This is a genomic window from Acidisoma sp. S159, assembly GCF_009766125.1.
In the GTDB taxonomy this organism is placed as follows: Bacteria; Pseudomonadota; Alphaproteobacteria; order Acetobacterales; family Acetobacteraceae; genus Acidisoma.
In genome coordinates, this window is record NZ_LMUG01000067.1 from 470,201 (window position 1) to 522,844 (window position 52,644).

The following is a 52,644-nucleotide window of genomic DNA, read 5'->3' on the forward strand; positions in this document are numbered from 1 at the left end:
CGACCGCCGCCTCATCGAGCGGCGTCACGACCTCGCCTGCGGCATTCATGCGCTCGGGCACTTCAAGGCGCAGGTCCCGTGGCACCAGCGGCTCGAAGACGCCGAACAGGCCGTAGGGGCGGGGCCGCGTACGGCGCCCGATCTCCAGCGTGTCGCGGAACCCCGCCGTCGTGACCAACCCGACGCGGGCAAGCTTGCGCTCCAGCAGCGCATTCGTCGTGACGGTCGTGCCGTGGATCACGAGGTCGAGGCCGGCGGCCGTCACGCCGGCAGCGTGGATCGCCTGCAGGACGCCTTCGGCTTGATTTTCCGTGGTGGTCGGAACTTTGGCGAAACGCACACGGCTGCCCGACTCATCCTCCTCGAACAACAGGAGGTCCGTGAAGGTCCCGCCCACATCGATCCCGGCCACGCGTCGGCTCATGAGCGGAAGCTCCGATCGTTTGTACACCAATGACTAGGACGGCGACGGGGAGGGGTAAAGCGGCGGAGGGTGCCGATGCCGGATTGAGGTTGACAGCGCCGGTAAGCGGGCAACAAGATCGTTTGTGTACTAAGGAACGCTGTTGGGCATGACGGGTGGTGGCACCTTCAGCCGGAAGCGAATAGGACGCGTCGGGTGACGCGGCCGGTTTCGCTCCGCGTCAATGGTCGCTCCCACAGCGTCGAGATCGATCCGCAGACACCGCTGCTCTTCATTCTTCGGAACGATCTGGCCCTCAACGGGCCGAAATACGGCTGCGGCCTCGGGGAATGCGGTGCCTGCACGGTGCTGATCGATGGCCTGGTCGCGCGGTCATGCTGTCTGCCGGCGGCACTGGCCGAAAACCGCGAAATCACGACTTTGGAGGGCTTAGGTTCGCCTGCCGCGCCGAATCGGGTGCAGGCCGCCTTCGTCGCCGAGCAGGGTGCGCAATGCGGTTATTGCCTGAACGGCATGATCATGACGGTCGAAGCTTTGCTGCGGCATGATCCGCATCCCGCCGAGGCTACGATACGCGAGGCACTTCGCTACAACCTGTGCCGCTGTGGCGCCCATGTCGAAATCATGCGCGCCGCCTTGCGCGCGGCGTCTGGGGCGCCCGTGAGATGACGGCGCAGCCCGACCTTCCGCGTGATCGCCGCGACTATATGCGGTGGCATGACGTGTTGCTGGTGGTGCGCGATTTACCGGACGCCTCCTCTTCGCTGCCGGACGGTGAAGAGAATGTCGAAATCTTTGTCATGGTCGGGGCGGATGGCCACGTCACGGCATTCAACGGTCATGTCGATCTCGGCACGGGCATCGGCACGGCTTTGGGCCAGATCGTCGCGGAGGAGTTGGATGTCGCCTTCGACCGCGTGACGGTCGTGCTTGGTGATCCTTCCCGCACTCCTAACCAAGGGGCGACGATTGCCAGCGAGACCATCCAGATCACCGCCGTTCCCTTGCGCCAGGCCGCCGCCACTGCCCGGCAGACCTTGTTGGCGCTTGCCGCGGATCGGCTGGGTGTTTCGCTCTCCGAGTTGCGGGTGGAGGATGGAGTCGTCCTGACGCCGAAAGGCGGCAACCTGTCGATCTCCTACGGAGAGCTTATCACGGGCAAACGGCGAGTGGTGCGGATCGATCCCGAGGCGCCGCTGCGACCGGTCGCGGGCTACCGTGTGGTGGGCCAGCCTGTCTCGCGTGTTGATCTTCCGGCGAAGGCGACCGGCCAGCTCGTCTATGTGCATGACATGCGGGTGGCTGGCATGGCGCATGGCCGTGTCGTGCGGCCACCCTATACGGGGCTCGATAGCGGGATTTTCGTCGGCACCAGCCTGATCGCGGTGGATGAGTCTTCTTTGGCCGGCATCCCCGGCATCCTGGCGGTCGTCACCATCGGCGACTTCATCGGAATTGTTGCCGAGCGCGAGGAACACGCGGCCCTCGCGGCGCAGCGCCTGACGGTGTCGTGGAAGCCGACGCCATCCTTGCCCGATCTCAGCCAGATTCAGACGGCCTTGCGCGCCAACCCGAGCACGCCGCGGCTTCTCATGAACCGCGGTGACGTGGATGCGGCGATCGCCGGCGCCGCATTGCCCATGCCACGCACCTACGTCTGGCCCTATCAGATGCACGGCTCAATCGGTCCGTCCTGTTCATTGGCCGATTTCCGGCCGGACGGGCTGACAGTCTGGTCAGGTACTCAGAACCCGCACGTGTTGCGCGCCGACATCGCCAGTCTCTTACAGCTCCCAGAGGAGCGGGTCGAAATCATCCGCATGGAGGCCGCCGGTTGCTATGGCCGCAACTGCGCCGATGACGTCAGCGCCGATGCCGCTCTGTTGTCACGTGCGGTTGGCCGCCCGGTTCGCGTGCAGCTCACGCGCGAGCAGGAGCATGCCTGGGAGCCGAAGGGCGCCGCGCAGCTCATGGAAGTTGGCGGAGGCCTCGATGCCGCGGGCGGCGTCGTTGGGTACGATTTCTCGGTGCGGTATCCGTCCAACGGCGCGCCGATCCTGGCGGCCTTGCTCACCGGCGCCATTTCGCCTGTTCCTGTCATTTCCGAAATGGGCGACCGAACCGCGATTCCGCCCTATGGCTACGAGCATATGCGTGTCGTGGCGCATGACATGCCGCCGATCGTCCGCGCCTCGTGGCTGCGCGGCGTCTCATCCATGCCGAATAGTTTCGCGCACGAATCCTGGATTGACGAGGCGGCGGCGGCGGCGCGTGTCGATCCCATCGCCTTTCGCCTGCGCTACCTGAAGGATGAACGCGCCGTCGACCTGATCCACGCGGTCGCCGAACGCGCCAATTGGGTACCGCATACCGAGCCCGGCAGCGCGGGCGGGGATGGCGATGTCCTGCGAGGGCGCGGTTTCGCCTACGCGCTCTACGTCCATAGCAAATTCCCCGGTTATGGCGCCGCCTGGTCAGCCTGGGTCGCGGATGTCGAGGTTAACAAAGCGACTGGAGAGGTCGCGGTCACGCACGTCACCGTCGGCCAGGATTCCGGGCTGATGATCAATCCGGCCGGAGTGCGTCATCAGATCCACGGCAATGTCATTCAGTCGGTCAGCCGCGTGCTGAAGGAGGAGGTGGCGTTCACGGGCACCGCCGTCGCGACGCGTGACTGGGGCACCTATCCGATCATCACCTTCCCCGAGGTGCCGGTCATCAATGTCCTGATGGTGCCGCGCCCTGATCAGCCGCCGCTTGGCGTGGGCGAGTCCGCCTCCGTCCCCAGCGCGGCGGCGATCGCCAATGCGATCTACGACGCGACGGGTGTGCGCTTCCGGGAATTACCCTTCACGCCGGAGCGTGTGCGCGCTGGTCTTGAGGCGGCGGGAATCACGCCCGCGCAACCTCCCGGCAAGGTCAGGCGCGGTTTCTGGGCCGCGCTGGGCGCGGGTTTCGCAGGCCTGGTCGGTCTCGCGACGATGGCGCTTCCCTTGCGCGCGGCCATCGCACCCGTGGCCCCAGCGGATACCTCGCTCTATTCCGCCGCCGCTGTAGCCAGGGGCAGGGTCTTGGCGGGCCTGGGCGCCTGCGCGATCTGCCATACTGTGCCCGGCGGCGCTGCTTACGCTGGCGGCTTGGGCATTCAAACGCCGTTCGGTACGGTCTACACGCCGAACATCACGCCCGATATCGGTACTGGCATCGGCACGTGGTCCTATGCGGCCTTCGATCGCGCCATGCGCGACGGGGTCAGCCGCGATGGCCACCACCTCTACCCCGCCTTTCCCTATACCGATTTCACCCGCGCAACGGATGCGGACCTGCAAGCGATCTACGCCTATCTGATGGCGCAAGCGCCCGTCGGTTCGGTGGCGCCGCAAACGGCATTGGCCTTCCCTTTCAGTCTGCGCCCACTCATGGCCGCATGGAATCTCCTGTTCCATCGGCCTGGCGCCTACCAGCCGGATCTGATCCGCTCGGCGCAATGGAATCGCGGCGCCTATCTCGTGGAGGGTCTTGGCCATTGCGGGGCCTGCCACACGGGTCGCAACCTGCTTGGTGCCGAGCGGGCCTCTCGCCCCATGGGCGGCGCGGTCGCCGACGGCTGGGAGGCGCCACCGCTCATGGGCCTGTCCCATGCGCCGATCCCCTGGAGCGAGGGCGAACTCTTCGTCTACCTCCGAACCGGTTATTCCGCGTTGCATGGTCCTGCGGCCGGACCAATGGCGCCCGTCATTCAGGAACTTGCTGGTTTGCCGGAGGCCGATCTCCTCGCCATGGCTCACTACCTCGCCTCCAGCCAATCGGCGCCGGTGACGGCCGAGACGGAGGCGCGGATGGTGGCCGAGATCAAAGCCTCCACGACAGGTGCTATGCGAATTTCGGGCGGTCCAGGCGCGCGAATCTATCAAAACGCCTGCGCTGTCTGTCATGAGGCCGCCGTGATGCCGCAATTCGGCGTGCAGCCGAATCTTGCGCTCAACAGCAACCTGCACAGCGCGTCACCCAACAACCTCATTCGAGTGATCCTGAACGGCATCCAGACACCGGCGAACAAGAGCCTGGGCGCCATGCCCGGCTTCGCCGAAACGCTCAACGACGCCCAATTGACGGATCTTGTGGGCTTCCTGCGGCGCCAATTCGCACCGGGCAAGCCGGCATGGCCTGCTCTCCAATCCCGCATCGCGCGGCTACGCGCGGAGACCTCCGCATCATGAGCGAAGCATCCGCCCCGGGGATCGTGCGCTGCGATGCTTGCCCGGTCATGTGCAATATCCGGCCGGGTACCGCTGGCGCCTGCGACCGCTATGCCAATGACGGTGGCATGCTGGTCCGTGTCGATCCTCTGGTGCTGCTGGAACGCACGGTTGCCCAGGGCGGTACTGTCGTTCCCTTTGGCGATAGCGTGGAGTGGGACGGCCGGATGGTGTGCGGCGCCGAGACTTTCGTCACCGCGATCGGCGCTGGCACGACTTATCCGGACTACAAGCCGGCGCCCTTCATCGTCTCGACCATGGTCGAAGGCGTCGACATGGTGACCGTCGTTACAGAGGGCATCTTCAGCTATTGCGGCGTGAAGGTGAAGATCGACACCGACCGGCATCTCGGCCCCGAGCGCGCGCTGGTGCTCGCCCAGGGTGAGCCCGTGGGGCATGTGACTACCGCCGAATACGGCTCGCAGATGCTGTCTCTTGGTGGTGTCGGCCACTTGACTGGCGGCGGCAAGAAGGAAGGCCGCGTCACCTGTGAGACGCTCCTCGATCTTTCGAATGGCAAGGCGGTCGAGCTGACGATCGAGACGGGAGCAAGCGTAATCGTGCAAGCGGGGCGTGCGCCGGTCGTGAACGGCGTGGCCGAAGATCGCATGCGTGTCGGCTGTGGATCGGCGACGATCGGCATCTTCGCCCGCCAATGGGTTGGCAAGATCGACGAGGTGGTGGTGGTAGACGACCACATTACCGGCGTGCTGTCCGAGCATCAGGCGGGCAAGATGCTGGACATTCCACCGACCGGCATTCGCATGCGCGGACGGCGTTCCACGCCCGGCCGCTACTTTCAGGTGGCGCATCCCGGCACTGGCTGGGGCGGCACCGATATTTCGGATCCTCTGTCGATCCTTGAACCTTTTGACCCCAAGCATGCGCGGGCGGGCATGCGGATGCTGATGGTCAGCACCACCGGCGAACATTCCGCCTATTACGAGTTGGACGAGGCTTTGCGTCCGATCGCGCATCCGCTTCCCGAGGTTCTCGTGCAATCGGTCGAACGCATTGCCGAAAATTGCGAGCCTGCTTTGTGCAGCGTGGTCTTCGTCGGTGGCGCCGGAGGATCGCTGCGCGCCGGTGTCACCGACAATCCAGTGAGGCTGACGCGAGCTGTGTCGGAGGGTATCACTCGGCTGACCTGCGGCGGCGCGCCGGTCTATCTTTGGCCAGGCGGAGGTATCACATTCATGGTCGATGTGACGCGACTGCCCGAGAACGCTTTCGGCTACGTCCCGACGCCCGCCTTGGTCGCGCCGATCGAGTTCACCATGCCGTTGACGCAGTTTGCCGCCATGGGTGGGCACATGGACCATGTGCGGCCTGCGGCCTCGCTAGTGCTTGATGGCACACCGCGCCACGTCAAGGCGAATGCCGAGAATCCCTGGCCTTGGGCGCCGCTGGAACCACGGGCTCGGGAATGAGGGCCACCGCGCGACTGATGACCGGGTCTGGCACGCCGCGTCTGCATCTTCAGGATGGGCCGATCGACCTCATCCTGTTGGCCGAAGGTACGGCGCATGCCGTTGACACCGCCTATCACGCCGCGGTGCGGGCCTTCGCGACAGTGCTCGATCGGCTATGCGCGGAACTGCCGCTGGTGCGCGCGCCAGTCACTTCCAATGTGCCCTGGCCTGTCGATCCCATTGCCTGCCGCATGCGTGCCGCTGTCTCGCCTTTCACGCGGTTCGGCTTTATCACGCCGATGGCGGCGGTGGCAGGCGCCGTGGCGGAGACCATGCTCGCGATCATGACCGAGGCCGCGCCCCTGAGTCGTGCCTGTGTCAACAATGGCGGTGACATTGCTGTGCATCTTGGACCGCGGCAGAGCCTGACCGTCGGCATGGTCTCGCGCCCAAAATTGCCGGAGCGCAACGGCCCAGATTTTTTCGGGAACCTCACGATCGATCATGCGGACACGATACGCGGCATCGCCACCAGTGGCTGGCGGGGCCGGAGTTTCTCACGCGGCATCGCTGATGCGGTGACGGTCTTGGCGGTGACGGCGGCCGCGGCAGACGCGGCTGCTACCGTGATCGCCAATGCCGTCGATCTCCCTGCGCATCCGAACATTCTTCGCCGACCGGCGAGCACGATCCAACCCGATAGCGACCTCGGCGAAATTCTCGTCACTTGCGGTGTCGGCCGGCTGTCCAGTCGCGAAATTGACGAAGCACTGGCGTGTGGATTGTGCCTTGCAGAACGTCTGGCGGCGGAAGGCGAGATCGTGGCGGCCGCGCTTCATCTCAGCGGTCGCAGTGTTGCCACGTCGATGTTGCCGGCAGTTTCGATCCCGCGCCGCATTGCGCGATTGGTAGATGCCTAGGGCCGAGTTCCGATGAAGCAAGGTGACCAGGGAACCCACTTGGCCCAAATTTCATGAGGACGAACCAACGCCGGTCGCCGACCGCGATCTACCGATTGGATGCGCAGATCGGCTTTGTCCTGCGCCAGGTGAGTCAGCGCCACACGACGATATTCGGGCAGATGATTGGCGATGGGCTCAAACCTACACAATGGGCAGTGCTCGCCCGCCTCTACGAGATCGGCGTGACCCCCCAGACTGCCTTGGGCCGCGCGGTTTCGATGGATGGAGCCACGGTGAAGGGAACGGTCGATAGGCTGGTCAAGCGCGGGCTCGCGAAGCGTCTGCGTGATCCCGCGGATGGTCGAAAAATCCTGGTTGATCTGACCGAGGCCGGGCGACAAGTGACGACGCGGAACTTCGGCCGCGCAATCGCCATCAGCCGCGAAACCATCGCGCCGCTGACAGAGTCGGAATCGGTTCTTCTCACGCAACTCTTAGAGAAGCTGAGGTGAGTGCTCAGGCGTCGCCGAACTGTAGAGTTACGCTGATTGTAGGAACCGCAAAATCTCATCGCTGCGCGTTATCTGAACGAGAGGGGCGAATGTCGATAGGAGAGACAGAGCCTGGTCATGGAAAAGTGGGGATGACCCCGCGCAGGCGTCCGCAACTACCCGCACCGATCTGCCGTTGTCTATCGCGGCTAGCACTGTCGCAAGCACGCAACATTCTGTCGCAACGCCGCAAACGGCAATCGGCGCGTCTGAACCCAGCACGGCGGCCATGCCACTGTCCCATTTGCCAAATGTCGCGCGGGTCTCGGTTCTATACGACAGGTGTTCGGCCAGCATGAGATCCCAGGCCTTATCGTCGGACGGCAGCAACAGCGAGGCGAACTTCTCGAAATAGCCCTCCCAGGCACCGACAAGCGGTTGTGGGGAAATGTATCGTGTCGCAATCACGCGGCCCGCGTAGGCAGCGATGAGCGTCTCGATCGGGGCGAGAACCTCATCGAACTGGCCTACCGCCCATGGGCTCGCCGGATCGGCGAAGACACGCTGCATGTCAATGACGAGAAGCCATTCTCGACCAGATGGGTCACTTGGGTCTCGCAGAGGAGCAACCTCAATCATCAGCGTGATTCCCCGAAATTGGGTCTGCCTCCACGGAGCGTCCACCATGCCAGAGTTGTATGACGCTGTGCCGACGAGACGGAATCGTCAACGTGAAGCCATTTTCGGTGAAGGCGGGGGTCGCCGCTGCGCCGTCGATTTCACAAACGCGCAGCCCGGCCTCGGCAATTCCATAGAGCGACAGGATGACCTCGGTCGCCGCTGAGGCGGGAGTAGCCGCGATCCTGGTGGTGTTCTCGGTTGCAGTTGGCAAGGCTACATGACTTGCGTTCTCGGCTTTAAGAAACAGCCGGCCGTTCAGCGCGAGGTGGATACTCTCCCCCAGGCGCGTGGCGCGCCATTCCGCACCCGGCTCGACCAGCGTAGCGTCCTCTCCCGCCTTCGGCGCGAATGCCCGGCCTTCCCAAGGCGACAGATCAGCGGTGTCGAGCATGCGGATCGCCGGGATCAAGGCGCCCCAAGTATAGAACCGGTCCGCATCCCGACTGTCATCTCCGGACGGATCGATGCGGTGGAAGTTTTCCCGGCAGATCCGCGCTTCATTCCAGCCAGTTTCGAACATCCGCCATGCCCGTTCGGCCAGTTTGGTCGCGATGTCGCGGCGCCCATGGCGGCGCAGCCCCTCCCAGACGAGAAACAGATGAGGCGGCCAGATCCGGCCACGCCAATAAACGTCGTCAGCGCTTGCCGGGTCATCGTGACTGGATGACGGCAATACGCGCTCGCCCCAGAACTTCTCCGGATTCACGAGATAGCGATCGATGAGCGCCGACGCCTGCGCCTCCGTTGCGGCGCCGGCGATCAATGGGAAGAAGCAGGCCGCGGAGAGGGAGCCGACGAATGCGCCCGACCAGTGCCGACCGGCGAAGACTTGACGATTTGGGTCCCATAATCTCTCCGAGATACGGGCATTAAGCCGCTCCGCCGTCGCCCGCAATTCGATGGCCGTGGCGGTGTCGCCCAATTCCGTGGCGATCCGCGCCAGGAATTGCGCATCGAGCGAGACGAGACTGTTCAGCCCCGGCTCGGCCATGGTGAGGGTGTGCACGCCAGGATCGAAGCCGCTTTCGTCGAAGATCGGGGCGTTGTCCATGAAGGATTCGTCCATGGCCGCTTGTTTCGTATGGACGAAAGCACCAGTTCCGGTGGGTGAACTGCCATATTCGATGAGGCCGTCCGCATTGCCGTCCCGCTTCTCGATCCACCAGCGATGCGCCCGCAAAAGCGGTGCGAAATGCAGCGCAAGCAGGGAACGGTCTCCGATCAATTCAAAGATGCGCCAGAGAATATAGCCGCCGAGCGGAGATTGGGAGCGATCAATCCATTCCTGCGTCGCGGTCCGAAGACATGGCAAATTTCCCTCGGGAGATTGGTATTCCAAGGCAGCCGCAAGATTGGCTCGTGCGGTTTCCCAATTGCCCGCCAGCGCCGCTAGCAGCGCGTGGAACAGCATGTCGTTCAGCCACACGCCCCAGCCGGAGAATTTCGTCGTCAGCCAATTACGCGTGAGAACAGTCGTCGGCCGATGGTTCGCAGGGTCCCATAGGGTATTCCAAGCCACGACGTCCCGCACCGCTTGGCGAGGAGGCGTGTCCTTGGTTGCGGCGGCGGTGGCGGAGTCGAGGAGCCTAGACGCCCGCGAAAGAAGTGAATCCGTTGCCTCGACGGCCATTTCTCGATCCGTGCCGAAAGTGGCTGCGATGACGATCTCCGGATGCATTTGCGCATTGAACCGCAGGACGCCCCAGCGTCCGAGTTTTGCGGCGCGAGGTGGCGCGTAATAGCCTTGGCTTTGGATGTCGCCGCGAAATGTCTCGATCGTCTCGTAGGCGCCGCCGAAAACAGCCGGATCCCGCGACGCCACGGATATCCACAGCGACCGGTGGCGGCCGATCAGGCGCGGGTTCTCTCGCAGCGGGAGAGGCTCTGCATTTTCGACTTCGATCCAGGGCTCGTCGGGACGCCAGGGAAGGGGGCCTCCGCCATGCTCCAGGAAGCCAACTTCGAGCGCGAGCCAGAAGCGCAAACCCCATTCCCCAAGCCGAACCATCCGAAGGCGGGCGGAGAGCGCATGCGCGTGATCCTTGGCGAAGGTCAGCTCCATCTCGCTATCCGCATGAGCGATCCGGGCACGAATGAAGCCGCCATCCGAGGTATGTTCCAGCATCTTCACGCCGGAACCGACGCCGAGCAGCCGGTAGTTTCCCTCCGCGCTGCTGAAGGCCGAGAACCGCAGGCAAAACCCCGTCGGTAAATGAACCATGGAGAGCGGATCTTGCTGATCCCAGCTATTCCATTGGTGGGACAGGCTGACCGTCATCGACGCTCCGCGACTGGCAGCACGCGCGCCTGCCGAATGCGGACCCAGACGGGTGAACCAGGATCCCATGAGGCTATCGCGAGGATATCGGGAGAGAGGGCCAAAATCGCCATAGCGTTTCCCTCAACCTCGACGCGCACGGTGACAACCGCGCCGCCGAACTCGACGCCGGTGACTGTGCCCGCCAATGCGTCCGGTGGTTTAGCCGTGCCCTGAGCCGGTTGGACCGTGAGTTGTTCGGGACGGACCGCGAGGTGCATCGGGCCTGACAGCTTCGCGGCCACTACCGTCACCGCAAGCCCCGAGGCGGGAACGAAATCCTGCGCGCCAAGGCGCAGCACCATTCCCCCATCTCCAGGCCGGCTCTCGACATTCAGCAGGTTGATCGGTCCGAGGAAGCCAGCGACAAATTCATCGACCGGGTTGCGGTAGATGTCATGGGGCGAGCCCTCCTGCCGCAGCGCGCCGGATTCCAGGACCAGAACACGATCGGCCAGGAACAGAGCTTCCTCCTGATCATGCGTTACCATGACCGTTGTGACACCTGTCTCCGCCTGGATGCGTTTGAGTTCTTCGCGCACCTCCTGCCGCACTTTACGATCCAGCGCGGAAAGCGGTTCGTCGAGCAACAGCAGTTGCGGCTGGATCACCAAGGCACGTGCAAGCGCCACACGCTGTTGTTGGCCGCCGGAAAGTGCCGCTGGCCGACGATGCTCAAAGCCGGACATACGGACCAAAGCCAGGACATCCTGAACTCGACGCTGCCGCTCAAGCTTCGGGACGCGCCGCATACGAAGTCCGAAGGCGATATTTTGCGAAACGGTCATATGTGGAAACAAAGCGTAATTCTGAAAAACCACCCCGATGTTTCTGTGTTCGGGCAAGGTGTCGGTGATCACGGACCCGGACAGTGTGACGGTGCCCGCATCGGCCGGGGTGAATCCGGCGATGATCTTGAGCAGTGTTGTTTTGCCGGATCCAGACGGGCCCAGAAGGGTGTGGAACTCGCCGCCGGGAACGCTAAGACTCACGTCCTGCAATACGTGCGTAGCATTATAAGTCTTATGAACTTTACCGACAACGAGGCCAAGTGCGGGGTCGAGCTTGCTCATCTCTAGCCTCCGCCGGGAAGGCCGGAATTGCGCAAGCCCAGGCGGTGCAGAAGCAGGATGATGACGCAGGTCGCGGCGACGATAACAGTGGCGAGTGCGTTCAGGTCGGGCAAGTAGCCGACGCGGATGAGCGTGTAGATTTTTAGAGGCAGTGTCTGAACTCCAAACGGAGCCAAGAAATACTGGATCAGGAAATTATTGAACGAGACCATGAATGAGATCAGCGTGCCGCTAAGGATCGCGGGCAGGATGAGAGGCGCGCTCACGCGTATAAAGGTCACAAAGGCGCTCGCACCCAGGGATCGCGCCGCGTGATCGAGGTCAGGGTCAAGCGCTCGCAGCCGGGCCGCGACGATGAAGACGACGTAAGGCAAGGTCGTGGCGAGAAGGCCGAGATACATCGAGAACAAGCCTCGGCCGAGGCCGATCGCATTCATGACCAATAGCATCGCCAGGCCAAGGATCAGCCAGGGCACTGTGATTGCGCTGAGCAAGGCAACCTTGAGGATCGTGGCACCGAGGCGCGTCGCTCGCTTTTCGAGCCAGACCGCCGCTGTGGTGCCAAATACGCTAGCGCTGATTGCCACGACAAACGATAGCTGCAACGATAACCAGGTCGGCGCCAGCAGCCCGGAATTCCTGAAGAGCGCGCCATACCATTTCAGCGTTCCTTGAAAAGGCAGCGTTCCGTAGGGCGAGATGTTGAATGATAGCAGAATGATTATAAACAGAGGCACAAATAGGATCGCCAGGCTGACGGTCAGCACTGCGACCATGCCCGGTGAAATTGCCTCCGCGTCACGCAGGCGTGGCATGGCGCGCTTTCCTCTCCGCGGACAGCCATTCGAGAGCCGGTCTCAACCCGCCGACAACTCCAGTAATCGCGAGCATGCCGAGCAGGAGCAGGATCGACAAGGCGGAGCCGAAAGAAGGATCATCGGCGCGCGTCATCTGATCGGCGATGACGTTGCCGAGCAACAGCCCGTGGGGGCCGCCCAAAATCGCTGATTCGACGAAGGCACCTCCCATGGGCACGAAAACCATGATGAGGCCCGACACCAGGCTGGGCGAGGCCAGAGGGAAGACGACGTGGCGCAGACGGTGCCATCGACTTGCTCCCAGCGAAGCCGCGGCGGCGAGGAAGTTCGCGTCGACCCGCTGCATGCCGGAGAAAAGAACGAAAATCATCAGAGGCAGATTCTCATAGACTAGCATCACCAGCGTCGCCGGCTGCGAATAGAGGATCGACGCGCCGGGTTTCGCGAGACCGAGCAGGCGAAGGAATTCCATCACCGGGCTGCCTGGTCCGAGAACCACAAAGATGCTGTAGATCAGGAGCAAATAGGAGGTGAGATACGGAATGATGATCGCAAGCAAGATAGGATTGCGGGCTCTTCCCGGCAGTCGCGAGAGCACCCAGGCAGGCGACCAGGCCAGCGCTGCCGTCACGAGGGAAGCGGCGCCGGCGGTGATCAGCGTCTTCAGCGCGAGATGCAGATACAACCCCGTGCCGAAGAGTCGCGCGTAGCTGTCGAAAGACAAAGGTGCCGCCGGTCCATCTGGCGCGAAGCTGAACCAGACGAGCACGGCGAGCGGGATGATCACCATGAGCGCTAATACGCCCGCCGCCGGAAGTAGCAGAACGGGCGTGGTCATCGCGGAGATGAGGCGACGGCCCATCAGCTCATGATGCCTTCACCTCTTCCCACATTTGAGTCCATTTCTTGAGTTGTTTCGGTGGAATGCCGGTCTGCAGCGCGACCTTTCCTTTGTATTCGATCAAGGGGCCGGCCAGAAGCGAATCCGCCGCCGATTTGGGAAGCGCGTCGATCGCCGCAATGTTGACGGGAACCGCCAATTCCTGGTTGGGACCCGGTTTAGTGATCCACTCCACGAAATATTCTTTGCTCGTGAGATAGTTCACCCAAGCATAAGCGAGATCAAGATGGGGCGCGTTCTTCACGATTGCCCAGGTATCACCCCAGACAACGGTGCCATCGTCGGGCAGAATGAAATTGACTTGATGTCCATTGGCCCGAAGCGTGCCCGCAAGCCCCGACCATAGATTGCCCATCGTGATTTCGCCGGTCGTATAGGCTTTGTTCCAGTCGTCACCCGAGGACCAGAATAATTTGACGTTGGCCTTGAGAGCCAGCAATGCCGCGCGAACTTTTTCGAGATCCGGGTTCTGCGGGTCTTCTCCCAGGTATAAGGCGGCGGTCATGACAGCCGTGCTGGGATCGTCGAAGAACGCGACCTTTCCCTTGTTCGCCGGATCCCAAAGCACAGACCAACTCGTGGGTGTGGGATGCACATCCGGGTTCACCGCAAGGGACGTAGCGCCCTGTACCCAGGGCACGGCATAGACTTTGCCGTCCTGCCGGATCGAGGGGTCGTTGCGAAAACGCGGCTCCAGCGTATCCCAGGCTTTGATGCGCGACGTATCGATAGGCTGCAGCAGCGATTCAACCGCGGCGGGCTGGACATATTCCAGGTTGGGCAGCACGACGTCGATCTTGCCGATACCACCCTGGCGAAGCATCACCAGAAGGTCGTCTTCCGATGTGAAATAGACGTTTTTAACCGTGGCGCCGGTCAACTGCTCGAATTGCTTCAGTGTTCCCGCATCATCGGCCCCGTAGTTCTGCCACGAGGCAACCACCAGAGTCTGGCCTTTGAAGGACGGCGATGTTCCTTGGGATCGCGCGATCGTTGGCACGGCCAATAATCCTGCGCCGAGGATTTGCGCGAAACGCCGCCGGTTGATCTTGGATGCCATGTTGGGATTCCTTATTGCCGTGAATGGGGTCGGTTCGCGACTCAAGCCTCCGCTTCGTGTCTTCGCGCCTTTCGATCTAGTTCGGCGAGAAACCTGTCCAATTCCTCTCGATTTGGCGCCGTCGCAGAGCCGGGCCGTGTGACCGAAAGAGCCGCAGCGGCGTTTGCGCGAGGCACGGCCCAAAGCGGATCGATCTTATGCGCGAAAGCCGCAATCAGAACACCGGTATGCGCGTCCCCCGCGCCCGTGGAATCGACCATCGCGACCCGAGGGGCAGGGATCGTGTGAAACGTCGCGCAACCGTCGAAGCAGAAATGGACGCCGGCCGCGCCGTCTCGAATGATCAGCAGGGCATCCGGCGGCAGGCGCGGCCGGATGCGGCGTTGGAGTTCAGAGAGATCGGTGGTGCCCCCGAGAAGAGCGGCTTCTCGCCGGTTCATGGTCCAGATCGATGCACGTGACATCGCTGCATTTATAATGGCAGGCGGAATCTCAGCGGCAAGCGGCCCGGGATCGACGATCAGCCAAACAGCCAGTGGTAGCCTACCGATCCAGGCGCCGATCGCCGGCCCGAGCTGCGGATAGCAAAGATCGTAGCCGGACACGAAAACCGCATCGCTTTCCGTGAGCTGGATATCGGACAGTGCTCGCTCGCCAAGTGACGCCTCGATGCCCGGGCTGGTCACAAAGGTCCGCTCGCCATCTGGCTCGACAAGGACAATGCAAAAGCCGCTATCCGCCTCTGGGCTCGGCGGCAGAAGAGTGGCGATACCCTCGCGCGCCAACTCCTCGCGAATGCGCGTGCCATAGGGACCTGTACCGTGCAGACCGGCAAAGAGAGCGGGCAATCCTTGGCGGCTCGCGGCGGCAAGGATATTGAACCCGCCACCCGCCATCACGGTTGCGGAGGAGCCAAGAACATCGCCACCGCGCGGGGGAAGCGACGGCACCTCGATCCGGATATCGGCAAGGATGCTGCCGACAGAAAGAAGCCGCTGTATTGGCGCGCGGGGTGTCAAGGCCTGCCGTCCTGTCGCAGCGCGAGCAAGCGATTGGCCAGATCCTCCAATGCCAGTTCCGGATTGGCTTGGGCAAGACGTGCTACGGCATCCGCCGGGAAACGCTCGGCTCCATGACAGGCGCCCATGATGGCACCGGCGATCGCGGCGACCGTGTCGCAATCGCCGCCCAGGCTCGCGGCCAAGCGGCAGACCAGCCAAGGGTCCTCGGGCGCGACCGCGCAGATGGCGATCGCCGCTGGCACAGCCTCATTGGTGGCCACTCCGGTTCCGACCAGGCGATAGATCCGGTCGAGTGCCTCCCCCTGGTCGCTGCCACGCATCAGGTCGAGCGCCCATTCGATGCGAGACGCGACATCTCCACCTGCGAAATAGAAGCCGCGCAGAGCCCCGAGGCGCGCTGCCTCGATGGAGAATCGCAGCGCCTCCATCACGCTCGCGCCGTCGACCCCGGCACTCACTGCCGCCGCGACGGCGGAGGCTCCGGCAATCGCAATGGTCGTGTTGTGGGTGACATGCCCGGTCTGGAACACTGCCTCCACCAGCACGCCCAAAGGCTGCGAGGGAAAGGCGATGCCGACGGGCGCCACCCTCATCGCGGCGCCGTTCGTCGCGCCCGTTCTGCCGGCCAGCTCGGTCGATGTGCCAGCCGCGACGAGCGTCAGCGCATGGCGCGTCGAGGGCCCGAGAAGATCCGCCGACCCGGCGGCGATCATCCGCGCTTCCCAGGCGAGCAGGGCCTGGGCAAAGGCTCCCGGGTCGATCCGGCCACCGCCGGCAACCAGCATCTCGCCCAGGATGACAGCCTGATCGGTGTCGTCTGTCACACGGCCGGCGGCCATTCCGCGGCTGATGAAATTGTCCTTCGGGCCTGGATAAAACTTGTCCAAAATGCCGTAACGCTCAGCGATCAGCGCACGGGGTTGATATTGTGTCGGCATTCCCAGCGCGTCACCGATGGCGAGCCCGAGAAGAGCGCCATGCGCGCGGCTTCGCTGGGGCGAGAGGGCTGAGGGCTGTGTCGCGCTCGCGTCGCTCATTTCTGCGGCTCGCCGAAGCTGAGGTGCAGTGTGAAATGCGCCGGGTGCAACAAGCTGCGCACATGCTCGATTACGGCACCCGCTCCGTCCTGAACGATCCGCGTTGTTCCGAGAAATGGTTCGCCTTCCGGCTGCTGAAGCTCAGCCGCCTCATCGGGCGGCAGCCGAATAAGATCGACCGCCTCCGTCCCGCCGAGCGGCCGTATGTCCAGGCTCTCCAGGGTACGACGCAAGGAACCCTCCGCCAACCCGTCCTTGAGCACGGAGGCGAAGCTCGGTCGCCAGGGCAGGCGGCTGCGCTCTAAGGAAATCGGCTTTTCCTCCATCGTATACCTTACCCGGTCGAGGGCGAGGAAGGTGGAGGCCGGCAGTGCGAGCCTTTCGGCCAGGCAGACATCCTCGATCCGTTCGAAGCGGAGGGTTCTGGCTTGCATTTGTACGCCATGCCGCGCGAGCGCGCGCGACCAGCCGAGACCATCGTCCAGCCGCGCACCATTGTAGCAGACGAATGACCCGGCGCCGCTCCAGGTTTCGATGAGACCGGCATGCTGAAGGCTGGAGAGCGCCTGCCGGATGGTGCTGCGGCTGACATCGAAACTGCGGGAGAGGTCGTATTCGCCCGGAAGCCGGTCGCCAGGCTGGAAGCATCCAGCCTGGATTCCGCGCATAAGACTATCCGCGACCCGCTTATATTTCGTCGCCACCTGTACGGACCTGTTCGCCTTTGACTGATCCTATGGCGCAAGGAGTGTCAGATGCAAGCGGCTCGCGAAATCCCGCCTTTTGCCCTCGCCGTGGGCGATAGGCCGATTCAGACTCCATATCCGACGGTCTTACTCAGGTCCGATCCGCCGCAGCACGGAGAGGAAACTTATTCGGCGGGAAATGATACTCAGCCTTCTTCCGGGCCAGCAGCGCCGAACTGAGCGTTCGACCAGCGTTCGAAATGCTCGATGACGTGGGCATAGTCTCGCGGACCATCGCCCTGGCTGATCGCGAAAGCCAGGATCTGCTTGGCCGCCGGACTCAGCCAAAGAGGAGCGCCCATGCGCTCGGCTTCCTCAATGCATAGTTTGACGTCCTTGTGGATCAGATCCGTCGTAAAGCGCATCGGGAAGTTGCGATTCAGTACGCATTGCGGAATCTTCTCCTGCGTCGCGAAGGAACGACCGCTGGAGACATTGATTATTTCGAGCATCGTCTTTGCGTTAAGGCCCGCCTTCGTTCCGAACACCAGTAGTTCGAAGCTAGCCAGAGTCGAGATCGCACAGAGCGTGTTGTTGATGATCTTCATCGTCTGCCCGAGCGCGGGATCAATTCCCAGATAGAAGATACTCCGACCGATCGCGGCGAGCACGGGCTCGACCTCGTCGAATGCCGAACGCGGGCCGCCCGCCATCACGGTCAGCGTGCCATTTTCCGCGGCGACGGTGCCGCCGCTCACCGGCGCTCCAAGCAGGAGCTTGCCAACTGCGTCGAGGCGATCCGCGACCAGTCGTGTAATCGTGGGGCCGGTAGTCGACAGGTCGACGACGATGCGGGTATCGGTCTCCGTGATCACGCCGTCGGCACCGGTCGCCACCTTGGCCACGATCTCCGGCGTCGGCAGGCTGAGGAAGACGATCGGCACCTGTGCGGCCAGATCCCGCACGCTCTCGGCCACAATCGCCCCGTCGCGATGCAGCCGGTTCATCGCGTCCTGGTCAAGATCGAATACGACGACCTCGTGCCCCGCTCGCAGAAGCCTGGTGCCGAAGTGCAGACCCATATTGCCGAGCCCGATCAAGCCTAGCCTCATGCTCGTTCATCCTCTCGGAAAAAGATTTCCCAGGTATTCTGCCCCCGGCGCTGTAACCTGACCTTTGCCTGAAATCTCGTCACATTCTCAACTATGGATGGCGCCGACCGGAAGATCATTCGTTTGCTACTGGTCAAGAACTTTCTCCCAATGCGGAACGGCCACACACTGCGGCCGGAGCCTTTCGGTTGTGGACAAGCGTCTTGACAGGCTTCTCCGCGCGACCGTAGCATGACCTATACGCGAGTGTCATGACCGGATATCGGACATTATGGCCGTCGATACCCTCAAGACGACGGAGCGAACCTTGCGGGTGCTCCGCTCGTTCAGCCGCGCCAGGCCGGAACTAACGGTCGCGGAATTGACGAGCATTCTCGAGCTCCCGCGTAGCGTGGTAACGCGCATCGTAGCGACGCTTGAGCAAGCCCAGTTTCTCGAGCGTAGTATAGGAAGTTTCAAATACCGCATAGGTATTGCCGCTTGCGAACTGGGCGCGACCTATCTTGCTGGCAATAGGCTGACAAATTTCTCGCATGAGATTCTTCGCGATCTTGCGGAACGAACTGGCCATACCGTGTATATGGGTGTCCTTCAAGGTCAGGACGTCGTCATAGTAAGCACGTTCGAAGGGCGAGCGCCGGTCCGCTTTATTTGGGCGGTCGGCGATCGGCTTCCGATTTCCACAACAGCTTTTGGTAAAGCCATACTGCTGCAAACGCCGCCCGAACAGATCGATCTGCTTTTGGGGAATTCGACCCTCCCGGGTTTGGCGCCGAACTCGATCAATACCCGGTCGCTGTTGAACAAGCAGCTTGAGGAGTATCGCGTGAAAGGCTGGATACCGGCCCTTGAGGAGAGCTTACCTGGTGTTTATGCGGTGGGCGCAGCCCTTCTTGACGCTGCCGGTAAACCGCTAGCCGGCATCAGCGTCAGCTTCCTGCGCGATACCACAGATTCCAATCAAATCGAAAAACTTGGCAACGCCGTGCTCGATGCGGCCCAGGCCATAAACCGCCGCATTGCCCCGCACTATGCCTACCAAGTCCAGAGGAAAGTACAATCGCTCAGCCCATCCTATGCATTCGGGTAGAGCCAGCAAACCACGACAGTTTTCCTGCCAGCAAGACTGCAACATACGAGGGCGAGGACCAGTATGAATAAACACAATATTGCCGGGCCTACGAAGGTTCGTTGGGCGGAAGCCTGTACGATCGTGCTTTGGATGGCTTCGGTGACTCCCTCCTTTGCTGCCGCGGTATGCAATCCGGACGAGGCCGCGCCAGGTGTTAGCGCGACCGAAATCAAGCTCGGGGCAACAATGCCCCTGACAGGTTCAGCCGCGGCTACCGGGCTAGGCGCCGCCGCAGGCGCCAAAGCGTATTATACGATGATCAACAAGGCCGGAGGCGTCAAAGGCCGCCAGATCAACTTCAAAGTGCTCGATGACCAATATTCTCCAGCCGTCGCGCAGCAGCAGATGCGGACGCTTGTTCAACGCGATGAGATTTTTGCCGTCGCGGGCGGCGAAGGGACCCCGAACTTTCTTGCCGTCGTTCCCTTTCTGCAGCGGGAGAAAGTCCCTGCCATCGCTCCCTATTCGCCGGCGAGTCAGCTGGGAACGATGAAGACGCCTTACGTCTTCATGACGAGTGTTGATTACATCACCGAGTTTCAGATCATGGCGCGATACGTGATCGACACCTATAAGCCGAAGAAGATCAGTCTCGTCGGTGTCCAGGGCAATGTCGGCGATGATGCGAAGAAAGGCATAGAGCAGGCCATCGGTAGCGGCGGCACGACTCTGCAGTATATTCCAGAGGTCCCAGGAACACCTGACTTCACGCCAATCGCGACGCAGTTGCGCGAGAACAATGCGGACTGGACGTTCTTGATTCTGACCGACACAGATACAGGGCAGCTGCTGCAGGCGATGCATCGCATAGGCTACAGCCCGCGCACGGCCGCATGGGCCGGCATGGATGACAAGAACTACATCAAGCCCTTCGGGGATGTCTCTCAAGGAATGATCGTCGCTCAGGAGACCGCTGCCATCAACAGCCCGGATCCACTCGTCAAACAGTTTGTCGAGCAGTTCACGAAGGAAACTGGCCGTGCGCCGGGCACATTCGAAGAACTCGGATGGGCTCAAGCTGAGATCACTGTCAAGGCGTTACAAGAAGCCAAAGCTTTGACCCGTTCCTGCCTGATGGCGGCGCTTGAGAGCATGAGCGACTTCCAGACGGGCATCGTGCCACCAATTGCCTTCGGTCCGGACCGAAGGCAAGGAGTGAACGCCATTGGTCTGGTTGAGATCAAAGGCGAAGATACCCCTCAGGTGACGCCGTTCACGGAAGTCCAATCGCAGTGATCCAGCGCATTGCACCGCGCGATCACGGGTAGCGTCGCAGCGAGGATGTTTAGTTCCGCCAACGCGATTCAGGTGACGCTCGGTGGCTTGGCCACCGGGTCGCTCTACGCGGTCATTCTGTTCGGTATCATTCTGGTATTTCAGGTCAGCCGGAGCATCAATTTCGCTTACGGCCCGACCGGAATGCTGGGCACCTTCGCGAGCTACGCACTCTACAGCGAGTTTGGCTTGCCTGTCTGGTTTGCCGTCCTCATCGGGATCGGGGTGACGGTCTTGATTGCTGCCCTGACGGATCTGCTCATCATACGGCGTCTGCCACCTCAGCAGGGGTTCGACGTCGTGGTGACTCTCGGAGAACTCCTGTTCCTCACCGCGCTTGCGCAACTCGTCTTCGGGGCGAGCGCGCAAAGCTATCTCAAGCTCCTCACCGACGTGCCAGTCCTCTCACGAAACATCTTCGTCAACGGCAACGACGTGCTCGCCGTTGTTCTTGGCGTGGCGGTCGCTATCGGAGGCTATTTCGTTTTAAACAGCACCAGCCTCGGTGTTTCGCTGAGGGCCGCCGCTGCCGATCCCTCCGTGGCACAGAGCGTCGGCATCAATGTCCGCGGCCTACGCACGGCCGCCTGGGCAGTGTCCGGCGTGTTCGTTGCGGTCGGGGCGATGATGTTCGCCGCTCGCCTGTCAGTCAATGCCTTCTACATGACCCCGATTGTTATCAATGTGTTCATCGCAGGCATGATCGGCGGGCTCGACCGGTATTGGCCGCCGATGCTGAGCGCATTCGGTATCGCGCTGTATCAGTCCTGGGCTATGTATCTGTTCGGCGAGGCTGGCGGTGTTCCGGCCCTCTTCATCCTCGTTATCGTGATTCTCGCCGCTGTCCCGAAGCGGCTGCTCGATGAACGCCATGAAGCCCGTGCCTGAATTGGTATCCGATCATTCGGTCTCTTCACATCAAGACCGGAGTCAGTGGTTGGGCTTCGGTATCTTCATAGTCATCACGGCCCTGCTGCCTTTCGTTATCGGCCAGTACTACCTGTATGTCGTGACGCAGGTTATGATCTATGCGATCGCGACGCTCGGCCTGGATGTCCTCTATGGGCGCACCGGACAGCTCTCTCTCGCCCATGCGAGTTTCTTCGGAATCGGCGCATACGTTGCCGCATTGTCGAACACCTTCGGCGTCCCCGTTGTTTTGCAGCCCGTTCTCGTCCTGGGGCTTGCCGTCATAGTTGGTGCGCTTGTCGCAATTCCTACTCTGCGCTTGTCGGGGCTGCGGCTCGCTTTAGTCACGCTGCTTTTCGGCGAGCTTTTCGTCTGGCTCATTGACCATGCCAGCAATCTGACGGGTGGCTCGCAAGGCATGACGGTGCAACCGCTCACGCTCGGGCCCTTCGACTCGTCCGAGCCCCTTGATGGCTACGCACTGGCCGCCATTGCATCGCTGTTGGCAACGGTCATGTGTGTTCAGCTCGGGAAGACGCAGTATGGGCGAAGAATGCTGGCGGTCCGAGACTCGGAGCTCGCTTCAGCGTCGGTCGGCATCCCCATCGTACGCACGAAGATTGCGGCGTTCATTCTCTCGGCAATACTCGCCGGGGCTGCCGGGTGGATCTACGCCTATGTCGTGGGTTTCGTGTCGCCGACGACCTTCGACTTGTTCGGCTCAGTCAACTTTCTTGTGGCGGTTATCCTCGGCGGCAGCGGTCGGGTACTCGGTGCATGGTGCGGCGCGCTGTATATCGTCCTCGTCCCGGAAGTCTTCAGCTCGATCGGCTATCCCAACCTGTTCCCAATCGTCGGAGGGGCTGTGATGATCGTGGTCGCGATGACGATTCCCCGTGGCCTGGTCGGAAGCTTGGAGAAGCTGGGCGAGACCCTCTGGGCGGTCCGTGGGAGACGCGGTCGTGCCGGAGGTTGAGCCGTTGTCCAGCATGGGCGGCGAAGGCCGGCTTGAGCTTCGGCAGATTGGTGTGAGCTTCGGCGGTGTCGCTGCCGTGAGAGACGTCAGCCTTGTCTTCAGGCCGCATGTGATCACCGGCCTCGTCGGGCCAAATGGTGCTGGCAAGACGACTCTGCTGAACGCGATCTCGGGCTTCGCGTCGGTCGAGCGAGGCACAATCGAGCTTGACAGATCCGAGCTGACCAAACTCCCAGCGGCTCAACGGGCTCATTACGGTGTCGTGAGAGGCTTTCAGACCGTCCGCCTTCTGGAGGGGGAAACCGCATTCGACAATATCCTCGTGGGATGCGAACGGGCGAGCCAGCCAAACATCTTCGCGCAACTCTTCAATCTTCCAGCGCAGCGCCGTTCGTGGAGGCGTGATCGGGGAGCTGCAGCGGAAATCGCCGAGAGACTTGGAATCTCATCGGTTGCTCACCGGCCCGTAGCAGAACTTCCTTTCGCAACTCGACGTCTCGTCGAATTGGCGCGTATCCTAGTGGTGAGACCAAAGGTGCTCCTACTCGATGAGCCCGCCGCGGGACTGAACGCTCACGGACGGCGGCAGCTGACTGAGACTTTGCAAGCCTATCATGCGGTATCGCCCTTCACGATGATCGTGATCGAGCACGATGTCGATCTTGTCCGTCGCATGTGCTCGGAATGCGTGGCGCTGGCGCAGGGCAGCGTTATTGCGACGGGCGACCCGGGTCATGTGCTGGACGACCCTGAGGTCAGGCGCGCCTATTTTGGGGACCAAGTGCACCATGCTTGAGGTGAATAATCTCCAGGCCTGGTACGGGCGGACCCAAGCGCTGTTCGATGTCTCGTTTCAGCTTGAGGCCGGACGATGTCTCGCTTTGATCGGCACCAACGGCGCGGGTAAGACGACGACGATTCGCGCGATCCTGGGTCTTGTTCTGACGGCAGGCAAAATATCGATCGCCGGCAGGGATGTCTCCTCACTTCCGACTCATTCGCGAGTAAGAGAGACCGGCATCAGCGTCGTTCACGAGGGTCGCGGGATGTTCCAGCGCATGAGTGTTCGTGAAAACATCTTAGTGGGACTGGCATCCTCGCTGCATCGCCGCTTAGATGATGCTCTCGATCAATTTCCGGCGCTTAGCGGCCGTCTTACCGAGAAAGTGTCACAGCTCTCGGGTGGTCAACAGCAGATGGTGGCCTTGGCGCGCGCGGTCGCACAACGGCCACGCCTTCTTTTGCTGGACGAACCCTCGCTAGGCCTCGCTCCCGCGATCGTGGACGAGATCTACGCGCATCTGGCGAGATTGCGCGATACCGGATTGACAATCCTTTTGGTCGAGCAAAGTGTTCCACGGGCCAGTGCGTTCGCGGACGAACTCTGTCTCATCCGCACCGGCCATTCGGTCACGAGAATAGCCACCGAAAACAAAGTCGAGGTGGACCAGCTTGTCAGCCTTGCGTTCGGCAATTGACAAGGCAGGTCTGGGAACAAGCAGGACAAGACATGAACGAAACCACTCTGGCGGCCGCCAACATGAAGATCGTTCGCGATAAGCGGGAGAATCTGAGGCACATGGTTGAAATGGCCGACGAGGCCGCTACCAAAGGCGTCGATATCCTGGTTCTGCCGGAAGTGGGTTTGCAGGGCTACGCCGACTTCGCCTTTCCCGTCGGTAGCAGCGAATGTGCGGAGCAGAAGCAGTATTACTATCGCGAAGCGGAAACGATTCCGGGTCCTACAACGGACGCGATCGCCGAATTAGCCAAGCGGCTGACGATGACTATCCAAGTCGGCATGGCTGAGCGGATGGTACATGGGAATGTTATCTTCAACAGCACGGCTCTGATCGGGCCGGAAGGGCTGATCGGCGTGTATCGAAAGGTACATAACCAATTCGAGTTTCCGTATTTCGCGCCGGGTGAAGGCACCCCGGTCTTCGAAACGAGTCACGGCAAGGTCGGCAGCATCATCTGCTATGATCTCTGCTTCCCGGAATTGATACGCTCTTTTGCTCTTCGCGGTGCCCATCTGATTCTAATGTCGAATGCGTGGCCGATGAAGGGGCATGATCGCGAGACGGACTACCATGGCTATGCCATGGATCTTGCCGCCAAAGGGAACGCCTTCTTCAACCAGTCGTGGCTCGTTATTGCGAACCATTGCGAAACCGGCGCCTATTCACAAAAGCTCGATTATTACGGCGGTTCCCAAGTCGTCGATCCCTACGGCAAAGTGGTCGCTTACCTTGCCAACGAGGAAGGTCTCGTCATTCATAAGGCCGATCTCGAAGAGGTCGTATTGCAATCCAGAACTGCGGGCTTCTTCGGCTTGAACCTTCTGCAAGACCGCCGGCCCGAGCACTACGGCGCGCTCGTCGACCAAGAGTATCGTCGATGCGGTCCTCGTTCGGGTTTGGCGGCGGAGTAATGGCGACGGAAACGCACCCCTACCATTGGGCGGCACGCCTCAGCCGAGCCGCCGGCGGGACCGGGCAGCCGCATGCTGCGTTCCACGCTTTTGATGAACTCTGCGCCGAGATTTTCGGACATAGGCTGTTCACTATACTTGCCTGGGAAGCTGGCGCAGATGAGGTGGAGCGGGTTTATTCGAGCAGACCTCAGGAATACCCCATGTCCGCCCGCAAGCGCATGGGTCCGACGCCGTGGGGCGCCTTGGTTCTAGGAAGCGGCCGCTCGTGGCTGGGCGCGAGCGCGGAAGACATGCGCTGGGCTTTTCCCGACCATGAGTTGATAGCGGCGCTCGGATGCGCGGCTTGCATAAACTCGCCAGTGAGTTGGAACGGTGCGGTTTTGGGCGCGATCAATGTTTTGGATGCGGCTGACGCCTACCGGCCCTCGGACCTCGAGGCACTCGAAGCTATTTCGGGCTTTTTGGTGGGACCGCTACTCGCCACGAAGTCACAGCAACCCTAACCACGATCTGGCCCGCGCGGCTTCTCACTCATCATGGGAACAAGCATGACCGCCAACAACGCTCCACAATCCTTGCTATTTGAAAACGCCAGCATCGTCGATGGCATCGAGGACGAACCCCGAGAGTCGATGAGCGTAATCGTCGAAGGCGGCCGGATCGCCGAGGTATCGGACGTCAAAATTACGGCAAGCGCGGCACGCAAGATTGATCTAGCGGGCAAAACCCTCATGCCCGGCTTGATCGATTGTCATGTCCACGTCATTGCGACATCTGCCAATCTCGGGGCGAATGCGTTGCTGCCGGACTCTCTTATCGCTGCGAAGTCGGCGGGCATTATGCGCGGCATGCTCATGCGCGGGTTCACGACTGTCCGCGATATGGGTGGCGCTGATATCGGGCTGAGGATGGCGGTCGAGGAGGGTCATTTTGTAGGACCGAGGCTCGTCATCTGCGGCAAGGCATTATCGCAGACCGGCGGCCACACAGATTATCGCGGTCCGTTCGATGAACGAGACAGCCAATACTATACGCGCCGGCTGGGAGCCATGGGCCGACTCTGCGACGGTGTCGATGAGGTGAGGCGCGCCTGCCGTCAGGAAATCAAGGCGGGCGCTGAATTCATCAAGATCATGGCCAATGGTGGTGTTTCCTCTCCTAGCGACCCGATCGACTTTCTCAGTTTTTCACTGTCGGAAATGGAGGCAGCGGTCGAGGAGGCCCGCAATGCGCAAACTTATGTGTCTGCCCACCTGTATACCGACCCCGCGATCCGGCGCGCCGTGCAAGCCGGCGTCCGATCTCTTGAACATTGCAATCTGATTACGCCCGAGACGGCAGAATTGGCGGCCAGATCAAACGCCATCGCCTGCCCAACGCTGGTGACCTATGACATGCTTCAGAGGGAGGGCCGAGATTATGGCCTGCCGCCCGAATCCATTGCCAAGATCGACGATGTCAGGCTGGCGGGTTTGAAGAGCCTCGAAATCATGCGGGAGGCTGGGTTGATGATGGCCTATGGTACGGATCTTCTCGGACCGATGCACCGTCATCAGTCTGAGGAGTTCGTTATTCGCGCCAGTGTGCTCTCACCGCGCGAGGCCATCCGCAGCGCGACAGCAGATGCAGCGAAACTGTTGCGCATGGAAGGGCAGATCGGCTGCGTCTCCGTCGGCGCTCGGGGGGATTTCATCGTGGTCGAAGGAAATCCGCTCCAAGAGATCGAGCAATTGACGGGTCAGGGCCGCTTTATGCCGATGATTGTGCAAGCGGGTCGGATCGTAAAGGATCAGCTTAGCCATTAACATCAGGGTGGTCATATAGTCGGTGGGGCGTCGAGCCCCTGGCCCGCGCAGCCGCGAGAGGTTTCAACGTGCCGCCGGAGGCAGAGATAGTGATACGACGCAACAGCACTAGACAGAACGCTGGACGTCGAACGAAGCATTGGCACGTCGTGCCTACACAACGGATGTAACAACAGATATGGCTGAAGTGGTGGTCACTAAGATCGATTGGGTCGCTCGAGCTAAGTTACTTCAGCCAATGCTGAATGCTGCTGGGCCACGATGCGATGCGGAAAGCGAGCTTCCGACCAACGTGGTGGAGGCTTTGCACGATGCTGGCCTGTTTCGTCTGTTGATTCCGCTGGATCTAGAGGGGGCCGAAGTCGATCTGCGGACCTTTTCGGCCGTGATTGAGGCGGTCGCTGAAGGCGATGGCAGTGCCGCCTGGTGCTTGGGCCAGAACGCGGTCAGCAACATGACATCCGCTTACATGCCGCCGGATGAGGCACAGAGGATGTTTTCGGACCGGCGCATAGTCCTTGCCTGGGGAGCGGGGGTCAACGGGCAGGCTATCCCTGCCGAGGGCGGCTTCCGGGTTAGCGGCCGCTGGGGGTTCGCCTCAGGATCGCGCCATGCGACCTGGCTAGGCGGCCAGGCGCCGATCAAGACGCCCGACGGCAGCCAAAGCTTGGAGCCGGACGGAAGTCCTAGCTACCGCACTTTTGTATTTCCAAAGGCATCCTGTCAGGTCACCGTCGGCTGGGACGCAATTGGCCTGCGCGGCACTGGCAGCGACAGCTATGAAGTCAGCGACGTGTTCGTCCCGAACGCGTATCTATTCAAGCGCACCGTTCCTGCTCCTCACCCAGGAGCGCTCTATCGGATTCCGCTAGCGGCTGTCTATCCGATAGCATTCGCGTCAGTCGCGGTCGGCCTTGCCCGCGCGATCCTAGGCGCGTTTATCGACATGGCTCGGAACAAGGTGCCTCAGGGATTAATACCTATGCGTGATAGCGACGCGATACAGTCGCTGCTTGGCCATGCCGCTACGAGGCTCAACTCGGCACGCATCAACCTTCACCACACTCTCGGTGAGATTTACGGCATGCCCATGGACAACGAGCGGGAAATCGGTCTCCGCGGCAATACAACCTTCGCGATTCACGAAGCATTGGCCGTTGCGGACATCTTATTCCACGAAGCCGGTGCGACGGCGATCCTAGTAAACCAACCGTTTGCGCGGCGATTACGCGATATTCATGCGGTTGCCCAGCAGGTTCAGGCAAGGCGAGCCAACTTCGAATTGGTGGGCAAACGACTGCTGGGATTCGAAACTGGCCCGCTGTTTTTGTGACTTCCTGCACGCGACATATGGATTGAATCCGTCTGATATGCTCCAATCGCGAGACCTTCTTCATCGTGCGGTGCAACGCAAGACGCGGCACCTTCCACATTTTATCGTTTGAATGTCAACACGCGATAAACACCCTTCTCACGTATTCACTCTATAGTGCAGCGTCGGCAATCCCGATGCCTCAGTTCGCACGAGAAAGTCGTACGATCGCCAAGGGATTGGGTGGAGGAGCGCGTGATGTGGCGCGTGTCCTGTCACTTGGCCGCGCCAACGCGCCGGTCGCCGGGCAAGCGGCTCGATCCTGACTCATCCCGGAGCCCATGGCTGCCAGTCGGCTTGAGAAGAGAACGTGTGGCGCAATCGCAGGGCGTTTCAGAGTCCCTTCACCGATCTGTCGGGTGGAGGATTGTCCTCGCCAACCGTAAACGTGCTCTGGGGTTTTCCACATCGTCCCGACCCTGTGCGAGCGGCATTTGGTGATCGGTTTCTGGAGGGACGGGGCCGGTGTCCGAGCAAAGCAATCCCGAGGATGATGCAGATCGACTCTCTAAGGCACAGATCGTCCTGATTGGTGCCACTTACGTGTTGCCGCTGAAGCTCGAAAACGGGACCGAGAATGACCAGGCTCGCATTGCGCCGCTTGGCGCGCTCGAGCTTGCGCGAGCGCAACGCAATCGTTCCGGGCGTCGTGTCCGATACGCCATAGTGAGTACTCCCCCACAAAAAACTGCATCAAATCCTTGGCTGTCTTTTCCTTCAGTGTTACACTATGTTACGTCTCCAGACAGGCTATCGTGCCAACTGATTGGGACTCGGAGGAGGTTGAACGATGAGAAACTCCGACACATGGAAGCGTCGACGCCCCCGTGCGCTGATCTAGCGGAGAGGAATATTTATGGCCTTTCAGGCAATGAAAGACGCAGTCCTCAACCGAGGCGTTCCACCGGACAGCTTTCTCAACCAACTCGTTGCCTGGGGCAGAACGGCGCCAGACGAAATTTTTGCTGCCAACTCAAATACAGACATCTATTCAAACATAGTCGGCGTTCTTGGTCCTTGGCAGAATATTAGCCATCGTCGTGCCGCTATGTTGGAAGTCATGCGAGTCCTCGCCGGTTTCGAGTCCTCATGGGATTGGAATGCGGGTGTCGATACAACTAACCCAACGTCCGTCACACGTGACACCATCGAAGCGGGTGCGTGGCAAGTCAGCGCAAACTCAATGGCGTTTGGACAGGAGCTCAAGGAGCTTGTGCTCGGTAAAGTCGGTTCGGTGGATGGCAACGACTTTCAACAGGCTATGAAGCAGGATCACCAATTGGCGATGGAATATATTGCTCGCCTGCTGCGACGCACTGTCGATCACAACGGTCCAGCAAAAAGACACGAGATCGACCCCTGGCTTCGCAAAGAATCCGTCTCGGAGTTCCAGGTCCTATTGAGTCCACCCTAGATGTTTGGTGCTGGCATTTGCTGAAGCAGAGCAAGGACGAATGACCGCCGGCACGAGAGACGCCGCCCGGCCAGTTCCGCCAGGTCGGCTGACGCTCTATCGACAATCCAGCTCTACGGGGCTGCGGTCCACTGGAGCCTTCGCGGCCTAATCGACTGAGCTATCTAAAACGCTCAGGATCAGGTTCTACACACGATAGAACTCCTTCTCGCGTGCCGATCGTCTATCCCGTTCCGATCGCCGGGCGGATTCTGCAAGGGGTGGCTTCTAGGCTACCTTTCCTGGGCAACCAATTCAGTGACATTCTATGGTGCTTGCCTTCCGGCCTGCTGAAGAAACTGGTGGATGAAGGCAATGACCATGCTTCCTTCTCCCACCGCGGCCGCAACCCGCTTAACAGGACTCAATCGGACGTCGCCACTGGCGAAAACACCGGGCACACTTGTTTCGAGCAGGTAGGGATCACGTGGTTGCGACCATACCCCAGCTTTTACCACGTCGTCACCAGTCAACACGTAACCTCGCGCATCCCTCGAGATCGCGGCCGGCAGCCAATCTGTCTCCGCATCCGCACCGATAAAGACGAATAGGCCATTGCAGGCGACGCGGCGAACCGAACTTGTGGCGCCGTCGCGAACGTCGATCTCTGTCAAGTTCGCCTCACCATGTGCAGCCGTAACCTCCGACCTCAGGAGGACAGCAATATTAGATTTCGTACGCAGCTGATCGAGGAGGTATTGCGACATGCTTCTTTCAAGGGACTCGCCCCGCACAACGAGCGTCACGCGCCGCGCGTGGTTGGCAAAATATATCGCGGCCTGACCGGCCGAATTTCCCGCGCCGATAAGATAGAGATCCATGCCATTGGTCGCGCCAGCTTCACTGCGTGCGGCGCCATAATAGATCCCCTTACCGATCAGCCGTTCAAAACCCTCTATGGCAAGACGGCGCCAGGCGACTCCAGTAGCAAGGATCACTGTGCGGCCGCTGATGACCTCATCGCCATCGAGGAGGACTTCGCGCGTTACTGGATCGATATTGCGAACCGAACGCGTTACCAGTATCTCCGCGCCAAGCCGCCGCGCCTGCAGCAATGCGCGGCTTGCGAGTTCGTCGCCTGAAACACCGTTGGGGAACCCCAGATAGTTCTCGATCCGCGAGGAGGTCCCCGCTTGGCCGCCGGGGGCCTCACGCTCTACGACGATGGTTCGGAGCCCTTCGGACGCCCCATATACGGCTGCCGCAAGTCCGGCCGGCCCGGCGCCGATTACGACCGTGTCGTATTCAGCAGCGCGTGCGCTTGTCTGCAGGCCGAGCAAACGCGCGACTTCGCGTGTGTTCGGCCGGCTCACCACCGTTCCGTCCGCCAGTCGCAGTATCGGGCAGTCTTGGGCGATGGGCGGGGGGCCCGGCCATGCCGCCGGCAAATGCGGCGCATCGAGTGCCAGCCACTCGAAACTGACTTGGTTTCGGTCGAGGAAGCGTCGCAAGTCGCCGCAGACGGCGTCCCAACGGGGCCCGACGACGGTGACACGCGCTTTGGGCGGTTCAGCGGTAATGCTCCGCAATCCCCCCAACCGCTCGCGCGCGAGTGCCCCCATCTTCATCGAGAACTCGGGCGCCATGGCGGCAATGGTGTAGTATTGACGCATGTCCACACGCATAACGCGTGAGGGTTCTGAGGCGCGATAGCCGCCAGGAAATGGTGTGCCAAGGGCGAGCGGAACCTCGCCAAAAATGGTGCCCGGGACACGCCAGCCAAGCCTGCGTTCAATCCCGTCGATCGTCTTGACGACCTCCATCTTGCCCGCGAGTACTGCGAACAACGCACGCTCACCCCCTTCAGGGACGGCGAATTCTCCAGCGAGGAGATGAATGTCAGCGGAAGTCTGTGCGAGACGCCCAAGTTCCGCCGCCCCCCAATGATGAAAACAACGGCACGGTGAGAATATCATCGATTGTGAGCATGTTTTTTCCGCAATGTCGCAGGCGGTTTGTAGAATTGAACCTTGCTCTAGTTTCGTACGCTTGCGCAATGGCTCCTGGGGGTCGACGCAGAAATCATCGACCTCAAAGCAGCGATTTTGTCCGGGTGCAGTGCCGCGGCGTCAATCCGCAAGAGGGAATCTCATCGCGTGTCGACCCGGCCGCTTGGCCGGACGCGAGATGCGTTGGGGGGGCAGCTGGGCGAGCCTGTAGTGGGCGCGACACACTGGCCCCAGTATAGGTCCGTAGTGCGCCCTCACTCACTGCGACACGGCGGCCGTTGACGAGCGTTGGATATAGCCTATACGTATATGATGTTCTGCCGCATCGAACGGTAGGCTGAGGGATGGGATGTTAGGATGACGCAGGTAGCTCAGCACAAGATCGCCGTGATTTCAGGCGGGGGCACTGGGATCGGATTAGCAACTGCGCGGCTCCTGCTGGCTGAGGGCTATAAGGTTACCGCGATTGGAATTGAGGCTGAGACGGAGTTACCGGCTGGCCTAGAGTTCGTTAAGATCGACGTCACTGACGACGAAGCTATCGAAAACTTTGCCGGTCGCTTTCAACGTCTCGACGCTCTGATCAACGCTGCCGGCATGATCGCCCACAATAGGGGCGAATTTGACATGAAAGGGTTCCGCCGGGTCGTAGACGTGAACCTTAATGGCACGGCTGCTTGTTGCTTCGCCTTTAAGGACGCCCTCACGGCCGCGAGGGGCGCCATTGTCAACTTCGCCTCTATGTACGCGATCTTTGGTTCACCGTTCACACCGGCTTACGCTGCGAGCAAAGGGGCTGTCGTGCAGTTCACGAAATCGCTCGCTGTCGCCTGGGGTGAAAGCGTGCGAATCAACGCAATTGCGCCCGGTTGGATCGAAACGCGAATTTCATCCAACGCCATGAGTGATCCGGCGCGGGCCGAAGGAATAATGCGGCGGCTGCCAATCAAACGCTGGGGGGCGCCAGAAGAGGTCGCGCGCGTCATTCGCTTCCTAGTTTCCGAGGAGGCGTCCTACGTGAATGGCAGCCTCTACACGATCGACGGCGGCTATTCCGTTTCGTAGCGGTAGCAGGTCTGCCAATCGAGCGCCGCCTACCGATCATGAATAAACCATCCCTCACGGCCCGACGGCCGGAGCAAAACTAAGGAGGATCGTCTCGTGATAACGCGAAGAATGTTCAGCTCGGCTACCGCCGCGACCGCGGCCATCGCTGTTGCAGGCCGGTTTGCGCCTGCCCAGGCCAAAAAAGTGACAGTGGCCTTTTCGCAAGCTGATCTGATCAACGACTGGCGAGTTACCAATCAGAGCGATATGAAACAACACATCGAAGCGCAAGGATGGCGTTTCATCACGGCCTCGTCAGACGATGATCCCGCCAAGCAGCTCTCCGACATCGAAAGCATGCTTTCGCAATCTCCGGATGTGCTCGTCGTCGCTCCACTGGAGTCTGTAGCACTCGCGCCTGCCGTCGGTCTCGCCAACGACGCCGGCATTCCCATGATCGTCATCGACCGCACCTTGGCAGCAAAGCCTGGAGAGGGTGAGTTCAAAGCTGAGATTGTCCAGAGTCACTATGATTCCGGCAAGCTCTTGGCCGAGAAGGCGGTCGAGCTGCTCAAGGCCAAAAATGGCAGTCCAAAAGGCAGCGTAGTGCGGGTCGGCGGTATCCCGGGATCATCGCCGGTTATCGATGCCGGCAAAGGATGGGCTGACGTCATGCAGCCTTACCCGGACATCAAGGTTGTGGGAACCGCCAACGGCGGCTTTACCAAGGAAGGCGGCATTCGCGTCATGCAGGATTTTCTGCAGCGCTTCCCTAAAGGGAAGATCGATGTTGTGTGGACAGACTATAGCGACATGACGATGGGCGCGATCCAGGCCATCAAATCGGCCGGGCGGACTGAGATACTCGGCTACCTTGTTGGGGAGGGCGGCCAGATCCAAGCCATTGAGGCGGTTGTGGCAGGCGAAATCGCCCGAGAGACCCAGACGCCACCTTATTTCGGGGAAATCGTTGTTGCCAACGTCAAGAAGCTATTGGCAGGCCAGACGATCGCCGCACACCAGAATCTGCCCATCCTGGTCTTTGACGCGGACAAGAAGGACGCCGCTGAAGCCTATCTCAAATCCATAACCGCCAAGGGCCTGAAGTTTTAATGATCGCGTCTGAGGGAGAGCATCCCCTCTCGCTACAAGGCATTCACAAGGCTTTCGGCGCCATCCAAGTTCTGAGGGACGTTTCCTGCGACTTTCGCGCCGGAGAGGTCCATTGTTTGATGGGGGAAAATGGCGCGGGCAAGTCTACACTTATACGCATCGCTTCCGGCGCCTATTCACCCGATTCTGGCAACGTTATCTTGGCCGGCCGGCCGCTTGACTCCATGACTCCCCGTTGGGCGCGCGACAATGGCATTGCGACCATCTATCAGGAACTTGACCTCATCCCGAACCTCGATGGGGCTGAGAACATGTTACTCGGTCGCGAGCCTCGCGGGAGGCTAGGCCGCATCGACCGGGCGGAACGGCTGCGGCGCGCCCGAGCCGTTCTCAATTCCATGCATGTTTCGGTGGATCTGGACCGGCCCGTACAAGAACTCGGGATTGCCCAACAGCAGATGATCGCGATCGCAAAGTCTTTGACAGACGAATGTCGCGTCATGATCCTGGACGAGCCGACCGCCGTCTTCACCCGCACGGAGACGAGGGCCCTCTTCAATCTGGTCAAGAAGCTGCGTGAGCAGCGCATCGCGGTAGTGTTCATCTCTCACCACATGGAAGAGATCTTTGAGATCGGCGATCGCATCACCGTGCTCCGGGATGGCAGCGTGGCGAGCACCGGCACAATCGCGGAATACAACCACGATCGCTTGGTCCGTGATATGGTGGGGCGTGACGTTAAACGTCCGGTTCGTCGGTCGGCGCAAACTACAAACGCGCCTCTGCTCGAAGTCCGTGACCTCAGCGATGGCGAAACCGTCCAAGGCGTTTCCTTCTCTGTAGGCCGCGGAGAGATCGTCGGGATGGCTGGACTAATTGGCTCGGGGCGAACCGAGACCGCGCGGCTTATCTTCGGGGCAACACGGCCGCGGAGTGGTCAGATCGTGCTCGATGGCAAGACGGTTTCGCCCTCCGACCCCTTCCAGGCCGTAAAGCTCGGAATCGGCATGGTGCCGGAAGACCGGAAACGCGACGGACTGGTCTTAACCCGCAGCATTCTTGAGAACGGCGGATATACGCTCGTTCGGAAATTGAGCCACGCCGGTTGGGTTCCTTGGCGACGGGTACGACGGGAGGTGACGGACCGCACGCGAGGCCTTGCCGTGAGGCCCGCGACGCCCAAGACATTGGTGGCTCGTTTGAGTGGAGGCAATCAGCAGAAGGTGGTGCTGAGCCGCTGGCTGGCCGCCGGGGTCTCGCTCCTGATCCTGGACGAGCCCACCCGCGGCGTTGATATCGGCGCGCGCAGCGAGATTTACGCTGTCATCCGCACGCTCGCTGAGCGAGGTATCGGTATTCTTTTGATCTCTTCTGACTTACCCGAGATCCTCTCGCAATCGGACCGCATCGTGGTCATGGCAAAGGGGCGCATCGCCGGCGAACTGGCCGGTGAGGGCGCGACAGAAGAAGCCGTCATGGCTCTCGCTTTCCGAACCAGGCCGGAGTCGATTGCGTGAGGTCAGCGCGCTTCAGGCCCCAGTCGCTGGCCCGGCATGGGCAAGTCGTCGCAGTCGTCATCCTTTTCGGCCTGGCCGCCGTTCTGGAGCCCGACTTCCTCACGCGATTCAACCTTTCCTCGATCGCTTTTCAGTATTCGGTGATTGGCTTGATTGCGCTCGGGCAATTTCCGGTCATCCTAACGGCCGGCATCGATCTCTCGCAGGGTTCGGTAATTGGTATCACGGCCGTTGTCACTGCCATGGCCGCGCAGGTCATGGGCTACCAGCTCGGGATCGTTGCCGCCTTGCTCGCCGGCACGGCGTCGGGGGTCATCACCGGATTGCTCGTCGCCTATACCCGCATCCCCGCCTTCGTCGTGACCTTGGGCATGATGAGCATCGGGCGGGGCCTCGCGCTCACTATCAGTTCCGGCCGTCCGATCCCGCTGTTGAATCTTTCCTTTATGCATTTGGCACATCTCCGGCTCCTCGGCGTTCCCGCCAGCTTCGCCTTCTTTCTTTTGTGTGCCGCCCTGCTGGCCCTTTTTCTCACGCAATGGCCCCTAGGCCGGGCAATCTACGCGGTCGGCGGGCATGAAGAGAATGCCCGCCTCACCGGTCTGGATGTTCCTCGAATCAAAATCTGCGTCTACGGCTTTTCTGGTCTCATGGCGGGTTTTGCTGGCGTGCTCCTGACTGCGAAAATAGGTACAGGGCATCCCCTGAGCGGTACAGGCTACGAACTTGTCAGCATCTCCGCCGTCATAATTGGAGGTGCCAGTCTGTTCGGCGGCATTGGCCGTACTTCGGGCATCGTCGCCGGCGTATTGCTTCTTGGAATTCTCGATAGCGTGCTCAATCTATCCGGCGTTTCCCCGTACGTTCAGGGGACTGTCAAGGGCTCGATCGTTCTGATCGCTTTGGCCTTTAGCCAATACAGCGTCAGCCGGAGCGCGCGGAGATGACGCCGTCTTCCTCCCTCGCCGAACCGAGGCGTTTCTTCACCCAATTGATCGTCGGCTCCAGCTCGGAGCAGAAGAACCTCCTCCGCCTGCTGGCAATCCTCCTCGCAGTGGCGGTGATCGGCGCCGCGATATCGGGCGGCGTGTTACTGCGACCGCAAAATCTCTCAAACATCCTGCAGCAGAACGCCGTGCTGCTGGTCGTGGTAACGGCCCAATTTTTGGTGATCGTTACAGGAGGCTTCGATCTGAGCGTGGGCGCGGCGGTTGCGCTTGCCAGCGTGGTTTTCGTGAGCTCGCTCGATCATGGTGTCGGCCTTGCGATCCTGGCGGCGCTGGTCTCCGGCCTGCTCCTGGGGCTCGTCAACGGCGTGCTCGTAACCTTCGTGCGCCTTCCCTCCTTCGTCGTGACCCTCGGGACGATGCAGATCGGCTATTCGCTCGCGAAGGTCTGGACAGGCGGCGGCACGATCGACGCGGCGCCCGGTGGTGCAACGATTCCTCGCCAATTGAACTCCTTTTATTCAACGAACCTAATCGGCCTACCTCTTCCCGTCTGGGTCGCGCTGATGGTCCTCGTCCTCGTCGCAATTTATCTCAGAACCTCGACGGGCTGTTTCGTCTTTGCCGTCGGAGGTAATAGCCGCGCCGCACGCCTCGCCGGCATTTCCACCTCGCGTGTCCGTCTGGTTGCCTATGCCACCGCGTCCCTGGCAGCTTCCGTGGCCGGCCTGCTCTTCTCATTGCGGGTTGGCTATGGCGACCCTCAAGCTGGCGTCATGTTGCCGCTCGACTCCATAGCTGCGGTTTCGATCGGCGGCGTCAGCCTGACCGGTGGCCGAGGCAGCCTTATCGCCGGATTCATGGGCGTGCTCATCATCGCCATGCTCGATAACTTGATGAACCTTCTCGGAGTCAACGTGACGCTGCAGCCCGTGGTCAAGGGTGTCATCGTTATCTTGACGGTCTTCGCCTATGGTCTTCGAAGGGACTAGCGGGCGGCATCGCAAAATGCCGCCCCACCGAAGCTATGGCATGAGTTGGCCGCCGTTAACCTCGATCACTTGTCCGGTCACGTAACCGCTGAGCATGTCAGAGCATAGATACAGGTAAGTGCCAGCGCATTCTTCCGCCGTCCCCGCGCGACCCATCGGAATCGAAGCCACCATCGTCTTCATCTGTTCTTCGGAGCTGAAGCGCTCGTGGAACGGTGTCGCGATTACTCCTGGAGAGACGGCGTTGACCCGGATGCCGTCCTTTACAAGTTCCTTAGCCATGCCGCGTGTCAGTGTGCTGACATAGCCTTTGGAGGCGGCGTAAAGGAGCGACCCGCCTCCACCGCCGTGCCGCGCTGCTATCGAGGTCGTATTGACTATGACTCCACCCTGCTTTCTCAGCCATGGGATCGCCGCACGGGACGCCCAGAGAACGGAATGCGAATTTATATCTGTAACCAGACGATCAAAGGACTCATCCGATTCCACGATCGGCACGCGCTTGAGAAGGCTGCCGGCATTGTTGATAAGCCCGTCCAGACGGCCGAAGAACTCAGCTGCCTCCATGACAACGCGCGTGATTTCGTCATGCTTTCCTGCATCGCCTGCGACAAGGTGAACCTTTCCGCCGCCCTTGCTGATTTCTTCCGCCAGTGCGCGTGCGGGGCCCTCACTGCTGTTATAGTGAATCGCAACCTGAGCGCCCTGCAGCGCCAGGGCTCGTGCGACTGCTGCGCCTATGCCTGTCGAGGCGCCCGTCACCAAATACGTCTTCCCCCTTAGATCGGGAACAGTCAGCTGGCTCACTTTGCTATCCTCCAATGATGGATTCACGTATACGCTATATGATCCGGCTAGAGAAGATTGCCGGGTTCCTACTCCTGAGTGTAAGCTTGCATCTTCCACCGAGCTGAAGGACAGAGAACCGCTTTTCAGGGGTCGAATTCGAGGTGCACGCCACATGAAGGGACTGCAAAAGATTGGGCGGGGCAACCTCTCTGCTATGGTCTACGAGCAGCTCCGCTCAGCGCTGATGAGTGGATATTATGCGCCAGGCCAGCGCTTGACATTAGTCGAATTAGCGAACGAATTGGGAACGAGCGTCACACCTGTGCGCGAAGCCATTTTTCGCCTGGCGGCTGATGGCGCCCTGGAGATGCCGAAAGCCCAGACGATAGCCGTTCCCATCTTGTCAGAATCGAGTGTCGCCGAACTCAAGATGATCCGAATGCATCTCGAAGGGGAAGCCGCCGCTGCTGCTGCGCTCAAAGCAACACGCAAAGAGGTCGCAGCAGTTCGCAGGATAAACGAGGCCTTCTTCAAGGCGCTTGATCAGGGGGATCCGCATCAAGCGAGTGACTACAATCGAGAATTCCACCTCGCGGTGGTCGCCATCGCCGAGATGCCGATCGTGCTCACAACCGTCGAAATGATGTGGGCCCGAATGGGGGCACATATTCATCGAATAAACCTCGGCCGCCGACGTCTTAAGGATTACGGTCCCGATCACGAACACTACGGCGTCATCGCAGGATTGGAGACTCGAGATCCCGACTTGGCACGACGCTCAATTCAAAATGATATCAAATTTGGCCAGTTTACGTTCCTCGATGTAGACGGCGCTACGGCAATCAACCGCATCGAGCTTACTGTCTCGCAGAAGGTGAAAAGGGTCCGGACCTCTCGTTGAGCGGGAGACGGCGATCTCAGCGGCGAGGCCCCTCGTTGACCGCGCCGTTCCGCTGCGACTTGGCGGAGCCAAATGGTGCATTTGCAAAGCACCGCCTCCATCATCTCGCGGTCGCAACCGCCTGCGCCAATGCAGAAGCGTTTAAATTGCTGCAATCGTGGTCGTGCCACGTGCGGCTTTGATCTCACGCGTCAGCAAGCCCTTTGTTGGAATGCCGCGACACCTGAACGACGTGACGCCGCCCTGGCGGCGCGGCGGCGTTTCAAACAACCGCGAGCGGTTGCCCCTTTGGTGCCGATGGTCGCCACCCGAATATCGCCGCCTTTGATAGCAGCCAAGATAGAACTGTGCTCGCAAACTCGGCTTGAATTCGTCACTCCTCCGCGACCGTTGTGACCCGGTTGTTGATGGCAGAATGGCGAGCTCATCAACGCTTCCCTGTGCACGAATTCCTCGGTGGGTGAATTCACGCTTTCGTGTGTTCGACGGAAACGCGGCGCCGTTCTGTAACATTCATTCGTATAGAGCCACTCTCCGATCTCCGCGCAAGAAAGGGACACGTGGCGATTTACTCGAACCATGTAAGATTTTGTTTCAACGCGCCGCGCGCATTGACAATGGCTTCCGCAGGACGTGGCATGCACTGCTGATGGCTTGTGGTGATCTAGCCAAAAGGAACTGCGGTATGAGCGAGAAGACGCCGGGACCGAGCCGCAGAGGCCTTTTCCGTGGGGTAGTGGGACTTGCTACCGTTCCCGTCGTCGCCCGCGCTGCACCCGTAGCAGAGGCTCCGTCGCCGCCTGCAGCCGGACCGCCTTCAATTACGCTCGACGTGAACGGACGCGATTACAGGCTCGTGATCGACGCCCGAACATCGCTTCTCGATGCACTGCGCGAGCACATGGACCTAACGGGTGCCAAAAAGGGGTGCGACCATGGGCAGTGCGGTGCCTGCACCGTCCATGTCGATGGCGAGCGCGTGCTCTCCTGTCTGACGCTCGCTCTCGCCGCACAAGGTCACGCTGTCAGGACGATCGAGGGACTGGCGTCCGCCGGCGGCGAATTGCATCCCATGCAGCAGGCTTTCATTGACCACGATGGCTTCCAGTGCGGCTACTGCACGCCTGGCCAGATCATGTCCGCCGTGGCCTGCGTAAACGAGGGTCATGCCACGAATGACGCAGACATCCGTGAATACATGAGCGGCAACCTCTGCCGGTGCGCCGCCTATCCCAACATCGTCTCAGCCATCAAACAGGCGCGCACGCAGATGGAGCAGGCTTGATGCGTCCATTCTCCTACGCACGCGCCACGGATTTGGCGCAGGCCGTCCACCTGGGCCGACAGACCGGCCAGGGGCAAACCGATGCACCGGTGCAACTCCTCGCTGGCGGCACGACACTTTATGACCTGATGAAGCTCGACGTGATGGTGCCAGACCGATTGGTGGACCTCGGGCCACTGCGGCCGAAGCTGTCCTCGATCACGCCCTCTGCGGAAGGGTTGCACCTCGGCGCGCTTGCGAAGATGGCGCATGTCGCGGCGCACCCTGTGGTGCAGGCAGACTATCCCGCCTTGGCCCAGAGCCTGCAGCTCGCCGCAAGCGCTCAACTGCGCAACATGGCGACCCTCGGCGGCAACGTCTTGCAGCGTACCCGCTGTTCCTATTTCCGCGATCCGACATGGGCTGCCTGCAACAAGCGCAATCCCGGCTCTGGCTGCGCGGCGCTGACCGGGTTCAACCGCAATCATGCTGTTCTCGGCACCGACTCTAGCTGCATCGCGCAATATCCAGGCGACTGGGCAGTGGCGCTGATGGCGCTCGAGGCCGATGTCAGCCTCACCGGACCTCTGGGTTCGCGCCGTCTGCCGTTCGCTTCCCTGCACCGCTTGGCTGGGGGGCAGCCGCAGTTCGAAACCAATTTGCAGCCAGGTGAGGTTATCACCGCCTTCTTCATCCCGGCCAGCAAGCGGGCACAACGCTCAGTCTACGTGAAGGTGCGGGACCGGACTTCCTATGAGTTCGCCATCGCTTCCGCTGCCGTGGCGCTTGAGATGGATGGGGACCTGGTGCGTCAGATCCGCATCAGCCTTGGCGGCATGGCGTATCGGCCGTGGCGGGCTGAAGGCGCGGAGGCAGTGCTGACCGGCAAGCCGCTGACCGAAGCGAATGCCGAAGCGGCAGGCCGGGCGGCGTTGGCGGGTGCGGCCGGACATGGTCACAACGACTACAAACTAACGCTCGGGCCACAGACAGTCGTCCGCGCCTTGATGCAGGCTAAAGCCCTGCCGCCTGCGAGCAGGAAGGCGTGACATGACCTTCAATCCCAAAAGCCTGTTCGGCAGGCCCACACCCCGCATCGACGGCGTCGCAAAGGTAACGGGGGCAGCGCGCTATGCGTCAGATGAGCTCGTGGCCAATCCCGCTTTTGCCTCTCTCGTCACCAGTGAGATTGCGCGCGGCCATATCACCGGCTTCGATCTCAGCCGCGCAAAGGCCGTCCCGGGCGTTCTGGATATACTGACCTATGAGACAGTCGGCAATCAGATCAAGGCGCCGCTAGGCCCGGATGGTGGCCCAACCACCACCACGCTTGAAAGCAACCGGATCTGGCACGACGGGCAGATCATTGCCGTTGTGGTGGCCGATACGTTCGAGTCCGCGGCTGAGGCGGCAGGCAAGGTACATGTAAGCACCATGGCGGAAGCCGCGAGTGCGAGTTTCGGTGCGCCGGGCGTTGAGGTGCAAGCGATAACAGCGGGCAGGCCCGGCGAGAAGACCAAGGGCAACCAAACGGAAGAGAAAGCTGCCGCTGACGCCGCCTTCGCCGCGGCGCCTGTTAAGCTCGACGTCCGCTACGCCACGCCACCACAACACCACAACCCGATTGAACTCTTCACCACCACCTGCGTCTGGGACGGTCCGAACCTCACCGTCTACGAGCCATCCCAGTTCATGTGGGGCCTGAAGACGGCAACCGCCAAGCAGCTCGGCATCGACCCGGCGAATGTCCGCGCGGTCTCCCGGTATGTTGGAGGTGCGTTCGGTTCCAAAGGCAACCAAACTTCCCGCACTGCTTGGATCGCCCTGGCCGCCAAGCGTCTCGGTCGCCCCGTCAAGTTGGTGCCGACCCGCGCACAGGGCTTTACGATCGCCACCTACCGCGCCGAGACGCGCCAGCACGTTCGGCTCAGCGCTACAGCTGATGGTAAGCTGACCTCCATGTTTCATGAGGGCTGGGAGGTCAGCTCGAGGCCCTCCAGCTACAAGGTCGCCGGAGTGGAGGCTACTTCGCGGCTCTATGCCGCGCCGGTGATTGCTACAGCGGTCAACGTTGTTCACGCCGACCGTGCAACGCCGGGATTCATGCGGGCGCCCGCCGAGGTGCCTTACGTCTTCGCTCTGGAAAGCGCGATGGACGAGCTCTCCTATGCGTTGAACATGGATCCCATCGAGCTGCGGCGGGTCAACGACACGCAAAACGATCCGGTGTCGGGTCTGCCGTTTTCATCCCGCCTGCTGATGCCCTGTTTCGACCAGGCGGCCGAAAAATTCGGCTGGAGCAAGCGCAACCCGAAGCCTGCCTCGATGCGGAGGGGTGAGTGGCTGGTGGGCTATGGCTGCGCATCCAGTTTCTACCCCAACAACATCGGGCCGGCCGCCGTCCGCATTTCGCTCGCGCCATCGGGCAAGGCAAATGTGTCGATGGCCGCGCATGAGCTCGGAACTGGCGCCTACACGACCGTAGCTATCACCGCAGCCCATTCTCTCGGCCTTGCGGTGAAGGATGTCACGGTCCACCTGGGCGATAGCGACCTGCCGCCGGTCCCCGTCGCGGGCGGCTCAAACAATGCTGCGACGACCACCCACGTCGTCGTCAAGGCCTGCGCGGACATCAGGCAGCGCTTGGCCGAGGCAGCGGTGGCCGCTGAAGACAGCCCCTTCCACAGCGCCGACCCGGCAACGCTTATTTTGGCGGGCGGCGCGCTCCGCAACGCGGACGGGTTGAGCGAGCCCCTAAGCAAGGCTGTCCCGCGAACTGGGGGACGCCTCGAGGTTTACGCCGAGAACATTCCCGCGGGCCTGCCGGCCAGCGCGATGGCGCAACTCTACAACGGCCACCCCTTGATGAGCCGGGGCGGCAACCGCAAGGACGTCACGGCTTACGCATTCGGGGCCCACTGCGTCGAAGTGCGCGTGCATAGCCTAACCCGTGAAATACGCGTGCCGCGCGTGGTCTCGGCCTTTGCTGCGGGCAACGTCATCAATCCGACAACTGCGCACAGCCAATACATGGGCGGCGTGATCTGGGGGATATCCTCGGCTTTGCATGAAGCGACGGAGATTGATCCGGTCTCCGCCCGGGTGATCAACGCGAACCTCGCCGACTACATAGTCCCAGTGAACGCTGACGCGCCGTCGATCGATATCATCATGGTTCCGGAAAACGACGACCGGGTCAATCCGCTGGGCGTGAAGGGCATCGGCGAGATCGGCATTGTCGGCATGAACGCGGCGATCTCCAACGCGGTGTTTCACGCTACAGGCAAGCGGATACGGGAACTCCCCGTGCGAGCGGAAAAGCTTCTATAGCCCATTCTCCCCGCACCAGTTCTCTTCCATGCTGCCCACCGGAAGCCGCGCCCGCTTACGATCTGGGCATCGTCGTTAACGGATGGTAACCGCCGCACGAGTATCGGCGCCAGTTTAACGTGTTTCGGCTGAGGCGGACAGCCAAGCTCTGTCGTCGTCCTCTTACGTCAACATTAACGAAGCGCCATACGCGTTAATGTTGCAGGTGGTGCAACGCTCGAACCCAAAACGCATTCCGCTGTCGAAAGGACGACATGCGCATGCGGATACTCCACGCCTCATCGCGACCATGCGCACCCCGGACGCAAGCATCATTCCCACTGTCCCGAATCTGGAACTGCTGCAACTGGACGTAGCGGACCCCGCCAGCATCGCCCAGGCCGTCGCGGCCGCCGGTGAGATAGTCGTACTGGTCAACCATGCCGGCATTGGGTGGTTGAATGCCCTCGAAGGCACACCTATGGACGCCGCTTGCGGCGGGAGTGGCTGAAACGGGGATCTGGCCGGTAGCTGCCTGGCTGCTTCTCGGGTGTGTGCCGCGCAAAGCCGACGCAAAAGTCAAATAGGCGGAAAGTCCGCTCCCTAGACTTGGCAACGAAAGTGACCGAGTTTTAAATTGGCCTCGCGGCCGACCTCAACCGTTAAATCGAGAAGTGATCTACGGTCAACCGATCTACGCTTGCTTCCATTATCGCGCGGGAAACGGAACCATGCGGCGGCGATTCTCGTCCCAAAGCGCGAAGTTGGGCGCTTTCAGTGCTTCGGCGATCGTAAGAATGGTCACAGCAGCCATCGTCACCTGGCAGGCTTCATGGCAATCGTGCAATCGGTAATTTGGGATGGCTGGGCGCAGATGGTGGACATGATGCGTGCCGATATCGGCACTGAACCAACGCAGTAGCCGCGGCAATTTCAGATAGGAGGTGCCGTGCAAAGCAGCGTTGGCCTGCGTCCAATCCGCTTTGGAAAACCATTGCGATGCTTCGAATCTATGCTGCACCGAGAATAGCCAGATGCCGATGATTGAAGCGAGCAACAACGGCGGAAAATGCACCAGAAGCACCGTTGTTATACCGAAAAGATATACAAGGGTGCCAAATATGAGCAATAAGGCGAGGTTCAACGCATAGACACTGCGCCGCTCCGCCGGATGGGACGCTGGCGTATCGAAGGGTACTCGTTGTAGAAGTATAAAAACCAACGGTGGCTGCAGCAAATGGATCAGAGCTGGATGATGGCTAAACCGGTATAACCGACGCCTAAACCGGCTCAATCTCTCGTATTCGGCCAAGGTCAGACAGTCGGTATAGAAATCAGCCGGGCACCCACGGAGATCTAGGTTGTTGTAAGTGACATGATGTCGCGCGTGTACCCGGCGCCACCAGGCAAAAGGCGTTAGCGTGACCAAGCTGCACGCACGCCCGAGAATTCGGTTGGACAGGGAGGCGGCAAAAAAGGAGTTATGCCCACAGTCATGCTGAATAATAAAGATACGGACCATCAGTCCACCACATGGAATTGCTAGTAACAAAGTCAACCATAGCGAAAACTTCAGCAATGCGTACATTGCCCCAGTCAGCAACAAGTAAAGCCCAAAGGTGGAAATCACCTGCCACGCCGCGCGGGCCTGGAGCGACGACTGAAATGTGCGTAAGTGAGCTTGCTGAGCGGCATCCATGGGACTGGGCACTGTCGTTGAACTATGCGACACGAGGAAAATCCTTTTCATAGCCCCGGATCGGAGGATCCTGACATCAACATAGCCATAAACCAGCGAAAGTCGATTTTGCTCGCTCAGCATTGCTGCCGCAGCGATCCGCCCTTTTTAACCGGCGGATCTGCGTCCCAGGCGCTGATGGCGTGGGTATTCTCTGGTGACCGGGAAGGCACACATATGCCAGATCGTGCCGGCAAGCGCATTCATCAAATCCACAGCAAATGAGGGCAGCGTGATCCGCCATCGGGCTTCGCGGCGCAAGGCCGCTTTGGAATCGCGTAATCAGCCTTTGATCGGCGGCGTTGGGCGGAAGGCGGACGGCCAGGTCTCGGCCTAGAAATGCGAATGAAGGACGCAGGGACGGCCAAACGAATGCCGGTCACGGATCTGGCGTTCGACGCTGCTCGGCAGGTTGCGGCGCCCGCGTGGGAGGCCGCAAGCTCGGCCTTAAACACCCCGTCGAACAGATCGGATTTTTCAACGCTTGGAACACAGAGAACTACCCCGATAGTGGGCTCCGGGCCTTAAGATTTCTTCGTGTGAAACGATTCGTATCGGATCGCCAATATCGGATTCGGCGGTACAACACGCGAGACGCACCAATATCGCGTGTTGGTGAAATTGCGCACCTGTGACGTCCGAGGCTCGGAAGAGTCTCCTCTGGATTCCGCTGCGGTGACCAGGGCGGCCGTCTAGGACCGTGCAAGGTGGCTGGGATAAGTCCGCGGCCAAGCTCATACTTGTCGACTCAACAGAGTGAATTACGCAGGGAGCAGAGATGACAAAACGTGGTCGCGTCATTTTCGGTCGCATGGAGGAGGTGTCGTTCGGCACAGCCGCATCGGACACGATCGCCGAGCAAGTAGCGCAGGCCAACGCGACTCGGGTCTTCCTGATGGTAAGCGGCACGCTCAACCGCAAGACGGACGAGATCGAGCACGTTCGCAGTGCCCTCGGTGACCGCTGCGCCGGCATCTTCGATCGAATGCCAGCACATACCCCTCGTAGCGCGGTTGTCGAGGCATCTGAGGAGGCACGTACCGCGCAAGCTGACCTCATCGTGACGATCGGTGGCACCTCCATCACGGATGGCGCCAAGGCGGTGCAGTTGTGCCTCGCCAATGACATTCGCACGGTTGGGGGTATGGACGCGCTTCGTTCAGTTAAAAGCCTTGACAGACTGCTGGGACCACCCCGCTGCAAGCCGCCATCGGTACGTCAGATCAGCGTGCCGACAACGCTCTCCGCCGGAGAGTTCAGCGCCACAGCCGCGGTCACCGACGAGCGCCACCGAGTGAAGGAGCTAATTCGTCACCCCGATATCATTCCGCGCTCGGTCATCCTCGACCCCGCGATCACTATCCACACCCCGGAGTGGCTGTTTCTGTCGACCGGTATCCGCGCCGTCGATCATTGCGTGGAGGGGATATGCTCAAATGAGTCGAATCCCTTCGCTGATGCGGCGGCGCTGCGCGGGCTCACGTTGCTTGCGAACGCGCTGCCGCGGGTCAAGGCGAACCCGGCGGACCTCGATGCCCGGATGGATTGTCAGATCGGTGCGTGGCTCTCGATGGGGCCGCTCGCTGCCGAGGTTCCGATGGGCGCAAGTCACGGGATCGGATATGTCCTCGGTTCTGCCTTCAACATTCCACACGGACACACCTCGTGCATCCTGCTGCCCGCGGTCATGCGATGGAACAAGCCCGCGAATGCTGAACGTCAAGCGCTGGTTGCCACCGCGATGGGTCGTCCCGGCGGAGACGCGGCGGCTCTGCTGGATTCGCTCATAGCCGGCCTCGGCATGCCGCGCAGCCTGTCAGAGGTAGAGATCAAGCCAGAGCATTTTAAACAGATCGCGGAAAGTGCGATGCATACCCCTTGGGTTCCACGCAATCCACGGAAGATCGAAGGTCCCCGGCAGGTGCGCGAGATCCTTGACCTTGCGGCTTGAAACCCAGAATGCGAAATGGAGAACGGAGCCGGCGAAGTCGTAACCTATCTTCGCCGCGCACGCGACCAAACATCCAGCCCGACCGCGCCGATCACGATCGCGCCTTTAGCCACCAGCTGAATATTCGGATCGACGGCCAGCGAATAGAACAGATTGGTGATTGAACCCAGGATCAGCAGCCCGACCACGCTACGCCATACCGCACCTTCCCCGCCCAAAAGGGAGGTGCCGCCGATGATCACGACGGCGATGGCATCCAGCGGGATGGTGCCGCCAATATCCGCCTGTCCCACTGCCAGCCGGCTCGCCTCGATCATCCCAGCCAAGGCGGCCAGCATGCCGACAAGCGCAAAGGTCGATCCCCGGATCAGTCCGACACGTAGCCCGGAGAGCCGCGCCGCCGTCTCGTTGCCGCCGATGGCATAGAGCGACTGGCCATAAACGGTCTTCGCCAATACGAAACCGCCTATCAGCACCGTTACAATCAACAGCCAAACCGAGATGGGCAGCGGCCCCCAAACCCCCTGACCTAAAATCATAAAATTCGGATTGTCCGGCGTCTGCGGCGTCGAGTTCGAGTAGACGAAGGCAAAACCGCTGAAGATCGAAGCTGAGCCAAGCGTGGCGATGAAGGGGTTGATGCGCATATAGGCCACGACAGCCCCATTTATCACGCCACAGACAGTGCCCAGCACAAGCGCGCAGGCACCGGCCTCGACCAAGCCGTTCTGCATAGCGATCTTGGCGAACATCGTCGCGGCGAACGCGTAGATCGCGCCTACCGACAGATCAAAGCCGCCGCCGATCATGACGAAGGTCATGCCAACCGCCACGATCCCCAGCGGCGCGTTCTGACTTAGGATGATCCTGATATTGGTCCAGGTGAGAAATGCGGGGTAGATGATTTGCGCAACAATGACCACGCCGATCAGTGCAGCGATCATGCCGAGATCGCTCACATCGAAAGGCATGCGGCGCTTCGCCGCCGGGGCGCCTGCTATTGCCGACTGGAGTCCGTTGGCGCTTCCTGGGCTCTTCATCAGCTTTCCTTCTGCATCTGTTCCGCGCCGTGCTCGCCGGTCTGCACGGCGAAGGCGGAATGCAGCAGAGTCTTCACGTCTATCTGATCGTTGTGACAGTCGCGCTCATCGACCATATGGCCGTCGCGCATCACAATGATGCGGTCCGACACAACGAGCAATTCCTCAAGCTCCGACGAGACGATGACGACCGCCAGGCCATCCTCCAATGCGGATTTTCGCAATGCCGCGAGGATTTCGGTCTTCGCCCCGATGTCTATGCCGCGCGTCGGCTCGTCGGCCAGCAGCAGGCGGGGGCGGGCATGATGCCAGCGGCCGAGCATGAGCTTCTGCTGGTTTCCACCGGAGAGGTCTCGCGCAGGCGTTCTCAGGCGCGCCGGGTCGAAGCCGTATTCGGCGACGGCCGCCTTGGCCGCCGCCAGGATATTGCGATCCTGGAAGATACCGAGCCGGGCCACGGCCGGCATGTCGCCCAGTATCACATTCGATGCCGAGGGCCGGCCAAGCACCAGCCCCTGCCCTTTGCGATCTTCCGGAATGAGCGCAATACCCATTGCGCGCGACGCCCTTGGCGTGCGGGGCGCCCCCTGTTCGCGGCCATCGATCTCAACCCAGCCTGTCGCGGGTTCCAGGCCCGCCAGCGCCCGCATCAGTGAGGTACGGCCCGATCCCACCAGCCCCGCCACGCCCAGCACTTCACCGGCCCGCACCGTCAGGCTAACGGGATAGAGCAGCCCCGGCACGGCTAGGTCCCGCACCTTCAATAGCTCGCGCGGCGTGCGCGACGGCTTGGCGGGACGCTGTTGCAAGGTGCTGTCAAGCTCGTTGCCCAGCATTTCATGGACCAGCTGGCGCTTATTCCATTCACTCCGCGGCCGGCTCGCCACCACGGCCCCATCGCGGAATACCGTTATCCGCTCGCAGACCTCTAGCACCTCGTCGAGATGATGGCTGACGAAGGCCATCGTGGTGCCCTGCGCCTTCATTTGATTGATGAGTTCCAGGAGCTTCCGGCGTTCATTCTCCCCAAGAGAAGCGGTCGGCTCGTCGAACAGGACCGCCTTAGCCGAGGACTGATAGGCGCGCATGATTTCCAGCAGTTGCTGGTCGGCAATGGGCAAGCCGTCGGTCCGCGCGTCGGGGGCGATGCGCACGTCGAACTTTTCACACAACTCGAGGAAGCGCTTTCGCATGCCACGATAATCGACGAGGCCAAGCGACGATGGGCATTGACCGAGGAATACGTTCTCGCAGGCCGTTCGGGCCGGGATCATCGTGAGTTCCTGATAGATCGCGACAATACCGACGGCTCGGGACTCTCTCGGACTTCCGCCCAGAATCGTCTTTCCAAAGGCGGTCACGCTACCCGAAGTCGGCGCCACACGCCCGGCCAGAATGCCCAGGAAGGTGGACTTCCCGGCGCCGTTTTCGCCTACCAGCCCATGCACTTCGCCGGCGTGGAAGTCGACGCTGACGCCCTTAAGCGCCTGCACCGCGCCGTATTGCTTGGTGATGTCAGTGGCCATGATCGTAATACCCTGCGGCCGCGTCTCGGCCACAGGTTTGGATTTGTCGAAGTCCCGATGGGCGTCAGTCAGTGACATGCTTCGCCCTTCGAGATGCCGACCACCGCGGCCGGGGTACCTCAATCGTTCTCGGGCTTGTAGTTAGCGGCATTCTCTTTCGTAACCAAGAACGAGGCGGAGTTCGGGTCACGCCCCGGCTCAAGAGCATGACCATCGTCGCCCGTGTAATGCGGAACCTTCTTGCCAGCCCAGGCATCGACAACGGCGCGGATCGCATAATCGATCGGTGTCTGCGAGTAGCGCGCAAGCATGGCTTCGGTAACGCCGTTGTTGACGTAAGCGAGTCCGGTCACGGTACCGCCGCCTTCGTAGATCTTCACCTTACCCAGCCGGTTGGTTCCACGCAGGGCGGCCACCGCGCCCTTGGTGATATTCGTATAGGCCGACATCAGGATCGTCATATCCGGATGTGCCTGCACCAGCGGCTGGGCCTTCTCCTCCGCATCCGGAACCGAGTAATTAGTATAGACCGGCGCGATGATCTTCCAATTCTTTGGAGCCGTATCCGTCATTGCCTTGAAGAAGGCCTTGGTAATGCTGTTTAGAGCTGGCCCAACCATGATCCCAACGGTTTGCGGTCCGGGATTGTCCTTCACGGCCTTCGCCCACAGGATCGACCAAGCCTTCACCGATTCGTTGCCGCCGACATAGTTCAGCGTCCCCGGGCTCCATAGCTCGTCGCCTTCACCCAGGATGCGGCCGCACAGGGTACCGTCAATGTCCTCGACCAAAATATTGGCGTCGGGCGCCTGGACGGTCGCGATATGGCAGGCCACGTTGCCGGCTACCGGCTCGACGATCCACGCATTGTACTTCTTGCTCGCCAAGGCAATCTGCATCTGGTCCATCTGCTTCGACGCGTCGAATTCGCTTTGGAAAATGTCGAGCGAAACGCCGAGTTCCTTGGCTGTGGCGAAGGCTTTCTCGTTCTGAGCCTTGAGGAAGCTGTTGCTTGACCCTAGGGAGAAGAAGGCGATCTTAAGCGCCTTGCCGTCAGTGCGGATCACATGACCGCCGCCGACATCGATTGATACATTGTCCGCCGCTTGCGCGGAACCGACAATGGGCTGAGCCAAGGTCATGGCGGCGATAGCAGCCACGGATACAAAGCCGAGACGTAGACGCATATTATCCTCCCCGAAGTCGATTTGCGCTTTGGTTTCTCGGTGTCGAGGGGCCCTGGCTTCATCGACAAAAGCGTCGCGACTTTGAGCGCACAAGCCCGTTCTACGGCTGGAGTGTCAATATTCAAGTCTGCTATAGCTGCTATTACGCTTAGTGAAGCCGAGCGAGACTGGTCAAAGAGCGGACGCAAGCGGATAGTCCTTGCGCAGGAAGTGTCGGAAGGCCTTGTGGCTTCGGTTTATGCTGCACTGCATTATTCATGGATGCCGCCGGGATGGCGCCGCCGAAATGCAGCAAGCCATCGCATGTTAATTAGAAGACGACAGGAAAGGGAGAATACACCATGCGCGGAACGATCGCCGTTATGACCAGCCCGGGCGAGCTCGAATATCAGCAATATGATGTGCCCAGACCGGGCCCTGGCTCGCTCGTCCTGGAAGTGGTCCGTGCCAATGTCTGCGGTTCCGAACTGCATGTCTGGCGCGGCCATCATCCGGTAAAGAAGCGCGGCGGAATCGGCCACGAAATGGTCGGCCGCATCATGGCGCTGGGCGACGGGGTGACGACCGACTTCAACAGCCAGCCCGTGAAGGTCGGGGATCGCGTCGTCGCGACCTATTTCCAGACCTGCCTGCGTTGCCCGCCCTGCGTCGATGGCCAGTACAACCTTTGCGACAATGCCTATGAGTTCTTTGCCATGCAGCCGGAGCAGGCGCCACATTTCCACGGAGCCTTTGCGACGCACATCTACATCCATCCACGCCAGAACTTCTACAAGGTCGCCGACAACATTCCCGACAGCGTCGCGGCCAGCGCCAATTGCGCACTCTCGCAGGTTTACTACGGGCTCGATCGCATCGGCGTCACTTATGGCGAGACCCTCGTGATTCAGGGCGCCGGCGGCCTCGGCCTGATGGGCGCGGCCATCGCGAAGACCCGCGGCATTCGCGTGATCGTCATCGATGGCGTCGAGCTGCGGCTGAACCAGGCGCGTGCCTTCGGCGCTGATCACGTGATCAGCATGAAGGATTGCCCCACCGAGGCCGATCGGATCAAGGCGGTTCAGGACCTGACCAGGGGCCGAGGAGCCGATGTGGGCATGGAAGTCACTGGCGTGCCTGCCGCGTTCAACGAAGGTGTACGGGGCCTGGTGCGGCGCGGCGGGCGTTACCTGGCGATGGGCAATCTTTCGCCTGGCTTCACCATCGAGATGGACCCAGGTCTTCTTACGCGGCGGGCGGTGCAGGTCATGGCGGTAGATCGCTATGACGCTCGCTATCTGCTCAAGGCTCTGCGTTTCCTAGAGGAAAATATGGAACGCTTTCCCTTCGCTGATTTGCTGGATGCGAGTTTCGCGCTCAGCGACGTCAAACTGGCCCTCGATAAATCCGCCAAGCGCGAGGTGACGCGAGCGTCGATCATCTGCGAAGCCGCCTGATCGCCGCATCGAGCCGGAGTGTCGCCCCAAGGGTGCGAGGGCGACACAGCCGAATACGGAGCGATCAACCTCCGAGAGGAAAGATTATGAGCGCCATTCGGCTCTTTCACATCGTGCTGCGACCCGTTACGCTGAATGGAAGCATTATCGCGATTCGCGGTGCATCAACCAAGCGGATGCAGATCGCCGAGGGAAACAAGCGAAACGGTCGTCCCACTTCAGGAGGTAGCGTTCGATGAATCAACCTCCCGCTACGCGATATCGCCGTCGCCATCGAACTAGAATCTAGACAGGGCTGCTTGCTATTCTAGGGTCAGGACCCATTAATTGCTTGCTTCGGCTCGGCGCATTGTGATTCTGGAGATGGCGGGAGGATACCGTCAT

General features: G+C 60.9%; 45 protein-coding genes and 1 pseudogene (1 of these 46 running past the window's edge). 29 read left to right on the forward strand and 17 right to left on the reverse strand.

The window, feature by feature from the left end:
- On the reverse strand, positions 1-424 hold the beginning of the coding sequence (locus tag GSQ92_RS24860; RefSeq protein WP_158801404.1) for a hydantoinase/oxoprolinase family protein. 1,637 nt of this gene lie to the left of the window's left edge; the window shows 424 of its 2,061 coding nt (coding positions 1-424); the start codon lies at positions 422-424; its stop codon lies beyond the left edge, outside the window.
- A gap of 195 nt (positions 425-619) precedes the next feature.
- Between GSQ92_RS24860 and GSQ92_RS24865 the strand changes: the two genes are divergently transcribed.
- Genes GSQ92_RS24865 through GSQ92_RS24885 form a run of 5 tightly spaced genes read left to right on the forward strand, consistent with a single transcriptional unit; the run spans position 620 to position 7,509 of the window.
- Positions 620-1,093 carry a (2Fe-2S)-binding protein gene (locus tag GSQ92_RS24865; RefSeq protein ID WP_158801402.1) on the forward strand — a complete coding sequence of 158 codons (474 nt, stop codon included), beginning with the start codon at positions 620-622 and terminating at the stop codon, positions 1,091-1,093.
- Positions 1,090-4,644: a molybdopterin cofactor-binding domain-containing protein gene (locus tag GSQ92_RS24870; protein ID WP_159014185.1), complete on the forward strand. Its 3,555-nt coding sequence runs from the start codon at positions 1,090-1,092 to the stop codon at positions 4,642-4,644. Before GSQ92_RS24865 ends, GSQ92_RS24870 begins: the two co-directional genes overlap by 4 nt.
- A complete protein-coding gene (locus GSQ92_RS24875; RefSeq protein ID WP_158801398.1) occupies positions 4,641-6,113 on the forward strand; it encodes a 6-hydroxynicotinate reductase in 1,473 nt (490 codons plus the stop codon). Before GSQ92_RS24870 ends, GSQ92_RS24875 begins: the two co-directional genes overlap by 4 nt.
- The gene (locus GSQ92_RS24880; protein ID WP_158801396.1) at positions 6,110-7,015 is read left to right on the forward strand and encodes a UPF0280 family protein; all 906 of its coding nucleotides are present in this window, start codon (positions 6,110-6,112) and stop codon (positions 7,013-7,015) included. The genes GSQ92_RS24875 and GSQ92_RS24880 overlap by 4 nt, the downstream gene beginning before the upstream one ends.
- A gap of 53 nt (positions 7,016-7,068) precedes the next feature.
- Positions 7,069-7,509, forward strand: coding sequence for a MarR family winged helix-turn-helix transcriptional regulator (locus GSQ92_RS24885; protein WP_158801394.1), 441 nt, complete (start codon positions 7,069-7,071; stop codon positions 7,507-7,509).
- Positions 7,510-7,536: 27 nt separating this feature from the next.
- On the opposite strand, the gene GSQ92_RS24890 is transcribed toward GSQ92_RS24885, so the two are convergent.
- The 10 genes from GSQ92_RS24890 to GSQ92_RS24935 form a co-directional block, all read right to left on the reverse strand.
- A complete protein-coding gene (locus GSQ92_RS24890; protein ID WP_158801392.1) occupies positions 7,537-8,127 on the reverse strand; it encodes a cysteine hydrolase in 591 nt (196 codons plus the stop codon).
- Positions 8,120-10,447, reverse strand: coding sequence for an MGH1-like glycoside hydrolase domain-containing protein (locus GSQ92_RS24895; RefSeq protein WP_158801390.1), 2,328 nt, complete (start codon positions 10,445-10,447; stop codon positions 8,120-8,122). The genes GSQ92_RS24890 and GSQ92_RS24895 overlap by 8 nt, the downstream gene beginning before the upstream one ends.
- Positions 10,444-11,559, reverse strand: coding sequence for an ABC transporter ATP-binding protein (locus tag GSQ92_RS24900; RefSeq protein WP_158801388.1), 1,116 nt, complete (start codon positions 11,557-11,559; stop codon positions 10,444-10,446). Before GSQ92_RS24900 ends, GSQ92_RS24895 begins: the two co-directional genes overlap by 4 nt.
- 2 nt (positions 11,560-11,561) lie before the next feature.
- Positions 11,562-12,374 (reverse strand): ABC transporter permease, encoded by an 813-nt coding sequence (locus GSQ92_RS24905; RefSeq protein WP_158801386.1) that lies wholly within the window; start codon positions 12,372-12,374, stop codon positions 11,562-11,564.
- Positions 12,358-13,239: an ABC transporter permease gene (locus GSQ92_RS24910; RefSeq protein ID WP_158801384.1), complete on the reverse strand. Its 882-nt coding sequence runs from the start codon at positions 13,237-13,239 to the stop codon at positions 12,358-12,360. The genes GSQ92_RS24905 and GSQ92_RS24910 overlap by 17 nt, the downstream gene beginning before the upstream one ends.
- A gap of 4 nt (positions 13,240-13,243) precedes the next feature.
- Positions 13,244-14,383, reverse strand: a complete 1,140-nt coding sequence (locus GSQ92_RS24915; protein ID WP_159014187.1) for a PotD/PotF family extracellular solute-binding protein — start codon at positions 14,381-14,383, stop codon at positions 13,244-13,246.
- Complete coding sequence (locus tag GSQ92_RS24920) at positions 14,380-15,357, reverse strand: PfkB family carbohydrate kinase (protein WP_216849888.1); 978 nt, start codon at positions 15,355-15,357, stop codon at positions 14,380-14,382. The genes GSQ92_RS24915 and GSQ92_RS24920 overlap by 4 nt, the downstream gene beginning before the upstream one ends.
- On the reverse strand, positions 15,354-16,397 hold the full coding sequence (locus GSQ92_RS24925) for an ADP-ribosylglycohydrolase family protein (protein WP_158801381.1): 1,044 nt from the start codon (positions 16,395-16,397) through the stop codon (positions 15,354-15,356). Before GSQ92_RS24925 ends, GSQ92_RS24920 begins: the two co-directional genes overlap by 4 nt.
- Positions 16,394-17,101 (reverse strand): GntR family transcriptional regulator, encoded by a 708-nt coding sequence (locus GSQ92_RS24930; RefSeq protein WP_256367128.1) that lies wholly within the window; start codon positions 17,099-17,101, stop codon positions 16,394-16,396. The genes GSQ92_RS24925 and GSQ92_RS24930 overlap by 4 nt, the downstream gene beginning before the upstream one ends.
- Before the next feature lie 188 nt (positions 17,102-17,289).
- Complete coding sequence (locus tag GSQ92_RS24935; RefSeq protein WP_158801377.1) at positions 17,290-18,195, reverse strand: NAD(P)-dependent oxidoreductase; 906 nt, start codon at positions 18,193-18,195, stop codon at positions 17,290-17,292.
- Between the two features lie 271 nt (positions 18,196-18,466).
- Between GSQ92_RS24935 and GSQ92_RS24940 the strand changes: the two genes are divergently transcribed.
- The 11 genes from GSQ92_RS24940 (at position 18,467) to GSQ92_RS24990 (ending at position 29,515) form a co-directional block, all read left to right on the forward strand.
- A complete protein-coding gene (locus GSQ92_RS24940) occupies positions 18,467-19,285 on the forward strand; it encodes an IclR family transcriptional regulator (protein ID WP_158801375.1) in 819 nt (272 codons plus the stop codon).
- A 63-nt stretch (positions 19,286-19,348) separates the two neighbouring features.
- Positions 19,349-20,563: an ABC transporter substrate-binding protein gene (locus GSQ92_RS24945; protein WP_158801373.1), complete on the forward strand. Its 1,215-nt coding sequence runs from the start codon at positions 19,349-19,351 to the stop codon at positions 20,561-20,563.
- Between the two features lie 45 nt (positions 20,564-20,608).
- Positions 20,609-21,490 carry a branched-chain amino acid ABC transporter permease gene (locus GSQ92_RS24950; protein WP_158801371.1) on the forward strand — a complete coding sequence of 294 codons (882 nt, stop codon included), beginning with the start codon at positions 20,609-20,611 and terminating at the stop codon, positions 21,488-21,490.
- A 49-nt stretch (positions 21,491-21,539) separates the two neighbouring features.
- Positions 21,540-22,487 (forward strand): branched-chain amino acid ABC transporter permease, encoded by a 948-nt coding sequence (locus GSQ92_RS24955; RefSeq protein ID WP_158801369.1) that lies wholly within the window; start codon positions 21,540-21,542, stop codon positions 22,485-22,487.
- Complete coding sequence (locus GSQ92_RS24960; RefSeq protein WP_158801367.1) at positions 22,474-23,283, forward strand: ABC transporter ATP-binding protein; 810 nt, start codon at positions 22,474-22,476, stop codon at positions 23,281-23,283. The genes GSQ92_RS24955 and GSQ92_RS24960 overlap by 14 nt, the downstream gene beginning before the upstream one ends.
- A complete protein-coding gene (locus GSQ92_RS24965; protein WP_158801365.1) occupies positions 23,276-23,965 on the forward strand; it encodes an ABC transporter ATP-binding protein in 690 nt (229 codons plus the stop codon). The genes GSQ92_RS24960 and GSQ92_RS24965 overlap by 8 nt, the downstream gene beginning before the upstream one ends.
- Before the next feature lie 32 nt (positions 23,966-23,997).
- On the forward strand, positions 23,998-24,921 hold the full coding sequence (locus GSQ92_RS24970; RefSeq protein ID WP_159014189.1) for a carbon-nitrogen hydrolase family protein: 924 nt from the start codon (positions 23,998-24,000) through the stop codon (positions 24,919-24,921).
- A gap of 203 nt (positions 24,922-25,124) precedes the next feature.
- On the forward strand, positions 25,125-25,427 hold the full coding sequence (locus tag GSQ92_RS24975) for a GAF domain-containing protein (RefSeq protein ID WP_158801361.1): 303 nt from the start codon (positions 25,125-25,127) through the stop codon (positions 25,425-25,427).
- Between the two features lie 45 nt (positions 25,428-25,472).
- Positions 25,473-26,729 (forward strand): amidohydrolase family protein, encoded by a 1,257-nt coding sequence (locus GSQ92_RS24980; protein WP_158801359.1) that lies wholly within the window; start codon positions 25,473-25,475, stop codon positions 26,727-26,729.
- A gap of 178 nt (positions 26,730-26,907) precedes the next feature.
- Positions 26,908-28,062 (forward strand): acyl-CoA dehydrogenase family protein, encoded by a 1,155-nt coding sequence (locus GSQ92_RS24985; protein ID WP_158801357.1) that lies wholly within the window; start codon positions 26,908-26,910, stop codon positions 28,060-28,062.
- Between the two features lie 895 nt (positions 28,063-28,957).
- On the forward strand, positions 28,958-29,515 hold the full coding sequence (locus GSQ92_RS24990; protein WP_158801355.1) for a hypothetical protein: 558 nt from the start codon (positions 28,958-28,960) through the stop codon (positions 29,513-29,515).
- Between the two features lie 305 nt (positions 29,516-29,820).
- Here the strand turns inward: GSQ92_RS24990 and GSQ92_RS24995 are convergent, their stop codons facing one another.
- Positions 29,821-31,341: a cyclic nucleotide-binding domain-containing thioredoxin-disulfide reductase gene (locus GSQ92_RS24995; RefSeq protein ID WP_216856931.1), complete on the reverse strand. Its 1,521-nt coding sequence runs from the start codon at positions 31,339-31,341 to the stop codon at positions 29,821-29,823.
- A gap of 519 nt (positions 31,342-31,860) precedes the next feature.
- On the opposite strand from GSQ92_RS24995, the gene GSQ92_RS25000 reads away from it, so the two are divergent.
- The 5 genes from GSQ92_RS25000 to GSQ92_RS25020 all read left to right on the forward strand — a co-directional run bounded on the left by GSQ92_RS25000 (position 31,861) and on the right by GSQ92_RS25020 (position 37,119).
- Positions 31,861-32,568 (forward strand): SDR family NAD(P)-dependent oxidoreductase, encoded by a 708-nt coding sequence (locus GSQ92_RS25000; RefSeq protein ID WP_158801350.1) that lies wholly within the window; start codon positions 31,861-31,863, stop codon positions 32,566-32,568.
- 111 nt (positions 32,569-32,679) lie between these two features.
- Positions 32,680-33,663, forward strand: coding sequence for a substrate-binding domain-containing protein (locus GSQ92_RS25005; protein WP_158801348.1), 984 nt, complete (start codon positions 32,680-32,682; stop codon positions 33,661-33,663).
- The gene (locus GSQ92_RS25010) at positions 33,663-35,180 is read left to right on the forward strand and encodes a sugar ABC transporter ATP-binding protein (RefSeq protein ID WP_158801346.1); all 1,518 of its coding nucleotides are present in this window, start codon (positions 33,663-33,665) and stop codon (positions 35,178-35,180) included. The genes GSQ92_RS25005 and GSQ92_RS25010 overlap by 1 nt, the downstream gene beginning before the upstream one ends.
- Positions 35,177-36,127 (forward strand): ABC transporter permease, encoded by a 951-nt coding sequence (locus GSQ92_RS25015; RefSeq protein ID WP_158801343.1) that lies wholly within the window; start codon positions 35,177-35,179, stop codon positions 36,125-36,127. Before GSQ92_RS25010 ends, GSQ92_RS25015 begins: the two co-directional genes overlap by 4 nt.
- Positions 36,124-37,119, forward strand: a complete 996-nt coding sequence (locus tag GSQ92_RS25020; protein WP_158801341.1) for an ABC transporter permease — start codon at positions 36,124-36,126, stop codon at positions 37,117-37,119. The genes GSQ92_RS25015 and GSQ92_RS25020 overlap by 4 nt, the downstream gene beginning before the upstream one ends.
- Positions 37,120-37,152: 33 nt before the next feature.
- On the opposite strand, the gene GSQ92_RS25025 is transcribed toward GSQ92_RS25020, so the two are convergent.
- A complete protein-coding gene (locus GSQ92_RS25025) occupies positions 37,153-37,941 on the reverse strand; it encodes an SDR family NAD(P)-dependent oxidoreductase (protein WP_254066681.1) in 789 nt (262 codons plus the stop codon).
- A 139-nt stretch (positions 37,942-38,080) separates the two neighbouring features.
- Here GSQ92_RS25025 and GSQ92_RS25030 point away from each other — a divergent pair, with 139 nt between their 5' ends.
- From GSQ92_RS25030 to GSQ92_RS31150, 6 genes and pseudogenes are all read left to right on the forward strand, one after another.
- On the forward strand, positions 38,081-38,809 hold the full coding sequence (locus GSQ92_RS25030; protein WP_158801337.1) for a GntR family transcriptional regulator: 729 nt from the start codon (positions 38,081-38,083) through the stop codon (positions 38,807-38,809).
- 685 nt (positions 38,810-39,494) lie between these two features.
- On the forward strand, positions 39,495-40,094 hold the full coding sequence (locus tag GSQ92_RS25035; protein ID WP_158801336.1) for a (2Fe-2S)-binding protein: 600 nt from the start codon (positions 39,495-39,497) through the stop codon (positions 40,092-40,094).
- The gene (locus GSQ92_RS25040; RefSeq protein ID WP_158801334.1) at positions 40,094-41,122 is read left to right on the forward strand and encodes a xanthine dehydrogenase family protein subunit M; all 1,029 of its coding nucleotides are present in this window, start codon (positions 40,094-40,096) and stop codon (positions 41,120-41,122) included. Before GSQ92_RS25035 ends, GSQ92_RS25040 begins: the two co-directional genes overlap by 1 nt.
- Before the next feature lies 1 nt (position 41,123).
- A pseudogene (locus tag GSQ92_RS31875) lies at positions 41,124-41,489 on the forward strand (xanthine dehydrogenase family protein molybdopterin-binding subunit); the annotation flags it as partial.
- Between the two features lie 18 nt (positions 41,490-41,507).
- Entirely contained in the window at positions 41,508-43,403 is a 1,896-nt protein-coding gene (locus GSQ92_RS25045) for a xanthine dehydrogenase family protein molybdopterin-binding subunit (protein WP_254065469.1), read from the forward strand.
- A 196-nt stretch (positions 43,404-43,599) separates the two neighbouring features.
- Complete coding sequence (locus tag GSQ92_RS31150; RefSeq protein ID WP_254065468.1) at positions 43,600-43,893, forward strand: hypothetical protein; 294 nt, start codon at positions 43,600-43,602, stop codon at positions 43,891-43,893.
- 198 nt (positions 43,894-44,091) lie between these two features.
- Here the strand turns inward: GSQ92_RS31150 and GSQ92_RS25055 are convergent, their stop codons facing one another.
- A complete protein-coding gene (locus tag GSQ92_RS25055) occupies positions 44,092-45,081 on the reverse strand; it encodes a fatty acid desaturase (RefSeq protein ID WP_158801330.1) in 990 nt (329 codons plus the stop codon).
- Positions 45,082-45,898: 817 nt separating this feature from the next.
- Between GSQ92_RS25055 and GSQ92_RS25060 the strand changes: the two genes are divergently transcribed.
- On the forward strand, positions 45,899-47,071 hold the full coding sequence (locus tag GSQ92_RS25060; protein ID WP_216849886.1) for an iron-containing alcohol dehydrogenase: 1,173 nt from the start codon (positions 45,899-45,901) through the stop codon (positions 47,069-47,071).
- A 44-nt stretch (positions 47,072-47,115) separates the two neighbouring features.
- Here GSQ92_RS25060 and GSQ92_RS25065 read toward each other — a convergent pair whose 3' ends face one another.
- From GSQ92_RS25065 to GSQ92_RS25075, 3 genes are read right to left on the reverse strand one after another with little or no spacing between them, the layout of a single operon-like run.
- On the reverse strand, positions 47,116-48,111 hold the full coding sequence (locus GSQ92_RS25065; protein WP_216856932.1) for an ABC transporter permease: 996 nt from the start codon (positions 48,109-48,111) through the stop codon (positions 47,116-47,118).
- A complete protein-coding gene (locus GSQ92_RS25070; protein ID WP_159014193.1) occupies positions 48,111-49,715 on the reverse strand; it encodes a sugar ABC transporter ATP-binding protein in 1,605 nt (534 codons plus the stop codon). Before GSQ92_RS25070 ends, GSQ92_RS25065 begins: the two co-directional genes overlap by 1 nt.
- Before the next feature lie 41 nt (positions 49,716-49,756).
- The gene (locus tag GSQ92_RS25075; RefSeq protein WP_158801326.1) at positions 49,757-50,824 is read right to left on the reverse strand and encodes a sugar ABC transporter substrate-binding protein; all 1,068 of its coding nucleotides are present in this window, start codon (positions 50,822-50,824) and stop codon (positions 49,757-49,759) included.
- Between the two features lie 341 nt (positions 50,825-51,165).
- Here GSQ92_RS25075 and GSQ92_RS25080 point away from each other — a divergent pair, with 341 nt between their 5' ends.
- Positions 51,166-52,260, forward strand: a complete 1,095-nt coding sequence (locus GSQ92_RS25080) for a zinc-binding dehydrogenase (protein WP_158801325.1) — start codon at positions 51,166-51,168, stop codon at positions 52,258-52,260.
- Positions 52,261-52,644: the final 384 nt, after the last annotated feature.

What these genes read in the sequence shown, in the direction of transcription:
- GSQ92_RS24990 (WP_158801355.1), top strand. Translation starts at nt 28,958, where the DNA reads ATGGCCTTTCAGGCAATGAAAGACGCAGTCCTCAACCGAGGCGTTCCA.
- GSQ92_RS24965 (WP_158801365.1), top strand. Translation starts at nt 23,276, where the DNA reads ATGCTTGAGGTGAATAATCTCCAGGCCTGGTACGGGCGGACCCAAGCG.
- GSQ92_RS25005 (WP_158801348.1), top strand. Translation starts at nt 32,680, where the DNA reads ATGTTCAGCTCGGCTACCGCCGCGACCGCGGCCATCGCTGTTGCAGGC.
- GSQ92_RS25070 (WP_159014193.1), bottom strand. Translation starts at nt 49,715, where the DNA reads ATGTCACTGACTGACGCCCATCGGGACTTCGACAAATCCAAACCTGTG.
- GSQ92_RS25065 (WP_216856932.1), bottom strand. Translation starts at nt 48,111, where the DNA reads ATGAAGAGCCCAGGAAGCGCCAACGGACTCCAGTCGGCAATAGCAGGC.
- GSQ92_RS24950 (WP_158801371.1), top strand. Translation starts at nt 20,609, where the DNA reads ATGTTTAGTTCCGCCAACGCGATTCAGGTGACGCTCGGTGGCTTGGCC.
- GSQ92_RS24875 (WP_158801398.1), top strand. Translation starts at nt 4,641, where the DNA reads ATGAGCGAAGCATCCGCCCCGGGGATCGTGCGCTGCGATGCTTGCCCG.
- GSQ92_RS24905 (WP_158801386.1), bottom strand. Translation starts at nt 12,374, where the DNA reads ATGCCACGCCTGCGTGACGCGGAGGCAATTTCACCGGGCATGGTCGCA.
- GSQ92_RS25045 (WP_254065469.1), top strand. Translation starts at nt 41,508, where the DNA reads ATGGCGGAAGCCGCGAGTGCGAGTTTCGGTGCGCCGGGCGTTGAGGTG.
- GSQ92_RS25040 (WP_158801334.1), top strand. Translation starts at nt 40,094, where the DNA reads ATGCGTCCATTCTCCTACGCACGCGCCACGGATTTGGCGCAGGCCGTC.
- GSQ92_RS24925 (WP_158801381.1), bottom strand. Translation starts at nt 16,397, where the DNA reads ATGAGCGACGCGAGCGCGACACAGCCCTCAGCCCTCTCGCCCCAGCGA.
- GSQ92_RS24935 (WP_158801377.1), bottom strand. Translation starts at nt 18,195, where the DNA reads ATGAGGCTAGGCTTGATCGGGCTCGGCAATATGGGTCTGCACTTCGGC.
- GSQ92_RS25020 (WP_158801341.1), top strand. Translation starts at nt 36,124, where the DNA reads ATGACGCCGTCTTCCTCCCTCGCCGAACCGAGGCGTTTCTTCACCCAA.
- GSQ92_RS24870 (WP_159014185.1), top strand. Translation starts at nt 1,090, where the DNA reads ATGACGGCGCAGCCCGACCTTCCGCGTGATCGCCGCGACTATATGCGG.
- GSQ92_RS24880 (WP_158801396.1), top strand. Translation starts at nt 6,110, where the DNA reads ATGAGGGCCACCGCGCGACTGATGACCGGGTCTGGCACGCCGCGTCTG.
- GSQ92_RS25055 (WP_158801330.1), bottom strand. Translation starts at nt 45,081, where the DNA reads ATGGATGCCGCTCAGCAAGCTCACTTACGCACATTTCAGTCGTCGCTC.
- GSQ92_RS24900 (WP_158801388.1), bottom strand. Translation starts at nt 11,559, where the DNA reads ATGAGCAAGCTCGACCCCGCACTTGGCCTCGTTGTCGGTAAAGTTCAT.
- GSQ92_RS24945 (WP_158801373.1), top strand. Translation starts at nt 19,349, where the DNA reads ATGAATAAACACAATATTGCCGGGCCTACGAAGGTTCGTTGGGCGGAA.
- GSQ92_RS24970 (WP_159014189.1), top strand. Translation starts at nt 23,998, where the DNA reads ATGAACGAAACCACTCTGGCGGCCGCCAACATGAAGATCGTTCGCGAT.
- GSQ92_RS31150 (WP_254065468.1), top strand. Translation starts at nt 43,600, where the DNA reads ATGTTGCAGGTGGTGCAACGCTCGAACCCAAAACGCATTCCGCTGTCG.
- GSQ92_RS25030 (WP_158801337.1), top strand. Translation starts at nt 38,081, where the DNA reads ATGAAGGGACTGCAAAAGATTGGGCGGGGCAACCTCTCTGCTATGGTC.
- GSQ92_RS24940 (WP_158801375.1), top strand. Translation starts at nt 18,467, where the DNA reads ATGGCCGTCGATACCCTCAAGACGACGGAGCGAACCTTGCGGGTGCTC.
- GSQ92_RS24895 (WP_158801390.1), bottom strand. Translation starts at nt 10,447, where the DNA reads ATGACGGTCAGCCTGTCCCACCAATGGAATAGCTGGGATCAGCAAGAT.
- GSQ92_RS24910 (WP_158801384.1), bottom strand. Translation starts at nt 13,239, where the DNA reads ATGGGCCGTCGCCTCATCTCCGCGATGACCACGCCCGTTCTGCTACTT.
- GSQ92_RS25000 (WP_158801350.1), top strand. Translation starts at nt 31,861, where the DNA reads ATGACGCAGGTAGCTCAGCACAAGATCGCCGTGATTTCAGGCGGGGGC.
- GSQ92_RS24890 (WP_158801392.1), bottom strand. Translation starts at nt 8,127, where the DNA reads ATGATTGAGGTTGCTCCTCTGCGAGACCCAAGTGACCCATCTGGTCGA.
- GSQ92_RS25075 (WP_158801326.1), bottom strand. Translation starts at nt 50,824, where the DNA reads ATGCGTCTACGTCTCGGCTTTGTATCCGTGGCTGCTATCGCCGCCATG.
- GSQ92_RS25060 (WP_216849886.1), top strand. Translation starts at nt 45,899, where the DNA reads ATGACAAAACGTGGTCGCGTCATTTTCGGTCGCATGGAGGAGGTGTCG.
- GSQ92_RS25010 (WP_158801346.1), top strand. Translation starts at nt 33,663, where the DNA reads ATGATCGCGTCTGAGGGAGAGCATCCCCTCTCGCTACAAGGCATTCAC.
- GSQ92_RS25080 (WP_158801325.1), top strand. Translation starts at nt 51,166, where the DNA reads ATGCGCGGAACGATCGCCGTTATGACCAGCCCGGGCGAGCTCGAATAT.
- GSQ92_RS25035 (WP_158801336.1), top strand. Translation starts at nt 39,495, where the DNA reads ATGAGCGAGAAGACGCCGGGACCGAGCCGCAGAGGCCTTTTCCGTGGG.
- GSQ92_RS24985 (WP_158801357.1), top strand. Translation starts at nt 26,908, where the DNA reads ATGGCTGAAGTGGTGGTCACTAAGATCGATTGGGTCGCTCGAGCTAAG.
- GSQ92_RS24885 (WP_158801394.1), top strand. Translation starts at nt 7,069, where the DNA reads ATGAGGACGAACCAACGCCGGTCGCCGACCGCGATCTACCGATTGGAT.
- GSQ92_RS24975 (WP_158801361.1), top strand. Translation starts at nt 25,125, where the DNA reads ATGTCCGCCCGCAAGCGCATGGGTCCGACGCCGTGGGGCGCCTTGGTT.
- GSQ92_RS24980 (WP_158801359.1), top strand. Translation starts at nt 25,473, where the DNA reads ATGACCGCCAACAACGCTCCACAATCCTTGCTATTTGAAAACGCCAGC.